Source organism: Micromonospora sp. C81, from assembly GCF_018070425.1.
In the GTDB taxonomy this organism is placed as follows: Bacteria; Actinomycetota; Actinomycetes; order Mycobacteriales; family Micromonosporaceae; genus Micromonospora; species Micromonospora zamorensis.
Genome location: NZ_JAGPXS010000025.1, coordinates 1 through 55571, shown reverse-complemented (window position 1 = coordinate 55571; position 55571 = coordinate 1). Strand labels below are relative to the sequence as shown.

Genomic DNA, 55571 nt, shown 5'->3' with positions numbered 1-55571 from the left:
TCGTCGAGCACCGACGGGCTGACGTCCTTGGCGTCGGGCAGAGCGCTCGCGCCGAGGGCGACGATGCCGGCCCCGACGAACGCCGTGGTGACGACAGCGGCGTAACGGCTGCGCGGTGGGGTGGGCACACGGCGACGACCGCGATATCGATCGGGCTCAGACGACAGGCGCTGGCGCACGCACACCCTCCGTTGTCGGGGTTCCGAAGCGGCCGGTGGGCGTTCGTGAAGCTCGAATGAACGTCCGCTGACCGCGTCGTCACCCGTCCATGGACCTGATGACAACCGTGGACACGTTAGCCAACCACCAGGCGAGTCACAAGCTAGACCGCCAAACTGGCGTGTCGATCTGTCCGTTTGCGTCCATGATTGTCACGCATCGCGCCCCTAAACGGTGCCCCCGATGCTGCCCGTTCGTCGCCGAGCGTGACCGATCCGGCGGAGTCGTCCGACTTGACTCGGGGCAGTGCCAGAGTGCCTTGGCGAGCCTTCCCGGATCTGGCTCGGCGGCCTCCCCGGACGGCCCCCGGTCCGCTGCCCGCCACTTCGGGTGCGCCCCGTACGACAATGCCGGGCAGGGACCGGCGGCGGAGCCCGGTTTCCGGCCCCGATTTCCTGGGCCGGGCCCGCCGGGTTACCGTTCGTTCAGGTGAAGGCCCGTGAAGCCGGTGAAAGGTGTGCGCTGATGAGCTCTCGTATTCGGGTCGTCGTCGCCAAGCCCGGCCTGGACGGCCATGACCGGGGCGCGAAGGTCGTCGCACGCGCTCTGCGGGACGCGGGCATGGAGGTCGTCTACACCGGCCTGCACCAGACTCCCGAGCAGATCGTGGAGACCGCCATCCAGGAGGACGCCGACGCGGTCGGTCTGTCCGTCCTCTCCGGCGCGCACATGACGCTCTTCCGGCGGGTGCTGGAACTGCTCAGTGAGCGGGACGCCCGCGACATCGTCGTGTTCGGCGGCGGCATCATTCCGAACGGCGACATTCCCGAGTTGGAGAAGCTGGGCGTCGCGAAGATCTTCACGCCGGGCGCCACCACTCAGGCGATTGTCGAGTGGGTCCGGCAGAACGTGGCGCAGCCGGTTTCCTGAGTCTCGTTGCTCAGCGCCCGGATTTGGGCACGGGGGAGGGGCCGGACGCACCCCTCACACGTCCGGCCCCTCTATGCACGATGCCCCGCCGCCACCCCTCGACCGACAGGGCATCGGCCGTCTCCCGTCGTCACGCTTCTCAGCGCTCCGACATCTGACTCAACGACGCCCCCACGGCCGGGTTACGCAAGCCGGACAACATCGCCCGGATGGTTGATGCCATCTGTGTCGTGGCCGCAAACCAGCCGCGTCTGATGTCCGGTTGTGCATTACCGCACACCGCGCACCCGCTCGGTTGCCGGTGGTGCCGACCTCGCTAGGCTGCGGCCAATGGCCTGTTTCAACTGATGACAGGCGTCAAACTGTTTTTTGAACGCTGGTGGCGGCGCGACGGCGCGCCGCGGAGACGGGACGGGACGCGCAATCGTGGACCTGTACGAGTACCAGGGGCGGGACCTGTTCGAGCGGCACGGCTTGCCCGTGCTGGCCGGCGGCGTCGCCACTACCCCGGAAGAGGCCCGTGCGATCGCCGAACGCCTCGGCGGTCGCGTGGTCGTCAAGGCGCAGGTGAAGGTCGGCGGCCGAGGTAAGGCCGGCGGCGTCAAGCTCGCCGAGGGCGCCGAGGAGACGGTGGCCCGCGCCACCGACATCCTCGGCATGGACATCAAGGGTCACACCGTCCACAAGGTCATGATCACGGTGACCGCGGACGTGGCCGAGGAGTACTACTTCTCGTACCTGCTCGACCGAGCGAACCGCACCTTCCTCTGCATCGCCAGCGTCGCCGGCGGCATGGACATCGAGCAGGTCGCCGCCGACACCCCCGACAAGGTCGTGAAGGCCCCGATCGACGCCGTGAAGGGCGTGGACGAGGCCAAGGCCCGCGAGATCGTGACCGCCGCCGGCTTCCCGGCCGAGGTCGCCGACCAGGTGGTCGAGATCGCCGTCGGCCTGTGGCAGGCGTTCGTCGCCGAGGATGCCACCCTGGTCGAGGTCAACCCGCTCGCCAAGAACGGCGACGGCCGGATGCTCCTGCTCGACGCCAAGATCAGCTTGGACGAGAACGCGGCGTTCCGGCACCCGGACCACGAGGCGCTGGTCGACCAGGCCGCGGTGGACCCGCTGGAGCAGGCCGCCAAGGCCAAGGACCTCAACTACGTCAAGCTCGACGGCGAGGTCGGCATCATCGGCAACGGCGCGGGTCTGGTCATGTCGACCCTCGACGTGGTCGCGTACGCCGGTGAGCGGCACGGCAACGTCAAGCCGGCCAACTTCCTCGACATCGGCGGTGGCGCGAGCGCCGCGGTGATGGCGAACGGGCTGGAGATCGTGCTCTCCGACCCGGCCGTGAAGAGCGTCTTCGTCAACGTCTTCGGCGGCATCACCGCCTGTGACGAGGTCGCGAACGGCATCATCCAGGCGTTGGCGCTGCTGGAGCAGCGGGGCGAGCAGGTCAGCAAGCCGCTCGTCGTCCGTCTCGACGGCAACAACGCCGAGGCTGGCCGGGCGATCCTGGACAGCGCGAACAACCCGCTCGTGCAGCGGGTGGACACCATGGACGGTGCGGCCGAGCGGGCCGCCGAGCTGGCAGCTGCGGGGGTCTGATCATGGCTATCTGGCTGACCAAGGACTCGAAGGTCATCGTCCAGGGGATGACCGGTTCCGAGGGTTCCAAGCACACCCGGCGGATGCTGGCCGCCGGCACGAACGTGGTGGGCGGCGTCAACCCGCGCAAGGCGGGCCAGAAGGTCGACTTCGACGGCACCGAGCTGCCGGTCTTCGCGTCCGTAGCGGACGCGATGGCCGAGACCGGGGCCGACGTCACTGTCATCTTCGTGCCGCCGCAGTTCACCAAGGCCGCAGTGGTCGAGGCGATCGACGCCGCGATCCCGCTGGCCGTGGTGATCACCGAGGGCGTGCCGGTGCACGACACCGCATCGTTCTGGGCGTACAACGTGGCGAAGGGTGAGCAGACCCGGATCATCGGGCCGAACTGCCCCGGCATCGCCTCGCCCGGCGCGTCCAACGCCGGCATCATTCCGGCCGACATCACCGGCTCCGGCCGGATCGGCCTGGTCAGCAAGAGCGGCACGCTGACCTACCAGATGATGTACGAGCTGCGCGACATCGGCTTCTCCACCTGCGTCGGCATCGGCGGTGACCCGATCATCGGGACCACCCACATCGACGCCCTGGCGGCGTTCGAGGCCGACCCGGAGACCGACGCCATCGTCATGATCGGTGAGATCGGTGGCGACGCCGAGGAGCGGGCCGCCGAGTTCATCAAGACCAACGTCACCAAGCCGGTGGTCGGCTACATCGCCGGCTTCACCGCTCCTCCCGGCAAGACCATGGGTCACGCCGGGGCGATCATCTCCGGCTCGGCCGGCACCGCCGAGGCGAAGCAGGCGGCGCTGGAGGCTGTCGGCGTCAAGGTCGGCAAGACGCCGACCGAGACCGCGAAGCTGATGCGGGAGATCATGTCCGGCAACTGAGCCGGTCAGGCAACACCGGAGGGGGTCGACCGCAGCCGGTCGGCCCCCTTCGGCGTACCTGCGCTGCCGGCGCGTCCCGCTGGTGGCGCAGCCCGCTCAGTCGTTGTTCCAGAACGGGTAGTTGCCGGTGGCGCGCAGGATCGCGCCGCCGATGATGTTGATCACGCCGAACACGATGGCGAGGTAGCCCAGTAGCGGTGACTGCCCGTACCGACGGGCGTCGCGGATGGACAGGTAGCCGAAGATGATGCCCAGGATGCCGCAGCAGATCAGCCCCAGCACGATGCCCAGCACGCCCCAGAGCGTGGTCCGGTCCCGTCCCCGGGCCGGTGGGGGCGGGGATGGCGCGTACGGCGTTGTCACGGCGTCCTCCGGGCGGTCGTGGGCGGCGAGCCGGCCGGACCGCGACCGGCGGACCCGACCCGGGTGGCGGCGACTCGCGCCCCCTCTGGCCGAGGCTAGACCGGGCCGGATGGCCTGGGCCCCGGTTCGGTCAACTCGCCGCCCTTCGGGCGGCTTAACGGACTGCCACCGCCCGCGCGACGTGCCAGAGTAGAGCGGATGTCCCCCGTCACCCCTGACCGTCCCAGCCGTCCCGGCGGTGTGAGCGCCGACGACCGGCCGGTCGATCGTGCCGCCCGGGCCCGACGGGTGCCCGCGCCCCGCGCGGGTGGGGCGCCACGCGGGCGCGCGCCGTTGCCCGTCGCCGCGGGGGTAGCGGCCGGCTGGGCCGCCCTCACCTCCTACCTGCCGGTCGCCATCGTGCTCGGCCTGGTCCAGCTCGGCACGGATTCGACGACACTGGTCAGCACCCTGCGCACGGCGCTGGCCGGTTGGCTGCTCGGCCACGGGGTGCCGCTGCACACCGACTCCGGCCCGCTCGGGCTCGCCCCGCTGGCGCTGACCGTGCTCGCGCTCTGGCGGCTCAGCCGGGCCGGTGTGCACGTCAGCCGCGCGATCGGCGCCCGGGACACCCGCTCACCGCGCCGCGCGCTGCTCGCCGCAGGCGCGGTCGGCATCGCGTACGCGCTGCTGGGCGCACTCGCGGCAGTGCTGGTGGGTGCCGGTGGGCCGACGGTGTCCCCGATCCGGGCGGGCGCCACGTTCGCGGTGGTCGGCACACTCGCCGCACTGATCGGCGCCACCCGCATCACCGCCGTGACCCGGCTCCTCGTCACCCGGCTGTCAAACCCGGTGCGGGACGGCATTCGCACCGGCCTGGTGGCAGGGCTGCTCCTGCTCGGCGCGGGTGCCGGTGCGGCCGGCCTGGCGGTGGCCACCGGCGGCGGCGACGCGGCGGACATGATCGGGGCGTACCGGACGGGGGTCGCCGGGCAGGCCGGGATCACCCTGGTCAGCGTCGCGTACGCGCCGAACGCGGCGATCTGGTCGGCCAGCTATCTGCTCGGGCCGGGCTTCGCGGTCGGCACCGACACCGCGGTTCGCACCAGCGAGGTGTCGGTCGGCGCACTGCCAGCCGTGCCACTGCTCGCCGGTCTGCCACGAGGCCCGGTGGACGGCTTGGGCGCCCTGCTGCTCGCGGTGCCGGTGCTGGCCGGAATGGTGGCCGGCTGCCTGCTCGCCCGCCGGGTGGCCCGACTCGCCGGGCCGGAGCGGGCCCCGCAGCGCTGGGCCGAGGTGCTGGCCCCGGCGGTGCTGGCCGGGCTGGTGGCCGGCGTGCTGCTCGGTGTGGCCGCCGCGGTCTCCGGCGGGTCACTGGGCGCCGGCCGGCTGGCACAGGTCGGGCCGGTGGGCTGGCAGGTCGGTGCGGTGGCCGCTGTCGTCATCGCGGTCGGCGCACTGCTCGGCGCCGCCGCCACCCGGGCCCTCACCCGCACCCCCGCCCAGTAGACGCGCGCGGGGCGCCCCGGACGAATCCGGAGCGCCCCGTCGATCCGAGCTTGTCAGGGCTGGGTGGGCAGGGCCACGTTCGCCACGATGCCGAGGATGATCAGGATGATGCCCAACCCGACACCGATCGCGCCGCAGATCAGGCCGGCCTTGGCCTGCCCGGCGTTGTTCGCCTGGCCCTGGGCGACCTTCTGCCGCGCGAGGTAACCGGTCACCACGGCCGCGATGCCGACCGGGATGCCCAGGTAGAAGCAGCAGATCAGCGGGATCGACGCGATACCGAGGATCATCGACACCAGGCCGAGGGTGTTGTTCTGCCCCTGGCCCCCCTGCGGGTAGCCGGCGTTCGGGTACGTCGGACCGCCGCCGCCGTACTGGGGCTGCTGCTGGCCGTACGGGTCCTGGCCGTAGGGCTGTCCCGAGGTCGGCTGCTGGCCGTACGGCTGACCCGAGGTCGGCTGCTGGCCGTACGGCTGACCCGAGGTCGGCTGCTGGCCGTACGGGGCAGCCGGCGGCTGGCCGTACTGCGGCGGCTGGGGTGCGTTCGGGTCCTGGTTGGGCTGCTGGCCGTACGGGTCCTGGCCGGGGTTACCGGGTTGCATTCGAGAGCTCCTTGAACTGGTTCCGTCAGTTACTGCTGTTGTTGCCACCCATGATCGCTGTCAGTCCTCGGAATGCACAGCGCGGCAGCACCACGACATCGTCACGGTGCTGCCGATCGACGGTTGCCGTTGGGGTGGTGACCGGGCGACACGCGGTGCTCCTCAGTGCAGCGACACCGCTGGTGTGCCGATCGGTGCGGGGGTTCGGACCGACGAGGTGTCAAGTCCGAGCGAGCGGCAGCGTACCGGGTCGATGCACGTCGGCACTGTCAAAGATCGGCGCGCCGCCCAGCCGGAGGGCTTCCTGACCTGCCCGATAGGGTGGCCCGGTGACCGAGCCCGCGCCTGTCGCCCGCATCGTCGTCCTCATCTCCGGCTCCGGTAGCAACCTCCAGTCGCTGCTGGATGCCGCCGTCGACCCCGCGTACGGTGCGCAGGTCGTGGCGGTCGGCGCGGACCGTGACGGCATCGCGGGCCTGGACCGGGCCGAGGCCGCGGGGGTGCCGACCTTCGTCGAGCGGGTCCGTGATCACGACACCCGGGAGGACTGGGACCGGGCGCTCACCGCGCACGTTGCGAAGCACCAACCGGACCTGGTCATCTCCGCCGGTTTCCTCAAGCTGGTCGGCCCGCACTTCCTCGCCGCGTTCGGCGACCGCTACCTGAACACCCACAACACCCTGTTGCCGGCGTTTCCCGGCATCCACGGTCCGCGTGACGCCCTCGCCTACGGCGTGAAGCTCACCGGGGCCACCCTCTTCTTCGTCGACGCCGGCATGGACACCGGGCCGATCGTCGCGCAGGTCGCGGTGCCGGTGCTCGACGACGACGACGTGGACACGCTCACCGAGCGCATCAAGGAAGCCGAGCGGCGCCAGCTCGTCGAGCAGGTCGGTCGCCTGGTCCGCGAAGGCTGGACCATCACCGGAAGGAAGGTCACGGTTCCGTGAGTCCCACTCAGGACGGGCGCCGCCCGATCAGGCGGGCGCTGGTCAGCGTCTACGACAAGACCGGGCTGGTCGAGCTGGCTCAGGCCCTGCACGCCGCCGGTGTGGAGATCGTGTCCACCGGAAGCACGGCGGGCACCATCGCCGCCGCCGGTGTGCCGGTGACGCCGGTGGAGACGGTGACCGGGTTTCCCGAGGTGCTCGACGGCCGGGTGAAGACCCTGCACCCGAAGGTGCACGCGGGTCTCCTCGCGGACCTGCGCAAGGACACGCATGTCGCGCAGCTCGACGAGCTGGGGGTTGCGGCGTTCGACCTGCTGGTCTCCAACCTCTACCCCTTCCAGGCGACCGTCGCCTCCGGCGCCGACGTCGAGGAGTGCGTGGAGCAGATCGACATCGGTGGCCCGGCCATGGTGCGGGCCGCCGCCAAGAACCACGCCTCGGTTGCCGTGCTCACCGACCCGGCCGGTTACCCGGCGCTGATCGGCGCGCTCGGCGAGGGGGGCTTCACCCTGGCCCAGCGGCGCGCGCTGGCCGCCCGGGCGTTCGCCGACATCGCCGAGTACGACGTGGCGGTGGCCCGGTGGTGCGCGCAGGAGCTGGCGCCCGCCGACGACTGGTGGCCGCAGTTCGCGGGGCTGGCACTGCGCAAGTCGGCGGCGCTGCGCTACGGCGAGAACCCGCACCAGCCGGCTGCGCTCTACACCGACCCGGACGCCCCCGCAGGGCTGGCCCAGGCCGAGCAACTGCACGGCAAGGAGATGTCCTACAACAACTACGTCGACGCGGACGCCGCCTGGCGGGCGGCGAACGACTTCGCCGACCAGCCGGCCGTCGCGATCATCAAGCACGCCAACCCGTGCGGCATCGCGGTGGGCGTGGACGTGGCCGAGGCGCACCGCAGGGCGCACGCCTGCGACCCGGTGTCGGCGTTCGGCGGCGTCATCGCGGTCAACCGGCCGGTCTCGGTCGAGCTGGCGCGGCAGGTGGCCGAGATCTTCACCGAGGTGGTGGTCGCGCCCGGCTTCGACGAGGGCGCGGTCGAGGTGTTGCAGGCCAAGAAGAACATCCGGCTGCTGCGGGCGCCGGCCTGGACGCCGGCGCTGGTGGAGTTGCGGCCGGTGACCGGTGGCGTGCTGGCCCAGGTCGCCGACCGGGTGGACGCCCCCGGCGATGACCCGGCGACCTGGCAGTTGGCGACCGGCGAGGCCGCCGACGAGGAGCTGCTGCGGGACCTGGCGTTCGCGTGGCGGGCGGTTCGTGCCGTGAAGAGCAACGCGATCCTGCTCGCGAAGGACGGCGCCACCGTCGGGGTCGGTATGGGTCAGGTCAACCGGGTCGACTCGGCGCAGCTCGCGGTCAACCGCGCCGGCGCCGAGCGGGCTCGGGGTTCGGTCGCCGCCTCGGACGCGTTCTTCCCGTTCGCCGACGGCCCGCAGATCCTCATCGACGCCGGCGTCCGCGCCATCGTGCAGCCCGGTGGCTCGATCCGCGACGAAGAAGTCATCGCAGCGGCCAAAAAGGCCAACGTAACGATGTACCTGACGAAAACCCGCCACTTCTTCCACTAGGCCGCCAACCCCCGTCCGCGTCGATCATGGAGTTGTGGTGCCCCGCAAAAGGGGTGCCGGCCAAGAAATCGGCCACCACAACTCCATGATCGACGTGTGAGGCGGGCGGGTCAGGCCGTTGGGGTTGTGGGGCGGAGTTCGGCGAAGTGGCAGGCGGACGGGTGGGGGTCCGCCGCTCTCGGGACCGTTTTCGGGTCCTCCACGGCGCAGATCTCCTGGGCCTTCCAGCAGCGGGTGCGGAAGTGGCAGCCGCTCGGCGGGTCGGCCGGGCTGGGCACGTCGCCGACCAGCCGGATCATGTTGCGCTGGTCGCGGGCCTCCGGGTCGGGCACCGGCACAGCCGAGAGCAGAGCCTGGGTGTACGGGTGGGTGGCCCGCTCGTAGATCTCGTCCTCGGTGCCGATCTCGACGATCCGGCCGAGGTACATCACGGCCACCCGGTCGGCGATGTGCCGCACCACGGACAGGTCGTGGGCGATGAAGATGTACGACAGCCCCAGCTCGTTCTGCAACTGCTTCAGCAGGTTGATCACCTGGGCCTGGATGGAGACGTCCAGCGCCGACACCGGCTCGTCGCAGACGATCACCTCGGGTCGCAGCGCGAGCGCGCGGGCGATGCCGATGCGCTGGCGCTGACCGCCGGAGAACTGGTGCGGGTACCGGTTGATGTGCTCCGGGTTGAGCCCGACCACGTCGAGCAGTTCCTGGACCCGCTTCTGCTTGCTGCCCTTGGGCGCGGCATCCGGGTGGATCTCGAACGGTTCGCCGATGATGTCGCCGACGGTCATCCGCGGGTTCAGCGACGTGTACGGATCCTGCATGACCATCTGCATGTTGCGGCGCACCCGGCGCAGTTCACCCCCGGAGGCCTTGAACAGGTCCTTGCCCTCCAGGGTCGCGCCTCCGGAGGTGGGCGTCTCCAGGCGCATCAGCAGCCGGGCGAGGGTGGACTTGCCGCAGCCGGACTCGCCGACGACACCCAGCGTCTCGCCCCGACGCAGCTCGAAACTCACCCCGTCGACGGCCTTCACCGCGCCGACCTGCCGCTGGAACAGCACCCCCTGCGTGATCGGGAAGTGCTTCACCAGGTTGTCGACGGAGAGGATCGTCTCGCCGCGGACCTTGTTGGGGCTAGCGGGCGGCGCTGTCATCACGGACCTCCTGCGCGAAGTGGCAAGCGCTGGTCCGGCCGTCGCCGAGGACCAGGTCGTGCGGCACGACGTCCACGCAGACCTGCTGGACGTACGGGCACCGGGGGTGGAACGGGCAGCCGGACGGGATGCGCATCAGGTTCGGCGGCAACCCCTTGATCGTCGACAGTTCCTCGCCGCGGACGTCCAGGCGCGGGATCGACTCCAACAAACCCTTGGTGTACGGGTGGGCGGGCGCCTTGTAGAGCGAGCGGACGTCGGCGTGCTCGACGATCCGGCCGGCGTACATGACCGCGATCCGGTCCGCGACACCGGCGACCACGCCCAGGTCGTGGGTGATCAGGATCATCGCCATGTTGCGTTCCTGGCGCAGGTCGGCCAGCAGGTCCATGATCTGGGCCTGGACGGTCACGTCGAGCGCCGTGGTGGGCTCGTCGGCGATCAGCACCTTCGGGTCCAGCGCCAGCGCCATGGCGATCATGACGCGCTGCCGCATGCCGCCGGAGAACTGGTGCGGGTAGTCGCCGATCCGCTTGGCGGCACCGGGGATCTTGACCAGGTCCATCAGCTCGATGGCACGACGTCGGGCGTCGGACCGGGACAGGCCGGAGCGCTGACGCAGCGTCTCACCGATCTGCCAGCCGACCGGAAACACCGGGTTCAGGGCCGAGAGCGCGTCCTGGAAGATCATCGCGATCTCCTTGCCGCGTACCTGCCGGCGCTGTTCCTCGGAGCGGGTGAGCAGGTCCTGACCCTGGTAGAGGATCTGGCCGGAGCGGACGAACGCGGGCGGGGTGTCCAGGATGCCCATGATCGCCTGGGCGGTGACCGACTTGCCCGAGCCGGATTCGCCGAGCACGGCCAGTGTCTCGCCGGCGTCCAGGTGGTACGACACGCCGTTGATCACCCGGGCCACGCCCTCGTTGGTGCGGAACTCGACGTGCAGGTCCCGCAACTCCAGCAGGTGGCCGCCCTCGGGCGTGGCGGAGGCGGGCGTCGGTTGAACGGTCATGGCTGTGCCTGCCTTTCGCTCGCGACTGCGGGGCTCGCTTCGCTCACTCCTCGCGCTCGCATGAGTCACCGCAGCTTCGGGTCGAAGGCGTCACGGATCGCGTCGCCGAGCATGATGAACGCCAGCACGGTCAGCGCGAGGAACGCCGACGGGACGATCAGCGGCGTGGCCGCCTCGCGCATGTGGATGCGGCCGGTGTCGATGTCCTGACCCCACGAGATGGTGGGCGCCTTCAGGCCGATGCCGAGGAAGGAGAGCGTCGCCTCGGCCGCGATGAACGAGCCGAGCGCGATGGTCAGCACGACGATGACCGGGGCCAGCGAGTTCGGCAGGATGTGCCGCCACATGATCCGGCTGTTGCCGGCGCCGAGCATCCGGGCCGCCGCGACGTAGTCCTGCTCCTTTGCGGTGATCACCGAGGAGCGGACCACGCGGGCGGCGGTGGTCCAGCCGAGCAGGGCGAGCACGAAGACGACAGCGCCGATCCGTGCCCACTGGCTGTCACTGGAGACCCGCTTGAGCAGCACGATCGCGGCCAGCAGCAGCGGGATGCCGAGCACCACGTCGATCACCCGGGAGAGCACCGCGTCGACCCACCGGCCGAAGTAACCGGCCAGCATGCCGATCACCAGCGCGATGATCCCGGTGCCGAGAGCGGCGAGCGCGCCGACCAGCAGCGAGGCGCGGGTGCCGTAGACCGCACGGGAGTACGTGTCGCAGCCCTGGAAGTCGTACCCGAAGATGGCCCCACCGGACGGCCCGGCGTGCTGCCGGGAGAGCAGGCAGTCGTTCGGGTTGTTGGCGGTGAACACCCCGGGGAGCAGCGCCATCAGGGTGAAGATGACGACCAGCGTCAGCGAGATCCAGAAGATCGGGTTGCGGCGCAGGTCCCGCCAGGCGTCTCCGGCCAGGCTGCGGGGCTTGTTCGCGGCGCCGATCTGATTGGGTGTGCCCGGCTCGCCCGAGGGGCCACGCCGCGCGGCCTGGTTCTCGGTCGCCGCCACAGTTTCAAAATCACTCATGCCTGCACCTCGCTGCGCTCGGCGCCGGCATGAGAGCCCAAGCACGCTGCGCTGATGATTCGTTCGCTGCGCTCACTCATAGCGGATCCTCGGGTCGAGTACGGCGTACAGGACGTCCACCACCAGGTTCGAGACCAGGTAGACCACGACGAGCACGCTGACGATGCCCACCACGAGGGGGCCGTCCTCGGTGCGGATGCCGCGGAAGAGGTTGAAGCCGACGCCGGGGATGTTGAAGACGCCCTCGGTGATGATCGCGCCGCTCATCAGGTTGCCCAGCTCCACACCGAGGAAGGTGACCACCGGGATCAGTGAGTTGCGCAGCACGTGGACGATGACGATGCGGCGCTTGACCAGGCCCTTGGACCGGGCGGTCCGGACGTAGTCCGCGCGCAGGTTCTCCGCCACCGAGGCCCGGGTGAGCCGCAGCGCGGTGGCCAGCGACAGCGAGCCGAGCACGATGCCCGGCAGCAGGAGCGCGTAGAACGTCGGGTCCGAGCCGGCGGTGGGCGGGAACAGCTGCCACTTGACGCCCAGGAAATACTGCGCCAGCGGCGCCAGCACGATCGTCGGGATGCCCAGCACCAGCAGGGTCAGCACCAGCGTCGAGTTGTCGAAGATGCTGGCTCGGCGGATACCGGCGATCACGCCCGCGCTGACTCCGAAGATGATCGCCACGGCGAGGGCGATGAGCGCGAGCCGCACGGTGACCGGCCAGGCCTGCTGGAGGATGTCACCGATGCTCCGACCGGTGAGCGACTCGCCCAGGTTGCCCTGGAGCAGGTCCTTCACGTAGTCGAAGTAGCGGTAGAAGAAGCCGCCGACGCCCGTCTGATCCAGGTTGTACTTCTCGGTCAGGTAGGCCCGTTGGGCTGGCGTCACCGGCCGCTCACCGGCGAGCGCCTGGATCGGGTCGCCCTGTCCGGCGAATGTCAGCGCGTAGACGATCAGGGTGGTCCCGAAGAACGCCAGGACCATCTGCAGTAGGCGCCGCAAGATGTAGCGGAACATGCTTAGCAGTCTCTCCGGAAATGTGCGAAAGGGTCGCAGGACGGCATCTCTGGTCGTACCCGAAATATCCGAGACGTGCCGTCAGGCCCGGGGGAGCCGGCACCACCGATGCCGGGTCCGCTGCTGCGGCCCGGCTCCGGTGGCGCGATTTGGGCCACCCGAGCGTCGTCGCCCGGGTGGCCCGCACCGTGGTCAGCTCAGCTGGCCGCTTCGATCTTGACGAGGTTGACCCGCTGGAACAGGTCCATCTGCACGTTCTTGACCTTGGACGAGTGGCCGAACACGTTCTCGCCGAAGCGGAGCGGGATCACCGGCATGTCCTTGGCCAGGATGTCCTCCGCCTGCTGGTACTTGGCGATCGCCTCGTCCTGCGTCTTGGCGGCGGAACCCTCCTTGACCAGCTTGTCGAACTCCGGGTTGCTGTAGCCGTAGTAGTTCGACGAGCCGTTCGTGCTGTACAGCGGGCCGAGGTAGTCCTCCATGGTCGGGTAGTCCATGACCCAACCCATCCGGAACGCACCCACCGGCGTCTTCTTCTCGACCTTGGTCAGCAGGTCGGCGAACTTCGGCTCGGCCGAGCCGACGGCGTCGACACCCAGGTTGGCCTTGAGCTGGTTGACAGTGGCGTCGACCCAGTCCTTGTGGCCGCCGTCGCCGTTGTACGAGATGACGATCTTCGACGGACCACCCGCGGCCTGGTAGAGCTTCTTGGCCTCGGTCGGGTTGAACTCGCCGGCCGTGCCCGCGGTGTTCTCCCGGTAGCCCGGCAGGACCGGCGAGACGAAGGAGCGCGCCGACTGCTGAGAGCCCTTGAAGACCGACTTGGTGATCTCGTCACGGTCGATCGCCATCGAGATGGCCTTACGCACGTCCGGGTTGCTGTAGTCCTTGTCGAACGTCGGGAACGCGAGGAACTGGAACGACGACATCGGGCTGGTCTGGTACCGGTCGCCCAGGTCGCTCGGCGCGGTACTCAGGCTCTCGGTCGGGATCGTCGGCAGCACGTCCAGGTTGTCCGCCAGGACGTCCGCGTAGGCCGCGGTCAGCTGCTGGTAGATCCGGAACTCGACGTTCTTGACCTTGGGCTTCTCACCCGGGTACGCGTCATAGCGCTCGACCTCGATCTTGCTGTCGTGCTGCCAGGTGCCCTTCATCTTGAAGGGGCCCTGCCCGATCGGCGCCTGCTCGTAGGAGTCCTTGAGCACGCCCGGGGCCGAGAACGCGGCGTCCGGCATCGGGTAGAACGCGTTGTAGCCGAGCACCGTCTTGAAGTCGATGTACGGCTCGGAGAGCGTCACGGTGAAGGTGAGGTCGTCGACCTTCTTCAGACCGGACATCTCCTTGGCCTTCGGCGCCTTGCCCTGGAGGTCGTCGTAGCCAGCGATCTTCTCGAAGAAGTAGTTGCTGTCCTGACCGTTGGGGGCGTACGCGCCGTAGTTCCAGGCGTTGACGTAGTCCTCGGACGTGACCTTCTCACCGTTGTGGAAGGTGAAGCCGTCCTTGAGCTTGATCGTCCAGACCTTGTTGTCCGACGAGGTCACCGACTGGGCCGCGACCTCGTAAGGCTTGTTCTGGGCGTCGTAGTCGGCGAGCGGGCTGAACAGGCCGGCGATCACCTGCGAGCCGGACGTCTCGGTGGTGTTGGTGGGAACCAGGTGCTTCGGCTCGCCGATCTGGATGCTGACCGCCGAATTGCCGTTGCCGCTGGATCCACCGTCTCCGCCGCTGCCGCAGGCCGCGAGGCCCAGCGTCACCGCGAGCGGGAGGGCGGTCCAGGCGGCGAGTCTACGAACTCGCATTGAGCCTCCTCATCTCCTCACGCTGCGCAGTCAGGCCCGACGCTGGGTTACGCTGCGCAACAAGCGGCAACGGTAGGTCGGGGATGGGCCTTTGGCAACGACGCGGTTGCGGGTGGGTAACGGTCCGGGGGTGGCCCCCTTGTCGAAGGCGGGTCCGCCTGCTAGCGAAAACCGCCGTAAACCTCGCCAGCCTGCAAAAGTCTTGTCTTTCGTGGGGGCGGCAGTGCTGGTCTGAGGCGGGATGGGCCCCTCCGGATGGGCCATCCCATCTCCGTCGTGCTCGGCCCGCCTGTCTGGTTCGACGGTGACCGAATGAACAGAAAGTGACTGAGAGTGACGTGCAACACGTTACTTACGGTCATGTGTAACGGTGGTGGCCGAGGTGGCGACGAGCCGCGCGGGCGAGGTCCGTCGGAACTGCGGCCGGTGGCCGTGAGACGATCTGGACGTGACGGCGACGCTTCTGGACGGCAAGGCAACCGCGGCGGAGATCAAGGACGAGCTGCGAATCCGGGTGAAGGCACTCGCGGAACGCGGCATCACCCCCGGGCTGGGCACGGTGCTGGTCGGGGCGGACCCGGGCAGCCAGGCGTACGTCAACGGAAAACACCGCGACTGCGCCGAGGTGGGCATCGCCTCGATCCGCCGGGAGTTGCCGGCCGACGCCACCCAGCAGCAGGTCGACGACGTGCTGGCCGAGCTGAACGCCGACCCGGCGTGCCACGGCTACATCGTCCAGCTGCCCTTGCCGGCCCATCTCGACACCCAGCGGGTGCTGGAGCTGATCGACCCGGACAAGGACGCCGACGGCCTGCACCCGGTCAACCTGGGCCGGCTCGTCCTCGGCTACGACGGCCCGCTGCCCTGCACCCCGCGCGGCATCGTGGAGCTGCTCCGCCGGCACGACGTGGCGCTGCGCGGCGCGACCGTCGCCGTGGTCGGTCGGGGCAACACCGTCGGCCGACCGCTCGGCCTGCTGCTCACCCGCCGCTCCGAGAACGCCACCGTCACCCTCTGCCACACCGGCACCCTCGACCTCGCCTCGCACACCCGGGCCGCCGACATCGTCATCGTCGCGGCCGGCGTGCCGGGCCTGCTCACCGCCGACATGATCAACCCCGGCGCCGTCGTGGTGGACGTCGGCATCACGCGCGTGATCGGCGCGGACGGCAAGGGCCGCTACACCGGCGACGTCGACCCGGAGGTGGCCGAGACGGCCGGCGCCCTGGTCCCCATGCCCGGCGGTGTCGGGCCGATGACCCGGGCCATGCTGCTCACCAACGTCGTCGAGCGCGCCGAGCGCGGCTGAGCCCGCGCGCCGGTAGCGCCGAACCAGGACGGCGGTGACGTTCGCCCCATCCCGGCGATGGCCGCCGCCCCTGGCCTGATCGGTGCCAGGATGACTGATACGGTCCGGAAAACCGACTGGTATCAGGGAGTGGGACGACCATGGGTAAGAAGGTCACTGTCGTCGGGGCTGGCTTCTACGGCTCCACCACCGCACAGCGCCTGGCCGAGTACGACGTCTTCGACACCGTAGTGATCACCGACATCGTGGAGGGCAAGCCCGCGGGCCTCGCGCTCGACCTCAACCAGTCCCGGGCCATCGAGGGCTTCGAGACCAAGGTGGTCGGTGTCACCACCGGCCCCAACGGTGAGGGCTACGAGCAGATCGAGGGCTCCGACGTCGTCGTGATCACCGCCGGTCTGCCGCGTAAGCCCGGCATGAGCCGGATGGACCTGCTGGAGACCAACGCCAAGATCGTCCGCCAGGTCGCCGAGAACGTCGCCAAGTACGCCCCGAACGCCGTCGTCATCGTGGTCTCCAACCCGCTGGACGAGATGACCGCGCTGGCGCAGCTCGCCACCCAGTTCCCGAAGAACCGGGTGCTCGGCCAGGCCGGCATGCTCGACACCGCCCGGTTCAGCAACTTCGTCGCCGAGGCGCTGAACGTGCCGGTGGCGTCGGTACGCACGCTGACCCTGGGCTCGCACGGCGACACCATGGTCCCGGTGCCCTCGAAGAGCACCGTCAACGGCAAGCCGCTGCGTGACGCGATGCCGGCCGAGCAGATCGAGGAGCTGGTCGTCAAGACCCGCAACGGTGGCGCCGAGGTGGTCGCGCTGCTCAAGACTGGTTCGGCCTACTACGCCCCGTCCGCCGCCGCGGCTCGGATGGCGAAGGCCGTCGCCGAGGACTCGGGCGAGGTCATGCCGGTCTGCGCCTGGGTCGACGGCGAGTACGGCATCTCCGGTGTCTACCTGGGTGTCGAGGCCGAGATCGGCGCCGAGGGCGTCAAGCGGGTCGTCGAGACCGACCTGGACGCCGACGAGCGCGCCAGCCTCCTGGAGGCGGCCGAAGCCGTCCGCGCCAAGCAGGGCGACATCTCCAGCATGTAGTTCCCCGAACCAGAACCACCCGAAGGGCCCGCCGGCAAACCGGCGGGCCCTTCCCCGTCCCACCCCCTATCCGCCGTTGATCATGAGGTTGGCTGCAGTGATGGAGATCGAAAACCCCGTCAACCTCATGATCAACCAACTCGGAAGGTGGGTTAGGGGTGGGGAGGCGGGGTGAAGGGGGTGGCCAGGTGGGGGGTGGCCAGGACGGTGGGGGAGTGGGTGCGCAGGGCGGCCCGCCGGGAGGTGCGGGCCAGGTCCGGGTCCACCTCATGGGCGTACGCCAGGTCGGGGTCGACGAGTTGCACGGCGTGCACCAGCAGGTCGCCGGTGACCAGCATCCGTTCGTCGGCCGAGGTCAGGAGCACCGACTGGTGGCCCGGGGTGTGGCCGGGGGTGGGCAGCAGGCGTACCGCCGGGGTGAGAGTGGTCTCGCCGTCGACCACCCGGAGCTGGCCGGCGGCGCGCAGCGGTGCGATCAGGCCGGCCGGCAGTCCGGGGTTGAGCGTCTCCGCCGCGTCCAGCTCGGCGCGCTGCACCAGATAGTTGGCGTTCGGGAAGTACGGCCGGCCCGGCGTGCCGGTGACGGCCCAACCGATGTGGTCGCTGTGCAGGTGGGTCAGCACGACAGTGTCGACGTCGGCCGGGTCGATGCCCGCCGCGGCCAGCTCGGCGGGCATCCGGCCGGGCACGGGCGCCCAGCTCGCGGCCGGCGCGTCGACGGGCCCGATCCCGGCGTCGACCAGGGTGACCGGCCCGTCGCCGGAGCGGATCGCAAAACTGCGGAACGGCAGCCACCACTGCCCGTCGCCGGTCACCGAGCCCGGGTCGCGCCGGTCGGCCTCCGCCCAGTGCGCCGCCGTGGCCTGCGGGAACGCCTCCGCGCGGGGCTGGAAGAAGGCACCCTCACCGTCGGTGAGTGCGGTGACCGTGATAGACCCAAGGGTGCGGTTCAGTGGCATCGGGCGATGATTCCAGGGCATTCCTGTTCCGCGCAGCCCGGTTTCCGCCGGTCGGTCGAGGCCGGCTGGGGGTTGCCGGCCCAATTGCAGTACGCTCGTACTGCTTGAGCACGTGTCCCCCGAGAGGAGCGCCGGTCGATGGCGAAGATCAAGGTAAACAACCCGGTCGTTGAACTCGACGGCGACGAGATGACCCGGATCATCTGGAAGCAGATCCGGGAGCAGCTGATCCTGCCCTACCTCGACGTCGACCTGCACTACTACGACCTGTCGATCCAGCACCGCGACGAGACCGACGACCAGGTGACGATCGACGCCGCCAACGCCATCAAGGAGCACGGCGTCGGCGTCAAGTGCGCGACCATCACCCCGGACGAGGCCCGGGTCGAGGAGTTCGGCCTGAAGAAGATGTGGCGGTCGCCCAACGGCACGATCCGCAACATCCTCGGCGGCGTCGTCTTCCGTGAGCCGATCATCATGTCCAACGTGCCGCGGCTCGTCCCCGGCTGGACCAAGCCGATCATCATCGGCCGGCACGCGCACGGTGACCAGTACAAGGCCACCGACTTCGTCGTCCCCGGCCCGGGCACGGTGACCATCACCTACACCCCCGCCGACGGTGGCGCGCCGATGGAGATGGAGGTCGCCAACTTCCCCGGCGGCGGCATCGCCATGGGCATGTACAACTACGACGAGTCGATCCGGGACTTCGCCCGGGCGTCGTTCCGCTACGGGCTGGACCGCAACTACCCGGTCTACCTGTCCACCAAGAACACCATCCTCAAGGCGTACGACGGTCGGTTCAAGGACCTCTTCGCCGAGGTGTTCGAGGCCGAGTTCAAGGCCGAGTTCGACGCCGCCGGCATCACCTACGAGCACCGGCTGATCGACGACATGGTCGCCGCCGCGCTCAAGTGGGAGGGCGGCTACGTCTGGGCCTGCAAGAACTACGACGGTGACGTGCAGTCCGACACCGTCGCGCAGGGCTTCGGCTCGCTGGGTCTGATGACCTCCGTCCTGCTCTCCCCCGACGGTCGTACCGTCGAGGCCGAGGCCGCCCACGGCACTGTCACCCGGCACTACCGGCAGTACCAGAAGGGTGAGAAGACGTCGACCAACCCGATCGCGTCGATCTACGCCTGGACCCGGGGCCTGGCCCACCGGGGCAAGCTGGACGGCACCCCGGCGGTCACCGAGTTCGCCAACACCCTGGAGCAGGTCATCGTCGACACCGTCGAAGGCGGCCAGATGACCAAGGACCTCTCGCTGCTCATCTCGCGGGACGCCCCGTGGCTGACCACCGACGAGTTCATGAACGCGCTCGACGAGAACCTGGCCCGCAAGATCGCCGCCTGATCCAGGCGTACCGCATCATCGGAGCCCGCCGGCGTCTCAGCCGGCGGGCTTCGGCGTGTCCGGGGCTGACGCGCCGATTGTCGTCACCGCCGTCGGCGCGCCTCGTTGACCAGGATGGACGAGATGCCAGTCGCGTCCAGGAAGGTTGACCTCGGTCGACCCGCGGCACCCGTGCGCCGATCAGCCAGCCTTCCCGGCTGTGCCGTGCACAGCCAGCCGTCCCTTCCCTGCGGGGGGCCCTGTCCCGGGCCCCCCGCGCCCTGTTTCGCAGCGCTCAGCGCGGGGGTTTCGCAGCGCTCACCGCAGGGCGGGAAAGCAGCGCGGCTCAGGCGGCGCGCAGCAACTCGGCGGCGCGTTCCGGGGAGATGTCGTTGATGAAGACACCCATCCCGGACTCGGAGCCCGCCAGATACTTCAGCTTGTCCTTGGCGCGCCGGATGCTGAACAGCTGAAGGTGCAGGTGGCCGAGCTCCCGGTCGATGCGCACCGGCGCCTGGTGCCAGGCCGAGATGTACGGCATCGGCATGTCGAACAGGCCGTCGAAGCGGCGCAGCAGATCCAGGTAGAGCGGCCCGAAGGCGTCCCGCTCGCTGTCGCTGAGCGCCGGGATGTCCGGCACCACCCGGCGCGGCGCGACGTGCACCTCGAACGGCCAACGGGCCGCCGCCGGGACGAACGCCGTCCAGTGTTCGTTCTCGGTGACCACCCGGTCGCCGGTGGCGCGCTCGGCGGCCAGCACGTCCGCGTACAGGTTGCCCCCGCCGGTCCGCTCGGCGTGCCGGCGGGCCGCGGCCAGCAGCGCGCGGGTGCGCGGCGTCACGAAGGGGTACGCGTAGATCTGCCCGTGCGGGTGGTGCAGCGTGACGCCGATTTCGACGCCCCGGTTCTCGAAGCAGAAGACCTGCTCCACGCCGGGCAGGTCACCGAGCACCTCGGTGCGGTCGGCGAGCGCGTCCAGCACCGTGCGGACCCGGCGCGGGGGCAGGCTGGCGAAGGACGCGTTGTGGTCCGAGGTGAAGCAGACCACCTCGCACCGCCCGAGGCCCGGCCGGACCGACGTGAACGGGGTGATCTCCCCGGGCTCGTCGGCGAACCGGCCGCTCAGCGACGGGAACCGGTTCTCGAAGACCACCACGTCGTAGTCGGGCGCGGGGATCTCGGTCAGTCGGTCGCCCACCGACGGGTCGAGCGGGCACTCGTTCGCCGGCGGGAGGAAGATGCGGGTCTGCCGGTGCACGGCGACCGCCACCCACTCGTCGGTCAGCGGGTCGTAGCGCAGTTGGGACGCGGGAGGCGGCGGCGGCAGGTCGCGGCGGTCCGGCTGGTCGCGGACGGCGTCGTCGCGCTCGTCGAAGTAGATCAGCTCCCGGCCGTCGGCCAGGTCGATCGCGGTGCGCTTCACGGCGCCGTCCCCTCACTCGTCGGCGTGCGCGTCGCGCGGCCCGCCCCTGTTGCCTTCACCATGATCAATTCGCCCACGTGTTCGTCGAGTACCCGTCGAGCGGGCGGAGGCAACCGGTCGTCGCTGACCAGTACGTGTGCGGCGGCCAGCTCGACGATCGAGGAGATGCCCACCGTGCCCCACTTGGTGTGGTCGGCGAGCACCACCAACCGGTCCGCCGCGGCCACGAGCGCCCGGTCGGTCTCCGCCTCCATGAGGTTCGGGGTGGTGAAGCCGGCCCGCTCGGTGATGCCGTGCACGCCCAGGAAGAGCAGATCCAGGTGCAGCGACCGGACCGCACCGACCGCGAGTGGACCGACCAACGCGTCCGACGGTGTGCGTACGCCCCCGGTGAGCACCACCGTCTGGTCCGGTCGACCTCCGGCGTGCAGGATCTCGGCCACCGGCAGCGAGTTGGTCACCACTGTCAGGCCGGGCACGTCCACCAACCTCCGGGCCAGCTCGGCGGTGGTGGTGCCGGCGGAGAGGGCGACCGCCGCGCCCGGCCGGACGAGCTGGGCGGCCCGGTCCGCGATGGCGGCCTTCTCGGGCAGTTGGCGGACCGACTTGGCGTGGAAGCCCGGCTCGTCGGTCGACCCCGGCCCGGCTGTGGTGGCGCCGCCGTGCACCTTGGCCAGCAGGCCGCGCTCGTGCAGCGCCTCCAGGTCACGGCGGATGGTCATGTCGGAGACACCGAACTCGGTGGCCAGCTCGCTCACCCGGACGCCGCCGGTCGACCGGACCCGCTCCAGGATGGCCACCTGCCGCTGCTGAGCGAGCATTGCCGTGCCTCCCGGGGGTCCCCGTACTCTCACGCGGTCAAACGTGTTCCAACAAAGATGAACACTAGCGCGTAGCGGGCAGCTGTGGAAGGAACGGGGGCACGGCGACGCCTCAGGCGGAGGCGATCTTCAGCTCCACCCAGCCGGTCTCGGTCAGGTGGTGCAGCACCGCCTGCACCGCGTCCGGGACGCTCAGGTCGGTGGTGTCGAGCACCAGGTCGGCGTCGGTCGGCTCCTCGTACGGGTCGTCGATGCCGGTCATCCCGGTGAGCAGGCCCGCCCGTGCCCGCGCGTACAGGCCCTTGCGGTCCCGCCGCTCGCACACCTCCAGCGGGGTGGCGACGTGCACCAGCACGAAACCCGCACCGGCGGCCAGGGCCATCTCACGGGCAGTGGCGCGGGCGGCCGCGTACGGGGCGATCGGGCAGCAGATGCCCACCCCGTGGTGCCGGGCGACCTCGGCGGCCACCCAGCCGATCCGTCGGACGTTGAGATCCCGGTCGGCCTTGCTGAAGCCCAGCCCGGCGGAGAGTTCCCGCCGCACCACGTCCCCGTCGAGCAGTGTCACCGTCCGGTCACCGCTCTCGCGCAACGCGTCCGCCAACCCTCGGGCGATCGTCGACTTGCCGGAACCGGAGAGGCCGGTCATGAAGACCACCAGCCCCCGGTGCCGGCGCGGCGGCCGGGCCCGGGCCAGCTCCCTCGCCACGGCTGGCGGGGTGTGCCACTCCGGCAACGGGAAACCCCGGTCGAGCAGGTCGTCGATCTCCTGCTGGGTCAACGCGAGCCGGCGGTTGCGCGGTGGGATGTCCTCCCGCCAGCGCCACTGCCCGTCCCGGTTGTCGTACGCCAGCTCGCGCGGCACCAGCACCCGCAGCCCGGCACCGGAGAGCATCTCGCCGGTGGAGAGCAGGTGGGTGACCCCGTACGAGGCGGAGACCCGGGCGCGCAGCAGCGCGTCGCTGATCTCCTCCTGTCGGTGCGACAACGGCACCGCGACCAGGGTGGCGGGCGGCATCCGGTCGCGGGCGGCGAAGACGGCGCGTACCAGCGCCTCCGGCGGGAGCCCGCCGACGCCACCCTCACCGACCGGGATCATCACGAGCAGGTGCGCGGCCAGGGTGCGGGCGGCATGGGCGATCTGGGCGAGCTGCGGACGATGCAGCGGCCGATCGGCGATGACGCCGAGCACCCGGCCCGGGGGCAGCAGCGCGCGGACCTCTTCCGGGCTGCGGCGCAGCCGTTGGAACGGGCCGTGACCACCGTCGCCCAGTCGCCGGACCTGGCCGCCGACCCCCGCCACGCCCTCGCGGACCGGCCAGACGTCCGCCACGTCCAGGGCAGCCGTCGGGGCGCCCTCGCCGTCGGTGAGCACCAGCGCCCGACGGGCCGGGTCGCGCGGATCGAAACTCTGCGCCAGGGCGGCCGGCACCTGGAGGGTCACCGCGACCTGCCACGGCGAGCCGTCGGCCAGCTGGCCGCGTCGGCTCACCGAGACCAGGTCAGCGCGGGTCATGAAGCCGTTCAGAGGGGCGTACGCGCCGGTCAGCAGCAGCTCCAGATCCGCGAGCTCACCCGGACGCGGCGTGTACGCCGGTGCGTCCCGCAGCACCTCGTCGGGCAGCACCCAGCCGTTGCTCATCCACACCCCCCACTCGCTGACCGGCACACAGTTTCGCAGCCGACCGCCGATCGGTCGAGGGCGCCACTCCACGACCTCGACGGGCGGGAGCACCGCCGGATCCACCCGCCCTCACTGACGACTGCCCGATTACTGTCCGTTGAACGGAACGTGAATCGTCCCACCCCCGATGGGCTTTTTTCGAGGCGGGGTGGCGCCGGGCGCCGGACTGCGGAAAAACCTCCCCAGCAGCAGGGCAGGGGACCTTAGGGGTCCGCTACGCCAAGGATCAGGGAAGCGCCGGGGGCGCGCCGGTGTCTCAGGCAGGCCCGCACTCCCTACGCTGGGCACCGTGACACTGATCGCGACCCAGTCGCTCACCAAGACGTACGGAGGTCGGGTCACCGCGCTCGCCGACCTCACCGTCGCCGTCGAGCCCGGGATCATCGGCCTGGTGGGCGCGAACGGCGCCGGTAAATCCACCTTGATCAAGATTCTGCTCGGCCTGATCGCACCAACCAGCGGTCAGGTCTCGGTGCTCGGCATCGACCCGACCGCAGACCCGGCGGCTGTCCGCAACCGGGTCGGCTACATGCCGGAGCACGACTGCCTCCCACCGGACCTGTCCGCCGCCGAACTGGTCACCCATCTTGGCCGGATGAGCGGCCTGCCCCGCACCGCGGCTCGCGAGCGGGCCTCGGAGGCGCTGCGGCACGTGGGGCTCTATGAGGAGCGCTACCGCCCGGTCGGTGGCTACTCGACCGGCATGAAGCAGCGGGTCAAGCTGGCCCAGGCGCTGGTGCACGACCCCGACCTGCTGCTGCTCGACGAGCCGACCAACGGCCTGGACCCGGCCGGCCGCGACGCCATGCTGGCCCTGGTGCACCGGATCGGCACCGAGTTCGGCATCTCCGTGCTGGTCTGCTCGCACCTGCTCGGGGAGGTGGAGCGGATCTGCGACACGTTGATCGCCATCGACGGCGGCAAACTGCTGCGCGCCGACCACATCTCCGCGATGACCTCGGCCACCGACGTGCTCGCCGTCGAGGTGAGCGAGGGCACCGAGGAGCTCGCCGCCCGGCTCGCCGAGCTCAAACTGCCGGTGGCGCGGGACGGGCGACTGCTCCTCGTGCCACTCGCCGACGACGGCACCTACGACCTGATCCTCGGCGCGGTCGCCGAACTGGACCTGCCACTGCACCGACTGGACCAGCGCCGGCACCGGGTGGCCGAACTCTTCGCCACGAGGGAGCTCTCCCATGCCTGAGCCGACCGCAGCCGCCGTGCGCCCCGCGCCGGCAGGCGTCATCCACGACATCGGCTACCAGCGCTACGAGGGCCCGAGGCTGGGCCGCCGGCAGGTCTTCGGCGCCCTCTACCTGCACGGGCTGCGCACCGCGTTCGGGTTCGGGCGCAGCGCCAAGGCCAAGATCTTCCCGTGGCTGGTGGTCGGCATCGTCTCCCTGGTCGCGGTGGCCCTGGCCGCGGTACGCAGCCAGATCGGCGAGCCGGTCGCCACGTACGCCCAGTTCGCCGACGCGATGAGCTGGCTTGTCATCTTCTTCGTCGCGGTCGTCGCTCCGGAGTTGGTCTCTCGGGACCTGCGCAGCGGTGTGCTGCCGCTGTACTTCTCCCGGCCGCTGCCGCGCAGCGACTACGCGCTGGCGAAGCTGCTGGCGCTGGTCACCGCCCTCTGGCTGCTGCTCGGCGGGCCACAGCTGCTGATGTTCCTGGGTGCCGCCTTCACCACCAAGCAGGGCATGCGCGGGGTGTGGAACGAGCTGCTCGACCTGCTGCCCGGGCTGCTCTACGCCGGGCTGTGGGCGGTGGTCTTCGCCTCGGTCGGGCTGCTGGTCGCCTCGCTGACCGGCAAGCGCGCCTTCGCCGCTGGTGGGGTGGTGGCGGTCTTCCTGATGACCACCCCGATCGTCGGGGTGCTGAGCATCCTGCCGTCGCGCGCCGCCAACGAGCTGGCTGGGCTGGCCTCGCCCTCCACGCTGGTGCAGGGGGTGGGCATCTGGTCGCTGGGTGACCTGCTGGTCGAGGGCGATCCGGGCGAGATGATGATCGGCGGGTTTGGCCCGGTCTACGCCCTGGCCGCGGTGCTGTTGGTCGCCGGCGCGACCGCCCTCCTGCTGGCTCGCTACCGGAAGGTCGCCTCCTGATGAGCACGCTGAGCCTGACCGGGGTGTCCCGGTGGTACGGCAACGTGGTCGCGGTCAACGACATCAGCATGGCCCTGGGGCCGGGCGTGACCGGGCTGCTCGGCCCGAACGGCGCCGGCAAGACCACCCTGCTGCACATGATGGCCGGTTTCCTGTCCCCGTCACGCGGCACGGTCACGCTCGACGACGAGCCGACCTGGCGCAACCCCGACGTCTACCGGCGGCTGGGGCTGGTCAGCGAGCGGGAGGCGGTGCAGGGCTTCCTCACCGCGTACGAGTTCGTGCATGCCAGCGCGAAGCTGCACCGGCTGCCCGACCCGGCGGCGGCGGCCCGGCGGGCGATCGACCTGGTGGAGCTGGAGTCGGCGCAGGACCGCCGGATCGGCACGTACTCCAAGGGCATGCGACAGCGGGCCCGGGTGGCCGCCGCGATGGTGCACGACCCGCAGGTGCTGTTGCTCGACGAGCCGTTCAACGGGATGGACCCGCGCCAGCGGCTGCACATGATGGAGCTGCTGCACAGCCTGGGCGACGCCGGCCGGACGATCCTGTTCAGCTCGCACATCCTGGAGGAGGTCGAGCAGGTCTCCGGGACGGTGCAGGTGATGGTGGCCGGGCGGTTGGCGGCCTCCGGCGACTTCCGGACCATCCGTCGGTTGATGACCAATCGCCCGCACGTGTTCGCGGTGCGGTCGACGAACGACAGGGCGCTGGCCGTCGCGCTGATCGCCGAGCCGTCGGTGAGCGGAGTCGAGCTGGACCCGACGGGCCTGACCGTGCGCGCCGGTGACTATGGCGCCTTCACCCGGGCGCTACCCCGGATCGCGCTCAAGCAAGGCATCCGGGTGCGCCAGCTGGTGCCGTCCGACGAGTCTCTGGAGAGCGTCTTCTCCTACCTCGTGGAGGCCTGACCAGTGAGTGCGAGGAGTGCACGAGCGCAGCGAGTGAGCCCCGCAGTCACGAACGAAAGAAGCTGACATGTCGACCATTACCTGGATCACCGCACGCGGGCTGTTCGGCCGGCGTCGGTTCCTGCTGCTGCTCCCGTTGCCGTTGGTGCTGCTCGGGCTGGCAGTGCTCTGCCGGTCGCTGGGGGTGGACCCGGGCGAGTGGGGGCCTCCGGTGCTGGTCGGCCTCGGGCTGGCCGTGGTGCTGCCGGTGGTCGCGCTGATCATCGGCACCGGCGTGCTGGGCGCCGAGATCGACGACGGCACTGTGGTGCACATCCTGACCAAGCCGCTGCCGCGCTGGCAGATCGTGCTGCCGAAGCTCGCGGTGGCCGCCGGGGTCACCGCGGCCACCGTGGTGGTGCCGCTCTACGTCGCGGGCGTGCTGGCCGCTTCGGTACGCCTCGGACTGGCACTGGCGGTCGCTGCGGCGCTCGGCGCGCTGGCGTACTCGGCGTTGTTCCTCGCGCTCAGCCTGGTCACCAGGCGGCCGGTGCTGCTCGGCCTGGTCTACGTGCTGATCTGGGAGGGGCTGCTGGGCAACTTCGTCAGCGGCACCAAGGTGCTGTCCATCCAGCAGTACGTGATCGCCCTCGCCGACCGGCTCGCCCCCACCGGGCTGCTGGAGACCACCGTGTCGGTGCCGGTGGCGTCGGTGATGACCGCTCTGGTCAGCGTCGGTTTCACAGTGCTGGCCATCGACCGTCTGCGCTCGTTCAGCGTGGCCGGCGAGACGAGCTGACACCGGTGCGAAGCGCTGTTCCGGCCAGCCCCCGCCTGGCGGTAGGGCTGGCCGGATGGACCGGTCAGGCCACCTCAGGCCAGGCTGATGGGCGTGAGCGTCGAAGCGGAGCAGACGTCGTTGGCTGAGCCGTACTCCCGGAGCAGCCGGCCATGGCTGACCAGTCTGGCCGTCGCCGGGCTGGCCTGCGCCACGGTCGCCACGGCCGCTCAGGGCACCGGCCAGTTCCACTGGTGGGCCGTGTTCATCCTGATCCCGGCCGCCCTGATCGCGGCCAGCGGCGGGCCGTTGCTGGCCCGGGGTGGTGGCCGGGCGTTCGCCGGTTACATGCTCGCCTGCATCGGCACCCTGGTGTTCGCGGTGGGCGCGCTGCTGATGTTCGGCGTGATGGGGCGGGGTTGGCCGCTGCTGGTGGTGTTGCCCTGTCTTGCGGTCGCCGGCACCTACTACTGGCGGGCGGCCCACCCGCTGGCCCGTGGCCTGCACCGGGCGGTGGCCCTGCTCGCGCTGACCGGCGCCCTGCTCGGTCTGACGCTGCAACTGATCCGGGTGGACCTGATCGACCTGGAGACCGGCTGGTGGGGTGCGTTCCTGATGCTGGCCGGGGCCATCGTGCTGGGCAACGCGGGCGAGCTGACCCGGCACCGGATGCCGTACCGCCTCCAGGCGATCACCCTGCTGGTGGGGCCCGCGGTGGTCGCGTTCCTGCTCGGGCTGCGCTTCCTGCGCGGTTGGTGACACCGGTCCGCCGCCGCCCCGGGGGGTGGGCGGCGGCGGACACGGGTCAGAAGGCGCAGGCGATCACGAGCTCCGGGGTGCGGTCGGGGAGCAGGTCGAGCTTGCCGATCCGGCCGGCTGCCCGCAGGTCGTCGGCGACCAGGGTGAGCTGTTCCAGGAGCGCCGCCGGGCCGAGCGCCTCGGCCAGCGGCACCTCCGCCCTCATCGACAGCTTCCGCTCCGACTTGGCCCGCCGCACCTGGCTCAACGCGTCGCCGGCGAGGCGCAGCAGCGCCGGGTCACCCGACCCCTCGATCGTCCGGGCCACCTCGTAGGTGGTGGGCCACGGCGCACGGTGCACCGAGCCGTACCGCCACCACGACCAGACCTCCTCGGTCACGTACGGCAGGAACGGGGCGAACAGTCGCAGCTGCACCGACAGCGCCGAGGCCAGCGCCGCCCGCGCCGAGTCGGCCCCCGCACCGGTGCCATAGGCGCGTTCCTTGACCAGCTCGATGTAGTCGTCGCAGAACCGCCAGAAGAACGCCTCGGTGGCCTGCAACGCCGCCGTGTGGTCGTACGAGTCGAAGGCGGTGCTGGCGGCGGTGACCACGGTGGCCAGCTCGGCGAGCATGGCCCGGTCCAGTGCAGTGGTCGCCGGTGCGCGTAGCGCGTCCGCCGCACCCAGCCCGAGCGCGAACTTGGACGCGTTGAGCAGCTTGGTTGCCAGCCGCCGGCCGATCTTGATCTGTGCCGGGTCGTAGGCCAGGTCCATGCCGGGCTTGCCGCTGGCCGCCCAGTAGCGCACCGCGTCCGAGCCGTGCTGCTCCAACAGCGCCAGCGGGGTGACCACGTTGCCCTTGGACTTGGCCATCTTCTTGTGGTCCGGGTCGAGGATCCAGCCGGAGAGCACGGTGTCCCGCCAGGGCAGCACCCCGTGCTCGAAGTGCGAGCGAACCACTGTGTCGAAGAGCCAGGTCCGGATGATCTCCTGCCCCTGGGGGCGGAGGTCCATCGGGAAGACCGTGGCGAACAGGTCCGGGTCGGTCTCCCAGCCGCCGACGATCTGCGGGGTCAACGACGAGGTGGCCCAGGTGTCCAACACGTCCGGGTCGCCGATGAAGCCACCCGGACGGCCGCGCTGCGACTCGTCGTAGCCGGGCGCCGGATCGCTGGATGGATCGACTGGCAGCGCGGACTCGTCCGGCGTGAGAGGGTGGGACCAGTCCGGCTCGCCAGTGTCGTCGAGCCGGTACCAGACCGGCACCGGCACCCCGAAGAAGCGCTGGCGACTGACCAGCCAGTCCCCGGTCAGGCCACCCACCCAGTTGTCGTAGCGGTGCTTCATGTGCCCCGGCACCCAGTGCAGCTCCTCGCCCCGGGCCAGCAGCGTCGCCCGCAGCTCGGCATCCCGGCCGCCGTTGCGCAGATACCACTGTCGAGTCGAGACGATCTCCAGTGGCCGGTCGCCGCGTTCGTAGAACTTGACCGGGTGGGTGATCGGGCGCGGCTCACCGATCAGGTCACCCACGTCGGCCAGCATCCCGACGATCTCCCGGCGGGCGCCGTTGACGGTCTGCCCGGCCAGCGCCGCGTACGGCTGGGCCGGCACCCCGGCCGGCGGGTCGGGCAGCAGCCGGCCGTCCCGGCCGATCACCACCCGGGTGTCCAGTCGCAGCTCACGCCACCAGGTCACGTCGGTCAGGTCACCGAACGTGCAGACCATCGCGACGCCGGTGCCCTTGGCGGGGTCGGCGAGTGGGTGGGCATACACCGGCACCTCGACGGCGAACAACGGGCTGCGCACCGTGCCGCCCACCAGGTCGGCGTACCGCTCGTCGTCGGGGTGACAGACCAGCGCCACACAGGCCGGCAGCAGCTCGGGTCGGGTGGTGTCGATGAGCACCTCCCGCCCGTCGGGCGTGGCGAACCGCAGCCGGTGGTACGCGCCGGGGCGCTCCCGGTCCTCCAACTCCGCCTGGGCGACCGCGGTGGCGAAGCCGACGTCCCAGAGCGTCGGTGCCTCCGACTGGTACGCCTCGCCCCGCAGCAGGTTGCGCACGAAGGCACGCTGACTGGTGGCCCGGGCGACCCGGCCGATCGTCGTGTAGGTCAACGACCAGTCCACCGAGAGCCCGAGCCGCCGCCACAACGCCTCGAACACCTGCTCGTCGGTGACCGTCAGTCGTTCGCACAGCTCGATGAAGTTGCGTCGGGAGATCGGGGTGGGGTCACGGCGGGCCGCGTCGTCGACCGGGGCCGCCGGTGGCCGCCACACCGGGTCGTACGCCAGCGCCGGATCGCAGCGCACCCCGTACACGTTCTGCACGCGCCGCTCGGTGGGCAGGCCGTTGTCGTCCCAGCCCATCGGGTAGAAGACTGCCTTGCCGCGCATCCGCTGGTAGCGCGCGACGGTGTCGGTGTGCGTGTACGAGAAGACGTGCCCCATGTGCAACTCGCCCGATACGGTCGGCGGTGGGGTGTCGATGGCGTACACGTCCTTGCGCTCCTTCTTCGAGCGGTCGAACGCGTACGTGCCCTCCTCCTGCCAGCGGCGTGCCCAGCTCTCCTCGAGCCCGTCCAGGGTCGGACGCTCGGGAACGCCGGCGCGGGCCGTCCTCGCCGTTTCGGTCATCATGCGATCGTAGGCACCTCCCGGGTGCCCGGCCACGTAGTTGCCGCCGAACACACCGGCGGGCAGACGGGTGGGCGTCGACCGGGGACAGGCAGTCAGATCAGCGAGTCGCGCCACTGCCGGTGCAGGGCCGCGTACCGGCCGTCGGCCTCGGCCAGCACGGCGGGCGGGCCGTCCTCGACGACCTTGCCGTCGTCGAGGACCAGCACCCGGTCGGCGGTTTCCACAGTGGAGAGCCGGTGCGCGATCACCAGGGCGGTGCGGTCGCGCAGGATGGTGCCGAGGGCCCGCTGCACCAGCCGCTCGGTCGGCACGTCCAGCGACGACGTGGCCTCGTCCAGGATCAGCACTGCCGGGTCGGCCAGGAAGGCCCGGGCGAACGCGACGAGCTGCCGTTGCCCGGCGGAGAGTCGGCCGCCGCGCCGGTGCACCTGGGTGGCGTACCCCTCGGGCAGCGCCGAGATGAAGCTGTGCGCGCCGATCGCCCGCGCCGCGGCCTGGACCTCGGCGTCGTCCGCGCCCGGGCGACCGAACCGGATGTTCTCCGCGACGGTCCCACTGAACAGGTGGTTCTCCTGCGTCACCAGCACCACCGCCCGGCGCAGGTCAGCGTCGCGCACGTCGCGCAGGTCGACCCCGTCCAGCCGTACCGTGCCGGTGTCCGGGTCGTGGAACCGGGCGACCAGCTTGGCGATGGTCGACTTGCCGGCGCCGGTCGGCCCGATCAGCGCCACGGTCTGCCCGGCGGGCACGGTCAGCTCCAGCTCGGCGAGGATCGGGGTGTCCGGGCGGTAGCCGAAGGACACCGCCCGGAAGGTCAGCTCGCCGCGGCCGGGGCCGGTCGGCAGCGGGGTGGGTCGGGCCGGCTCGGCGACGGCCGGTCGTTCGTCGAGCACCCCGGCCAGCTTCTCCAGAGCCGCGGTGGCCGACTGGAGCGAGTTGTAGAACTGGCTCAGCTCCTGCATCGGCTCGAAGAAGCGGCGCAGGTAGAGCAGGAACGCGGCGAGCACTCCAACCTCGGTCTGCCCGCCGAGCACCCGCCAACCGCCGTAGCAGAGCACCACCGCCACTGTGACGTTGCCGATCAGCTTGATCGCGGGCGAGTACGTGGCGATCAGCCGGAACGCGTGCAGGCTGGTGCGGCGGTAGTCGTCGCCGAGCGCCACGAAGATGCGTTGGTTGCGCGGCTCCCGGCGGAACGCCTGCACCGCCCGGATGCCCCGCATCGACTCGACGAAATGCACGATGACCAGCGCTACAGCGTCCCGGGTCCGCCGGTACGCGCTGGCCGAGGACCGGGCGAACCAGCGGGAGAGCCAGAACAGGAACGGGAAGGCGAGCAGCGTCACGGCGGCCAGCGGCAGGTCCAGCCAGAGCAGGATGGCGGCCACCGACAGGATGGACAGCCCGGCCAGCACCAGGCTGTCGATCCCGCCGTCGACCAGCTCGGCGATCGAGTCCAGGTCACTGGTGAGCCGGGAGACCATCCGGCCGGAGGTGTAGCGCTCGTGGAAGCCCACCGACAGCCGCAGGAAGTGCCCGAACACCTTCTGCCGCAGGTCCAGCAGGACGGCCTGGCCGATGCGCGCGGAGAGGGTGAGGAATCCGCGACGGGCCGCGTACTCGGTCACCGAGGCCGCCGCGAACGCCCCGGCGACGGCGACCAGCGGGCCGGGGTCGCCGGCCCGCAGCGGCGGGATGGCCCGGTCGATGCCGATCATGACCAGGTACGGGCCGGCCATCGCTGCGGCGTTCTGGGCCAGCAGGAGGCCGACCGCGACGGCGAGTCGCCCCCGGTGCGGGCGGAGCAGGTCGGCCAGCAGGACCCGGCTGAGCCGGCGTAGCCGGGTTACCGCCTCGGGCGCGGTGTCCTCGGCCCGGCTCCGGTCGGCCTCCGGGTCGGTGGCGGTTCCGCGCCAGCGGGTGAGTTCGGGCTCCTCCTCGGGCGGTGGGTCGGCCTGCTTCGGGACGGTCACGAGTGCACCAGCCCCCAGCCGTCCGAGGCGGACGGGCTCGACCCGGTGGCTCCGGACGCCGGTGGGTTCCCGGCGGGCGGCTCGCCGGTCCTGGGTGGCGGTTCGGCGGCGAGCAGCGCCCGGTAGGCCGGCATTGTGGCGAGCAGCTCGGAGTGCCGGCCGATCGCGGTGATCCGGCCGTCCTGGAGCAGCGCCACCCGGTCGGCCAGCGCGATCGTCGACGGCCGGTGCACGACCAACAGCGCGGTGCTGTCGCGCAGGACCCGACGCAGCGCCGCCTCGACCAGTGCCTCGGTGTGCACGTCGAGCGCGGACAGCGGGTCGTCCAACACCAGCACCGGCGGCCGGCCGAGCACGGCGCGCGCCAACGCGAGCCGCTGCCGTTGCCCGCCGGAGAGGGACAGCCCCTGCTCACCCACGCGGGTGGCCAACCCCCACGGCAGGTCGTACGCGAAGTCGGCCTGAGCCAGCGCGAGAGCGGCGCGTACGTCGTCGTCGCCGGCGTCCGGGTGACCCAGGGTGAGGTTCTCGCGGACCGACATGGAGAACAGCGTGGGTTCCTCGAACGCCACCCCGACCAGCCGGCGCAGCGAGGCCAGTCGCAGCTCGCGCAGGTCGTGCCCGTCCAGGGTGATCCGGCCGGCGGTGACGTCGTGCAGCCGCGGCACCAGGGACAGCAGGGTGCTCTTGCCGGACCCGGTGGCCCCGACCAGGGCCAGCGTCTCACCCGGCTCGATGGTCAGGTCGATCTCGTGCAGCACCGGCGCGGCGGCACCCGGGTAGCTGAACGCCACACGCTCGAAGCGGAGCCGCCCGTGGACCGCGTCGCGGGGGAGCGCGAGCGCGCCGGGGGAGTCCACGATCCGGGGTGGGGTGTCCAGCACCTCCTGGATCCGGTCGGCGGCGGTGGCGGCCTCCTGGCCGTTGGCGATGATCCAACCCAGCGACTGCACCGGCCAGATGAGCATCAGTTGGAGGCTGACGAACGCGACCAGCTCGCCGATGGTGAGCGCGCCTCTGGCGGCGGCGGCCGCCCCGGCCACCAGCACCACGCCCAGGGTCACGTTCGGCACCAGGTCGAGCAACGCCGAGGTGTTGGCAAGCAGCCGACCCTTGCCGACGCCCGTGTCGTGCAGCCTTCGGGCCCCACCGGCGAAGCGGGCGGCCAGTTCGGGCCCCCGGCCGTACGCCTTCATGGTGCGCAGGCCCTGCGCGGTCTCCTCGACCAGGGTCGCCACGTCGCCCTGCTGGTCCTGCATCCGTCGGGACGCGGCGTGGTAGTGCCGCCCGAACCGGCGGCTGATCAGCAGCAGCGGCACCGCGCTGGCCGCCACCAGCACCCCGAGTGCCGCGTGCAGGTTGATCAGCAGCACCACCACGACCACGTAGGTGGTCAGGTTGAGCACCAGGAAGAACACGCCGAAAGAGAGGAACCGGCGGATCACCGACAGGTCGCTGGTGATCCGGGAGAGCAACTGCCCGGACTGCCAGCGGTCGTGGAAACTCGTCGGCAACCGTTGCAGGTGGGCGTAGACGTCGGCGCGCAGCGCCGCCTCCATGCCCACCGCCGAGGAGGACTGCACCCACCGGCGGATGAAGATGAGCACCGCCTCGGCCACGCCGAGCAGCAGCGCCAGGCCCCCGAGCTGGAGCAGCCCGGCAGGTTCGTGGCGGGCCACCGGCCCGTCCACCACCCGCTGCACGACCAGCGGTACGGCGATCCCGGCCGCCGTGCCGGCGAGCCCCGCGAGGAGCAACCAGGCGAACTCGGCCGCGTACGGGCGCAGGTAGGGGCGCAGCCGCCAGAGGTTGTGCACGGGGTGGCTGCCCGCGGCGACCCGGGCGGCCGGGTCGCCGTCGCTCTCCACAGGCACTACCAGACGGTAGCGTCTAACAGGTGTCGATGCCTCTGTCAGCTTGCTGTCAAGCGCCGCTCATGACCGAGAAGCCACTTCTTCACGTCCAGCCCCCAGCGGTAACCGCCGAGCGTCCCGTCGGTGCGGAGCACCCGGTGGCAGGGCACGAACAGTGCCGCCGCGTTCCGGGCGCAGGCGGCTGCGGCGGCCCGCACCGCCGGCGGCCGACCGGCCAGTGCCGCGTACCCGGTGTAGGTGACCGGGGTGCCCGGCGGCACCTCACGCAGCACCTGCCAGGCGTGCGCCATGAACTCGCCGCCGGTGAGCTGACGGACCGGCACCGTGTCGATGGCGGCGAGGTCGCCGTCCAGGTAGGACCGGACTGCCGTGCTCACCGGGCCGAGGTCGGCCAGCTGTCGCAGTGGCGCCCGCAGGGTGGGGTGGACCAGGGGCAGCAGCGCCGCCGGGTCCGGGGTGAAGCCAGCCGCCCGTACGTCGCCGTCCGGGCCGATGAGGATGCTCAGCGGGCCGGTCGGTGTGCTCAGGACGGTGCTGTCGATGCTCATGCCGCTCTCCAGAGTCTGATCGTGGCGTAGGACCGCCAGGGACGCCAACGGTCGGCGTACCCGTCGAGGGTTTGTTGGGTGTCGGGCAGGCCGAGCGCGGCGGCGCCGCGCCGGACCGCGAGGTCGGTGCTGAGCAGGATGTCGGGGTCGCCGAAGGCGCGCATGGCCAGGTAGCTGGCGGTCCACGGGCCGATGCCGGGCAGGGCGAGCAGCCGCCGCACGGCTTCCTCCCGATCCACCCCCGGCGCCAGGTCGACCGTCCCGTCGGTGACGGCCCGCGCCAGCCCCCGCAAGGTCTCCCGCCGCCCCACCGGCATCCCGAACCCGGAGTCCGGCACGCGCAGCAGCTCGTCCGCGCTCAAGAACCCCCGCAGCCCGCCCTCGCCGCGTTGATCATGAGGCTGGCCTGGATTTTGATCTCCATCGGCCTCGTCAACCTCATGATCAACCGGGTCATGGGCGGCCAGGAGGCGGGTCAGGGTCTTTTGGGCTGCGGTTACCGAGATCTGTTGGCCGACGACGGCGCGGACGGCCATTTCGAAGCCGTCCACCGCGCGGGGCACCCGAATGCCGGGCTCGGCGGCGACCGCCGGCGCCAGCGCCGGGTCCGCCGCGAGCGTGCCGTCGATCGCTGCCGGGTCCGCGTCCAGGTCGAGCAGCCGGCGACAGCGGGCCACAGCGGGAGCCAGGTCGCGCAGGTCGGTCAGCCGCAGCGTCGCCGCCACGTGCCCGTCCGCCGGGGTCAGCGCCACCTCGCCGGTGCCGTGTGGCAACCGCAGACCCCGGTGGTACGTCCCGTCGCGAACCTCCTCCACACCGGGCAACGCCCGCACCGTGAGGAAGTCCAGCAGCGCCCGGGCGTGCAGCGGCGGGCGGTACGCCAGCCGGAGCGCGATGGTCCCCGCCCCGACCGCCGCCTGCTGGCGCCCACGGGCCGCGCGCAGGTCGGACGGGGCGCTCGCGTACACCTCGCGGAGCGTGTCGTTGAACTGCCGCACGCTGCCGAAGCCCGCGGCGAACGCGATCTCGGCCATCCCGAGGTCGGTCGTCTCGATCAGGATCCGGGCGGTCTGCGCTCGCTGGGCCCGGGCCAGCGCCAGCGGCCCGGCGCCCATCTCGGCGCTCAGCATCCGGTGCAGGTGCCGTTCGGTGTAGCCCAGACGGGAGGCCAACCCCGGTACGCCATCCCGGTCGATCACCCCGTCCGCGATCAACCGCATCGCCCGGCCGACCACGTCGGCGCGGATGTCCCACTGCGGCGAGCCGGGCGCGGCGTCGGGCCGGCAGCGGCGACAGGCGCGCAGTCCGGCACCCTGCGCCGCGGCGGCGGACGGGAAGAACCGGACGTTCTTCCGCTTCGGCGTGATCGCCGGACAGGACGGCCGGCAGTAGATGCCGGTGGACGTCACGCCGGTGTAGAACCAGCCGTCGAACCGCTGGTCACGGCTGTCCACAGCCCGGTAACACCGCTCGAAGTCCATCTCCATGTCACCGATGATGCCCCGCTCGGTGCGTCGTCGGCTGGCGGGAATCGGACCTCGGCGTACGCCCGGCGTGGTCAGCGGCGACGCCGGTGCGGCTGGCCGGACCGGGCGGACTGGCCAGATCGGCTGGGCTGGCCTGCGCGGGCCGGCTGGCCTGCGCGGGTGGGCTGGCCGGACCGGTTGGGTTGGCCGGTCAGCAGGGCCGACCGGAACACGCCGTCCGGGTCGTAGCGCTTCCACAGCCGCCGCACCCGGGCCCCGGTCTCGCCCGGGTAGATCCGGGCGAACGCGGCGGGGTCCGGTCGGCTCTCGAAGTTGACGTACGCGCCGTCGGCGCGGGCACCGACGGCCCGCCAGGCCGCGTCCAACGCCCCGGCGCCCTGCGGCGGGAACACCGACGCGACCACCATCGTGTTCTGGTGGCGATGGGAGTACGCGGTCGCGTCGGGCGCGACGTTGTTGACCGCCCCACCCAACGAGCGGAGTTGGACCACCGCCCGCCCCGGCCCGGTCACCGCGCGCGTCACGGCCCGCGCGCCGGCGTCGTCCAGCCCGGTGAACAGACCGTTGGTGGTCGTGCCCCGCTGCTGCCCGACGTTCGGGTGCAGGTGCGCGGTCGGCACCAGCGTCGGGTAGGGCAGCAGGTCGGTCCGGTGTTCGAGCACCTTGCCGATGGCGAGCAGTGGCTCCACCGCCGGTCGGGCCCGGCGCAGGCTCTCGGCGGCCACCACGGCGGTGATGGACATGAGCACCGAGCGACCCTCGGCGTACACCACGGCGGCCGCGGACAGTTCCCGTGGGGCCTGCGCGAGGTAACTCGTCCACTCCCGGATGGTGCGACCGTCCGGGTGCGCCTCGACGACCAGCTGCGCCACGCCGACGTTGCGCTGCTCGGCCGCCTCGATCTCGAAGGCCACCACGATCCCCGCGCCTGCTCCGGCGCCCCGGACCAGCCAGAACAGCTCCGGCTCGTGCGCGGCGTCGGCGCGCACCAGCGTCCCGTCGGCGAGCACCACCTCGACCGCGCGGACGCGGTCGATGGTGAGGCCGTGGGCGCGGACCAGCCACCCCACACCGCCGCCGGTGGCCAGGCCGCCGACGCCCACGCCGCCGTAGTCACCCGAGCTGACCACCAGGCCGTACGGGGCCAGCGCCTTCGCGACGTTCGCCCAGCGGGCACCGGCCTCGATGCGGACCAGCCCGGCCCGCTCGTCGAGGATCTGCACCCGGTTGAGCATGGACAGGTCGATGACCACGCCACCGTTGTTGGACGACGCCCCGGAGAAGCCGTGCCCGCCGCTGCGGACGGCAATGGGCAGCCGCTGTTCCCGCGCGTACCGGAGCGCGTCGACCACCTGCGCGGTGGTCTTCGGCAGCAGGACGGCGGCCGGCGACGCCGACGTGGTGTACGTCGAGCGCAGTTGCGCGTACCGGCGGTCGCCGGGTGTGACGATCTGCCCCCGGAGGGAATCGGGCACCCGGGCCATGGCGGTGGTCATCGCTGCCCCTGAGCCGCTCGGCCGTCGTGGTCGGTCATGGCCCCAGGATGAGCGGGCATGCCGGCCTCGACAAACTCGGTGGACCGATGCGTCGTGTTCGCCGGCACGCGCGGCGCTCGCCGGTACGGGGAGCGCCGCGCGATGGTGACCGGGATCTCCGACCGACTCCCTGCCCTGCGGCTCACGGAAGTCAATTGCGTCGTGGCACCGCCGGGGCCGGAGATGACCGTGGGGCGGCCGGTCAGGCCGGTGCCGAGACGCCGCCGGCCTGACCGGTCCTGCTCATCTGGACGGGGTCGGACTGACAGTGGGCCGGCCCGGTACGCCGGGCGGGCCTCCCGGAACCGGCGTGACAGTCGGCCGGCCCGGCACGCCGGGCGGGCCTCCCGGAACCGGGGTGACAGTGGGCCGGCCCGGTACGCCGGGTGCGCCTCCCGGAACCGGGGTGACAGTGGGCCGGCCCGGTACGCCGGGCGGGCTCGGCACCGCTGTGGGGTCGGCGGGGCTTGGTGTGACGATCGGCACGCCGGGCGGCGGCCCGGACGGGACGGGGACGGCCGCCGGGCCCGCCGGGCTCGGCACGGCTGGCGGAGGCCTGTCCGATCCGGTCGCGGCCAAGGCGATCGGCGCCGCGATCAGGATCGCCGCGAGCGTGCCCACCGCCCCCATGGTCACCGTGGCGCGGCGTTTGTTGCGAACCCGCCGTTCCGCTCGGTTCAACTGGTCATGCACGATCGGTGCCTCCTCGGCCAGGTCGGTGAGGGTGGAGCGGATGAGGCTCTCGAAGGGATCGATCATCGCCGTACCTCCAGCAACTCGATCTCCGGCAGCAGGTCGCGCAGGCGCTTGACCGCCCGGTGCGTACGGCTGCGGACGGTGCCCACCGAGCAGCCGAGCAGCTCGGCCACCCGGGCTTCGGGCAGGTCCTCGTAGTAGCGCAGGACCACCACCGCCCGCTGCGCCGGTGGCAGGTGGCGCAGCGCGGCACGCATCGCGAGCCGTACGTCGGAGCCACCGCTCGGGTCGGCGTCCACGGGCTCGTCGGCCGGGTTGAGCGGCGTCTCCCGCCGTCGGCGAAGTCGCCGCCACCAGCTGATCTGCTCGCGGTACATCACCACGCGGAGATACCCCTCGGGATCGGCGTGCCGGATGGTCTCCCACTTCGGGATGGTTCGCGCCAACGCCGACTGGAACAGGTCCTCGGCGGCGTTGCGGTCCCCGGTCAGCAGGTACGCGACCCGCATCAACGCCGGTGTCCGGCTGCCGACGAACTCGGCCAGCCGAGCGCGTTCGTCCTCGTCCACCCACCACCCCCGTTTCGTTGTCACCCATACAGACGCCCCAGGTCATCGTCGCTATCCGCGATCCGGGGTGTTTTTCCGGCCCGGAAGTGTCGGTCGTGACGGGTACCGTCCGGCAACCAACTGAAGAAGGGGTGTGCGGGACATGACGAGCGTGGCGGGTTGGGCGGCGGCGTCGACACCGGGCGCGTTCCCGGCGCTGCCCCGCGCGGTGGCGCAGTCCTTCTACCGGCGGATGCGGGCCGTCGCACCGGCCGCCGTCGGCGCCATCGAACGGGACCGGGCGGCCGACCCCGATCAGGCCTTCTCCGACACCGCCTGCGGCCGGTTGGTCGGCTCACTCGACGACGCGGGCCTGCGGGCACTCGGGATGTGGACCCATCACTGGTGCATGCGCTTCTACGACGACGACACCCGCGTCGGCCGGCGGTTGGTGCGCGAGATCGCCGCGCGGGCCGGGTTGGGCTGGACGGCCGACGAGGTGCGCTGGATGCTGCGCGAGTCGTTCTCGGCAGGCCCGGCCGCCGCCGACCGGTTCACCCTGCCCCGCGCGGCCGCGGCGCAACTGCCCCCGGCCGACCGGCCGCCCGAGGCCCACTGGCCCGAGGTCGAGGTGCCCCGCCAGCGCCGCGGCCGGCACGCGGGCGGGTGACCGGCCGCCTCGTGGCTGCGGCAGGATGGACGCCGCACCGCCCCGACGGAAGGACGCCCCCGATGCCCGCCAGCGAACCGACCATCATCGCCACCAGCATGGGCTTCTCCCGGGGCGACCGAGGGCCGTACGACATGCGCCCCAGCCCGGTCTTCGAGCTGGCGGCGGAGCTCGCCGAGGCTGGTCCGCAGCCACGCATCTGCTACCTCGGGCAGGCCGTCGGTGACCAGCCCACCTCGCTGACCGCCGTCTACGGCGCGTTCGCCGACACCCGGTTCCGGCTGTCGCACCTCGCCCTCTTCCCCATGCCGAACGTCGAGGACGTCCGCGCCCACCTGCTCGCCCAGGACGTGATCTGGGTCGGTGGCGGCAGCGTGGCCAACCTGGTCGCCGTCTGGCGGGTGCACGGGCTCGACGACATCCTGCACGAGTGCTGGCAGGCCGGTGTGGTGCTGGCCGGTGTCTCCGCCGGCTCGATCTGCTGGCACGTCGGTGGTGCCACCGACAGCTTCGGCCCCCGACTGCGCGGCTTCACCGAGGGGTTGGCCTGGTTGCCGTACGGCAACGGGGTGCACTACGACAGCGAGGGCCAGCGCCGCCCGCTGATGCACGAGCTGGTGGGCAGCGGGACGCTCCCGACCAGCCACTGCACGGACGACGGGGTCGGTCTGGTCTACCGGGGCATCCGCCTGGTCGAGGCAATCGCGGACCGTGAGGGCGTCTCGGCGTACGAGGTCAGCCGTGGCGCGGACGGCAGCGCCCGCGAGGCGGTCATCGCCCCACGCCTGCTCGGCTGACGACCGGTCAGCGCCACCCCTCGCCGGGGCCGTGCCGCCGGAAACCGAGCCGCCTGGACCGGCCCGGTCGGCACCCGCGTAAGCTGGCCGGTCGTGAGTCTTTCCATCGGCATCGTCGGCCTGCCCAACGTCGGCAAGAGCACGCTTTTCAACGCGTTGACCAAGAACGACGTGCTGGCGGCGAACTACCCGTTCGCCACCATCGAGCCCAACGTCGGTGTGGTCGGGCTGCCCGACGAGCGGCTGGGCAAGCTGGCCGAGATCTTCTCCTCGCAGAAGGTGCTGCCGGCCCCGGTGTCGTTCGTCGACATCGCCGGCCTGGTCCGCGGCGCCTCCAAGGGGCAGGGCCGGGGCAACGCCTTCCTGGCCAACATCCGGGACGCTTCGGCGATCTGCCAGGTCGTGCGGGCCTTCTCCGACCCGAACGTGGTGCACGTCGACGGCAAGATCTCCCCGGCCGACGACATCGAGACGATCAACACCGAGCTGATCCTCGCCGACCTGCAGACCCTGGACAAGGCGCTGCCCCGGTTGGAGAAGGAAGCCAAGCTCCGCAAGGACCGGGCCGCCGCGGTCGCCGCCGCGAAGGCCGCGATCGAGGTGCTCGACGGCGGCACCACCCTCTACTCCGGGGCCGCCGCCGCCAAGATCGAGCTGGAGCACCTGCGCGAGCTGCACCTGCTCACCACCAAGCCCTTCCTGTACGTCTTCAACGTCGACGAGGCCGAACTGGCCAACGAGTCGTTCCTCGACGAGCTGCGCGCCCTGGTCGCCCCCGCCGAGGCCGTCTTCATGGACGCCAAGATCGAATCTGAGCTGGTGGACCTGCCCGAGGATGAGGCCCGCGAGCTGCTGGAGTCGATCGGGCAGAACGAGCCCGGCCTCAACCAGCTCGTCCGGGTCGGCTTCCGCACGCTCGGCCTCCAGACGTACCTCACGGCCGGCCCCAAGGAAGCGCGCGCCTGGACCGTCCCGGTCGGCGCCACCGCGCCGGAGGCCGCGGGTGTCATCCACAGCGACTTCCAGCGCGGCTTCATCAAGGCCGAGGTCGTCTCGTACAACGACCTGGTTGAGTACGGTTCCATGGCGGCGGCCAAGGCTGCGGGCAAGGTCCGCATCGAGGGCAAGGAGTACGTCATGCAGGACGGCGACGTGGTGGAGTTCCGCTTCAACGTCTGAATCCGACCCCGTTGCCGCAGGCCAGGGGGTTGGTGCCTCGCCCTGGGGCACACCGGGGGCACAACCTCACGCCTCGTCGACGGCCCGGCGGTGCGCTCCTCCGAGTCCGGCATCAGGTGACCGTAGGCCGACGGGACTAGCGTCGCGTTCTCGTGCCCAGCCGTTCGGCCACGGTGATGACCGACTCGCCCTGCATCAGCAGGACCGAGGCGTAGTGGTGGCGTAGGTCGTGGCTCGTGATGTTCTCCGGCAGGCCCGCCTTTCGCACGGCCGCACCAATAGATGAGCGTGCCGTAGTAGTCGTGCCGGTAGGGGCCGGCGAAGCGGGTCGTGAACAAGGAGCCGTCATCAGCCGGCTGTTAGAGGGTGGCGCGAGTGGCTGGTCATCCAGTTCGACGCCGGTAACAACCTGATCTGGCAGGCACTCGTCAGACGGCTAGCTACTCCTGAGGAGTAGTGGCCGCTCCTGCCGCTTGATGACGTTCAGAACCGTGCTGCAAGCGACGCCTTGTTCAGGCTGTTGGATCGCTTCCTGGCGGAGCGCGAAAGCAGCGGAGGAACTTCGGCGATCAAGGCCGCTCACCAGACGTGGATGGAGCGCCAGAGCTGGTACCAGCCCGAGGGATCGGCATGAACGAGGCACGACGATCATGTCAAGCGTCTGCTGGGACGCGACTGTCAAGTATGTGCCGCCTGGCACACTCCGTACAACGTCCACCACGGACACGCCGGCACCGTCCACGCGGTCCGCGCCGAGGTCCTGACCGCGGCCTACCAGCGACACCCCGAACCAGCAGTCCTGCCCGCAGCGGTGACACCTTCCGTAGTCGGATCCCGAGATCTACCGTTCGGTGAAAGTCGCCATCGACATGCCCGCCGAGATCGGGCCAGGTCTGGGACGCCAGCTGGTCGACACGGTGCAGGGGTTCGAGGGACCCGATCTACGCTTCCGCCGTCAGTCCGAGGTCCGGATCTGCTCCAGGCGCGTCAGAGGCTCCTGGAGGTACTCGATGAGCTCCCGCAGCGCGTCCTTCTCCGCCGTGGTGATCACAACGCCCTCCTCCCACACGGCGCCGACGAGCGTCGTGATCGCGTGGTCCCAGGCGCCGGCGCCTCTGGCCCTCAGGACCATCGACCGGTACTTCGGGCTGATCTTGGGTGCGACCTGGTCGATGATCCGAGGGCTGAGCCGGATGTAATCGTTGACTTCCATGGGTCTCCCGTGGGTGCGGTGGTTAGGCCGGCGGGTTGGTTCTGACGCCCTCGCCGCTGATGGGGTGGCCGCCGGAGATGCTGCCGTCCTTGTCCAGGATAACGACGCAGGTGATGCCGTCGCGGGTGCCGGTGACTACCCAGCCGTCGCCGCCGGGACGCGCCTCAGGGCGGCTGTCGGGGTTGGCGGCGATGCTCTTGAACCAGCCCTCGACCTGCTCCTTGGTGGTGCCGGGCGGGAAGAGCGTCTTGTTGGGCTCGGTGGACGAGGGCTTGTGGTCGCCATTACCCCTCCCGTCGCCGTCCCAGATCTTGTCCATCGCCCCGTCGCCCATCTGACCGAAGCGGCGCATGTCGAACCTGGCGTCGGCGAACTCGGGGTCGTCCCAGGGGTTGGTCCTCTTGGGCGCCTCGGGCTCGGATGTGTCGGCGTCCTTCGGGCGGCCCTCCCGGACGCGATCGAGGCCGTGCTGCTGGGCTGCTCCCACGCGCTTGGGCATCATTGCCGGGTTGAACTTTTTAGGCTTTGGGCCATCGTCGCCACCGCCGTGCGGTGGGGTGGGGCCTGAGGGGTGCTTGTGGAGGCCCGCCACAGCGAACAGGACCACCAGGACGGCGGTGGTCCGCAGAGCCGCCATGAGTTGTCGCATCGAGGGCCGCCTAGACGTCGAGGAGTGCGCGGAGGGCGGAGAGGCTGGCGATCAGGCCCATCAGCCAGCCGAAGATGCGGCCGGTCCAGCGGACGACGGCGATTGCGAGCTGGGAGGCGACCAGCGGTGTGGCGAAGCCGAGAGAGAAGACCACCTCGGCCAGCCACACCACGACCTTGGCGATGCAGTCGGCGATGAAGGCGCGCACGACCTCCCGCACCGTCTGCACCAGGACCCCCGCGCCACGGGTCGCGGCACCCATGCCGGCGGCCGTGCCCGCGAAGATCCCGGCGACGTCGATGTTGATGGTCAGGATGTCGCGGTAGGCGTCGGCGGCCGCGCCCTGCCATCCGTCGAGGTCGCCGACCAGCCGCGCCTTGAGGTCCTCGGCGATGGAGAACAACTCACTGGCCATGTTGTCCCAGGTCAAGGCGTGCGTCTCGATGGTCTCGGGGTCGCCGGCCAGCCAGTCGAGTGCCTGCTTCAGTGGCTCGACCTGCTCGATGGCCCACTCGATGCCCATCGACAGGAGCGTGCCGAACGGGTCGATGACGATGGACGCCCCGTCGAGAGCGGCGCCCAAGCCCGCGACTGAGCCGTCGATCCAGCTGCCGGACTCGATGGCGTCCTTGATGCCCATGTAGTCGTCGGCCAGCGGCAGGCCGGTCCAGCCGTCGCGGTGCGCGGCGCTTGTCGAAGCGATGTCGGAGGTCGTGGCGACCAGTGGGTTGCTCATGAGAGGGCGCCGGGCCGGCTCAGGTCGCGGAGTGGAAGGAGTTGAAGCCGTCGGTGTTCGACTCCTCGGCCCGCTCGTAGGCGTCGGCGTTTTTCTTGATTCCCGCGGCGAGCAGCGCGATGTTCTCGGCGAGCATCCCCACACCCTTGTCCTGGTCCCGGTGGCGTCCCTCCAGGATGGGCGGTAAGAACTGGCAGAGCTGCCCGTACGCATCATCGGCCTGGAAAATGGTGCCGCTCGCGGCCATGACGGCGGCAAAGCGGTCGTGAATGGCCGACATGGCCGTGGCGTGCGCGCGCAGCGCCTCGACGTCGACCTCGAACCCCCCGTGCATCAGTAACGCCCCTCTTCGTCCTCGGTGTCGGCGGTCCGGAATCCGGCCAGCAGGGCCCGGCCGGTCGCCGAGTCGGCGCCGACCGTCTCCCGCACGACCTCGGCGGCGGCCTCGGCGAGCTTGACCCGCGCATTGCGATAGGCGCCCATGATCGCCTGCTGCGTCTGCTCCAGGCTCACGCGCTGCACCCGCGCGGAGAGCCGGACGTCGGCCATCGCCCCCGTGGAGTCGACGGTGACCTCGACGATCCCGTGGGCGTCGCTGGCCGTGACCCGCAGCGCGAGCAAGCCGGCACTGGCGGCCTGCGTGTCGGCGGCCCGGCGCACGGCATTGGCCTGCCATGCCTCCAGGCGTTCCCGCGCATCCTCGGCGTCCAACAGCGGATTGACCATCGCGCCTCCGTTTCCGTTGCCGAGCAGGGGATTTAGAGGCGTCAGTGTAGCCGCGGCCCGCCAAACCAAGATTGCCGAGCGAATGCGGCATGATCTGGTCAATCTGGATCTCGGCGACGTGGGTGCTGATGATCGCCTTCTCCGGGCCTGCTCGACCTGGCGGCGGTGTTCGGCCCAGGGAGCACCCACCAATGTGGCCGGTCGAGTCGTTGCGCGAACCGTCGGGGTGTGGTGTCGTCCGCGTTCAGTTCTGGCCAGGACTCGCGGTGGCCAGGCCGGCCGCCTTGGCAGCGTCGAGCAGACGCCGGTCGTAAGCGACGAAGGCAACTAATTCCGCTCCGGACTCGTTGGTAAGAACCTGCGCGGTCGCCAGATGAATGGCGTCGAGACTGCGCAGTGTCGGCTCGGGGGCGTTGAACGCTTGACCGACCACCAGCGGGCCGTCCTCACGGACATGTTCGGCTGTCCCGTCCTGACTGGCGAGGACCTCCGATAGGTCACGGACGGACGGCCTTCTCGCCATGGACGACTGCGTACTCCGCGGCGAGCCAGGGCCCGAGGCCGTCGATGAGTTCGCGGAGCACACTCGGAACCGGCGAGGGCGTGCGGCCGATAACGGCAGCTCTACGCATCTGCTCCGCGCGTTCCGGATAGTGCAGCCCGAACGCCTCAGCGGACTGGGTGAGGTCGCTCGTCCAGCCTCCCCACCGCGGCATGATCAGCGTGGACCCCGTCCTGACGATGCGCCGCGCGACGACCCGGCTGAGGGTCTTCCGTTGCTGGTCGGTGTTCGCTTCGACGGCCTGACGGCGCCACCCGGGAAGCGCAAGGGACAGGTCGCCGTTCGTCTCGCGGGCGAGCAGGGGAGTGGGCCGGTAGCGGGGGAGTTGGTCGGCGAGGTCGTCGCCGCCCAGCAGGGGGGTGCACAGGCAGGCGACGAAGAAGCCAAGGTCGTGCCGCTCAAGCTCGCTGAGCAACGTACGTGCACTGAACAGCAGGATGCCCACGCCGTCGATCTGCGGAAAGGACCGGTCGAGGTCTTGCTCGACCCTGGTGGCAGCCGCCCGGTCGGCCTCGGTTGGTTCGGTGCGCAGGGCGAGAAGCAGGTCGAGGTCGGATACGCCGAGGATGGCGGTGCCGCGCGGGATGCTGCCGTAGATGTAGGCGCTGTGCAGCCGACCACCGTCGAACGATTCGGCTATCCGAGCGCGTGCCGCGTCGACTACACCGGCGAAGGCGGCCGGTACCCGGCTCAGTGCACCCTCGCGCGCAATCCAGCCCTCGACGTCCAGTCCTCTTCCGGCCATGGGGACACTCTGCCGGAGCCACCGGTCCTGCCGCTCGGCCCAGGCGCCCCAGCTCGTTGCCGCTGGGGTCGGTGAAGTGGAACCGCCGGCCACCGGGGAACTCGTACGGCCCGTTCACCACCTGGCCGCCGGTCTGGTCACGAGCGGGGCTCTCGACTACGTCTACGATAATTTCCCGCAGGACGCCAGGGACGGTATCGAGAACGGCGCCTCGGCGGCGGGGAATGCCATCTCCGACGCAGGCGGAGCGATAGCCGACGGCGCCAAGGACACATGGAACTTCCTTTTCTCACGGAAGTCGACGAATGCAGGCAGATCAGGATCCGGTCCGTGGGCACGGTGGCGCTCCGGCGCTGCCGGTGCTCACGGGCTGGGCCGGGCGACAGATGTCCGTACTCTTCACTGCTTCGATGGTCGGACTGGCCGTGGTCGCCCTGGGTATGGCGGCCGGCGTGGTGTCCGCGGCCCGGTCCGATGACGGCAGCTCGGTCGTGCTGCTGGCGTTCGGCGCCGTCTTCCTGGCCCTCGTGATCGGGTTCTCGGTCCAGTCCCGCCGCCCGCGCTCCGGCCGTGGGCGCCGACCCACGCTGGTCGACGTCCCGCAGGGCGGGCGCGGGGTGCGGTACGGCTACGCGGCCGTGCCGTATGTCTTGCTCGGTGGGCTGCTGGTGCTGGCTGCGCTGGTTACCGGGGTGGTGGCGGTGACTGCGATGTTCGCCGGGGTCGTCGGCGTGCTGCTCGGGGTGGGCTTCGCGATCCTCGCGGTGCTGGTGGGCTGGCTCCTGGTGACCATGCTCCGGCTGGCGCCGGGAGAGCTGGTGTTGTCGCCGGCCGGCATCCAGCACCGCGCCCTGGTCCACACCCAGTTCGTGCCGTGGCGGGACGTCTACCAGGTCTCCGCCGAGAGGGTGAACACCCCGCTGCTGGTGGTCAAGGCGAACATGTCCGACGACACCCGGATGCGGCGCTACACGGGCCGCTTCGGCACGCTGGAGTCCCGGCTGCTGCCGTTCGTGGCGGTCCGACCGTACTGGCTGGCCGGCGATCCGGTGGTGGTCTACCACGCGTTGGCCTTCTACCACTCCCGCCCCGACCTTCAGCCGGAGCTGGGCACGGAGGCCGCCCTCGATCGGATCGCGGCGGGACGGGCGGTCGCCTCCCGATGAGGCGCGGCCGCTTGGCTAACACCAGGGGGCACAGGACCCATGAAAACGTCGTCAACCAGCGAACAAATGGGGTCCCCGGTCGGATGGTCCCGCTCTGTTGAGCCTGATGCCTGTGAGTCATATTGATGACTCACAGGCATCGCGCTTGCCGCAGCGGCCGCTCGCGGACGGCATCCGGCGTTGGTGCCGCCGTGGAGTCAGTGCCTTCCTCGGGGCATGCTGCGGCGTCAGGGGCGGGCGGCCTTCAAGCCATGCACGGCGGTGTACTCCGCTGCGAGCCACGGCCCCAGGTCGTCGATGAGTTGGCGTAGGACAGCCGGATCCGCCGACGGTGCACGGCCGATCCTGGCAGCCCCGAGCATCTGCTCGGCACGTGCCGGGTAGTAGATGCCGAACTCCTCGGCGGACTCGGTGAGGTCACTCGTCCAGCCTCCCCAACGAGGCATGACCAGCGTGAATCCGGTCCTGACGATGCGACGAGCGACGAGCCTGCTGAGGCCCCTACGTTGGTTGTCAGTGGTCGTCCTGGCCGCCTGCCTGCCCCATTCCGGAAGCGCCGATGACAGGTCGCCGTTCGTTTCCCGGGCGAGCAGAGCAGTGGGCCGGTAACGGGGAAGTTGCTTGGCGACGTCGTCGCCGAGCAGTGGAGTGCACAGGCAGGCGACGAAGAAGCCGAGATCGTGGCGTTCAAGCTCGCTGAGCAGGGTGCGTGTGCTGAACAGCAGGATCCCCACGCCGTCGATCTGGTCGAAGGACTGGTCGAGGGATTGTTCGATCTTCGCCGCATCCAGCCGGTCGGTCTCGGTCGGCTCGGCGTGCAGGGCGAGCAGCAGGTCGAGATCGGAGATCCCGGGCCTGGCGGTGCCGCGCGGGATGCTGCCGTAGACGTAGGCGCTGTGCAGCTGACCGTCGCCGAAACGCCTGGCTATCCGATCGCGTGCGGCGTCGACAACATCGGCGAATGCGCCGGGAACCCGACTCAGGGCCCCTTCACGGGCAATCGATCCGTCGACGCGCAGTCCTCTTCCGGTCACACGACCACTCTGCCGGAGCTTGCGATCTCCGCGAACCGGTTAACGGGCGTCGAGTGGTACGGAGATGGCGTCCCGGATCATGGCCACAGCTCGCTCGACCTCCCGCCCTGTGGCGGAGGAGTCGTCCTGTTCGGACTCGTGCACGAATGCGGTGACGCCACGGCGGCTGCCGCAGTAGTCCACGATCCCGTGTTCGATCTGCGTCCGCAGCGCCTGCCCGTACCCGTGGCGCTCGTAGAGCCCCGCGTCGTCACCGGCGATGGGGAGCAGGTGGGTGGTGAGCCGTTGCAGCCTCGGTTGGATGCCGGTGGAGGGGGCGTAGTCGAAGGCCCAGCCGTTGATGAAGACACGGTCGATCCAACCCTTGAGCAGGGCCGGCATCGACCACCAGTAGACCGGGAAGACCAGCACGAGGTCGGTGGCGTGGTCGAGGCGCTGCTGTTCGCGGCGCACGTCGGGCGGGGGCTCGCCACGCTGCTGGTATGCCCGACGGTCGGCCACACCGAACCTCGGGTCGAAGTCCTCGTCCGCCAGGTCGGCGATCTCGACCGAGCCCGGGCGAAGCGCTGCCGCGAGCTGCCGAACCGTGTGGTGCGTGAGGGACCCGGGCTCCGGGTGCACGGCTACCAGCAGGGTGTGCACGGGTGCGCGTCCCTACCGCTCGGCCCAGACGCCCAGCTCGTTGCCACTGGGGTCGGTGAAGTGGAACCGGCGGCCACCGGGGAACTCGTACGGCCCGTTCACCACCTGCCCGCCGGCCTCCTTCACGGCCTGGACGGAGCGGTCGAGGTCGGCCGAGTAGAGCAGCACCAGCGGGCCGCCCGCCTGGACGGCCTGATCCTCGCGGAGACCGCCGACCTCCGCCGCGGAGTCGCCGTGCGGGCTGCGGATGCCGGCGTACGCCGGCCCGTAGTCGTTGAACTCCCAGCCGAACGCGTCGGCGTAGAAGCGCTTGGCCTCGGCGAGGTTGGTCACCGTGAACTCGACGTAGTCGATGGCGTGGTGCCGGTGCGGCGATGGCTCAGACATGCACGGCATTCTGCTCCCCGGGTACGACGCGACCGCAACATGCAACTAAAGGTTGCGCTAGAGCGTGGGACTGTCGTAGGTTGAGTGCAACCAAAGGTTGCGAAAGGTTGAGGCTCATGGAGCAGGGAACCATCGAACGCGACATCCACGTCGACGCGTCACCCGAGGTGGTCTTCGAGGTGGTCAGTCAGCCCGAGCACATGCGGGAGTGGTGGCCCGACGACGCGCGGTTCGAGTCGGTCGCGGGCGCGCCCGGCGAGCTGGTGTGGCGCGACGCTGACACCGGTGAGACGAAGACCGTCGCGCTCGCGGTCGTCGAGGTCGACCCGCCGAAGCGATTCTCCTTCCGGTGGTGCTTCACCGAGCCGGAGCGGAGCGGGCAGGCGCTCTTCGTCACCTTCGACCTGGTGCCCAGCGGTGCGGGGACCTTGGTCCGGATGACCGAGACCGGGTTCCGCGAGCTGGGTTGGGAGGTCGCTGTCCTGGAAGAGCAGTACCGCGACCATGAGAACGGTTGGGACCACTACATGCCCAGGCTGGGCGCGTACGTTGCCCGGCTGGTCGCGACCCCGTGAGCACTGTGGTCGACGACGAGTTGTGGTCGGCGATCGGCGACCCGATTCGGCGTACGATGATCGATCTTCTTCTCGCTGACGGGCCGGGCACGGCCACTTCGTTGAGCAGGCGGCTACCCGTCACCCGCCAGGCCGTCTCGAAGCACCTGGCCGTCCTGGACCGGGTCGGGCTGATCCACGCCGAGTCGGCCGGTCGCGAGCGTCACTACCAGGTCGACGAGGCACAGCTCGCCCGCGCCGTCGCGCAGCTGTCGGCTGTGGGCTCCACCTGGGACGTCCGACTCCGCCGGATCAAGCGGATCGCCGAGGCGATCGAACGCACCCGCACCAACGACGAAGGAGAATGAGAATGGTCGACATCCTGCACCGGGTCGGCGTCGTCGCACCGCTCGACGACGTCTACCGAGCGGTGGCAACGCCGGAGGGCCTCGCCGCCTGGTGGACCACCGACACGGTGGGCAAGAGCGAAGTCGGTGGAAAGCTGGCCTTCCGGTTCGGCGATGCCGGCGGCTTCGACATGGAGGTCCTGGAGCTGAACCCCGCCGGGCGGGTGCGGTGGCGCGTCGTCGACGGCCCCGAGGAGTGGGTCGGCACCGAGGTCGACTGGCGTCTCGACCAGCGCGGCGAGTACACGATCGTCCAGTTCGCGCACCAGGGCTGGCGCGAGCCGGTCGAGTTCATGCACCACTGCAGCACCAAGTGGGCGCTGTTCCTGATGAGCCTCAAGGAGCAGGTCGAGACCGGCCACGGCCGACCGGCCCCGGACGACGTCCGGATCAGCGACTGGCACTGACCTCGGTGACGGCTGCATCGCCGGGCAATCGCGAGCTCCGCCTGGGGATAGCGATTGCCCCGGCGATCAGGCCGAGGGCCACGATCGCCACGGCGCAGACCAGCAGCGTCGGTCGGGGGCCGATGGCACCCACCAGCGGCCCGCCCAGCATGGTGCCCAGCGGCACCGCCAGCACGAGGATGGCACCGTTCGCGGCGAGCACCGCGGGCAGCTGGGCGGTCGACGTGCTGCGCTGGAACAGCGCCATCGACGTGGACATGTACGGCGCCCAGATGAAGCCCGCCAGGGCGAACGCCGGCAACGACACACCGACCGGTGCGCCCAGGCCGAGCGGCAGCATGGCGACGCCGAACGCGACGACGATGCCGATGGTGGTGGCTCGCAGTGGCCAGCGGCGGAGGTAACCGGCGACCAGACCTCCAGTGAGGCCGCCGACGCCGAACGCGGTGTAGTAGGCCCCGAGCAGCATCGCGGTGGCGTGCAGGTCGTCGGTGATGTGGATCGGCATCGCCACGTACACCGGTCCGAAGAGGAAGAAGAACCCGAGGCTCAGCACGAGCAGGCCCAGCAGGGCCGGGTTCTGGCGGATGACAGCGAAGCCGGCCGTTCGCGAAGCGCCGCTCTCGGACCGTGCGGGTCCGTCGTTGGCGGGAAGGGCGAGACGGTACGTGAGGGCCAGCGCGGCGAAGGTGGCGGCGTCGATGGCGATGACCCAGACCGGCCCCACCCAGCCGATCAGGATGCCCGCCAGTGGCGGGCCGACGATGGTGGCGAACCCTCCGATGGTGCTGAGCACGGCATTGGCCGGCAGATGGTGCCGCTGCGGCAGCAGTTCGGCGATCAGGGTGAACCGGCCGGCGGAGCCCCACGAGTGCAGCAGCGCCGACGCGGCCAGCAGGGCCACGTACAGCCCGATGGTGAGGACGCCGGCGAGGTGGGCGAGAGGGATCGCCGCGAGGGCGGAGGCCCGCAGGATCGCGTCCCACCCGGCGAGCTGCGCGCCACCGCGCCCACGCAGCAACCGCCCGAAGACGACCGTCCCGGCCGCGCTGGGCACTGTGTACGCCGCCATGGCCACCGCGATCCAGAGGCCGCGCTGACCGTGCGGGGCGAGTTGGATGGCGAGCCACGGCACCGCGACCACCGCCATGCCGTCGCCCAACGCGGACACGGCTAGCCCGGGCAGGACGCGCCGGAGTTGTGGGTGACTGACCACCGGCCAGTACGGCGAGGAGCGTGGGAAACGGGCGGCGTCTGTTGGCATGCTGCCAGCTCACCCGGCGCGGGCCCGACGATTCAAGAAAGGCTGCCGGCAGCAGAATCAGCCGAGCGCGAAACGTGCGAACTACCGGTCCGGGTGGGTGTCCTCGGCGCGAGGCTGGCCCGGGCGCTCGTCTGCAACGGGTGCGGTGTCGCCGCCGAGCAGTACCGCTCGTAATCGGTTGTTCTCGCGCCCGGCGCGGCGAGCGGGGCCGATACCGGCGATCATGCCGCAGATGTAGCCGAGCGGCACCAGCACCCGGCCGAGAGTTGCGGCCGTGCCGTTCACGTCGTCCCGCAGGACGTAGCCGACGATCAGCAGGCCGAGCGCCAGCGTCAGGACGGCCAGATCGGCTCGTTTGAACATCATGGGCAGTCGCTTCCGCTGGCGGAGATCGACCCCGTCCCCTCGGTGGCGGGGCGTCGTGCCCACAGTGACACATCCACGCCCGTGATCCGTCTGACCTTTCGGCGGAGGGAGATCGACTCGGGTTCCTTGAAATCGGGGTTTCGTCGTGGCGATGACACCCCGACTTTCCGGAACCCGAGTCGATCACACCGTTACTCCGCCCGGTAGACGGAGATGTGCGACGGGCTGTCGGCGTGGAACGGTCGCCGCTGCCAGTCGGCGTACCTTTCGGTGAGCCGGAGCCCCGCCTGCTGCGCCATCTCGTCGATCTGGTGTGGCCAGGCATACCGCATGGCGAACGGCTTCAAGTGCGCACCCTCGGCGTCGAAGGTGATGGTCTGCCGGATGAACCGCTGCGCCGGCCGGTCGTATTTGTGCAGCCGGATCGTCGCGGAGTCCTCGGTCACGGACCGCACCTGCACCTGCTCGTCCGAGTCGAAGTCGCGCGGGTCGGGCACGAACGTCTCGATGACGAACGCGCCGCCGGGCGACAGCACGCGGGCGACGTTGCGGAAGCAGTCCGCCTGCCGCTCGGCGTCCACGAGGTTGAACAGCGTGTTGAAGACCAGGTACGCGAGCCGGAACTCACCCTTCACCGGCACGTCCGCCATGTCGGCGATGACGACCGGGATCTGGTCGCCGCCGGGCTTGGCCCGCAACTGCGCCACCATCTCCTCGGACGCCTCGACACCGTGCACGGTGAGACCGCGCTCGGCCAGCGGAAGTGCGACCCGGCCGGTGCCGATCGCCAGTTCGAGAACCGGCCCCCCGTCGGCCAGATCGGCCAGGAAGTCCACCGCTGGCGCCGGGTCGGGGTTGCCGGGGCCGTCATAGTCGGCGGCCCAGAGCCGGCCGAAGAGGCCGGGATCGTCGAAGACCGACATCAGCGGCCTCCGGGGTTGGGTTCAGTGGCGCTCAGCGCCAGGGGAGCGGTAGTGCTCACGAAGTCTCGATTCCTCAGGTCGGATGACGGTGGGTTCGTGGGACCTCGTCGTGTCTGGCATGGTGGCTGCTCCCTTCGCACGACTGTCGACCGAGGACACCAGAGACGCCGCAGGCCCGGCAAGGCAATTACGCCAGCCGGGCCCAGGACGGGACGTGCGGTCAGGAGATGTGGTGCAGGATCACGTTGTGCACGTGGTGGCTCTTCTGCGCGCCACGGAACTCCACCTCGTAGGTGTGCGTGCCGACGTGGATCGCGATCGCTCCGGTGGAGAAGAACGAGCCACCCCAGGACTTGTTGCTGACCACACTCACGCTGGTGATCTTCGAGTACGGGATGCTGGTGATCGCGAACCGCTTCCCGACGAAGGAACGGTCCTGGATGATCACCCGGCGGTCGGTCAGCCCGATGAACCCGGTGCCGGTGCCGACCGCGTCGTAGACGGCGATGATCTGCTCACCCTCGAGAAGGCCACTCTCGATCTGCTGGACCTGCTCTTTGCGGTCGTACGCGATGTTCGCCATGCGATCCAGGCTAGAAAACCGGTGCCAACGTGCCGGCGTTCGCGTCGGTCGCGGCGCGGACGAACTCGCGTACCCGGGTGGTGGTGTTGCTGGGCAGCCAGACCGGCCCTCGTTCGATCGGTGGCGCGTCGTGGATGGGCACGTACGCCACGTCGGGGCGGGGGTAGTAGCGCCTCGTGTGCTCACCCACCGGCAGGACGCCCCGGCCCAGTGCGACCAGGGACAGCATCTCGGAGAAGGTGTTCCCGGCGGGTCCCTTCGGCACCGGCCGGCCAGCCGGGGTGCGCTCCGGGGTGCGGTCCCGTTTGAACTCCACCGAGGTCACTGCCGGGTACTGCACCACCGGGTGGTCGCTGGTCTTCCAGGACGGCTTCGTCTCGTCGCCGCGGCGGTTCACGCGGCGGACGTCGTGCTGGCCGGCGTGCTCGACGTGGTCGTTGGCGCGGTTCTGCGTGGGGGTGGTCATGTCAGCTCCTCAAAAGCACTGTTTGAGTAGTTCGTTCCGTCCCGAGAGCTTTGTCAACTCCCGCGCAGAACTGGTACCCCAGTGCTTTCAGGAAAACCTCAGACTTACCAACCAGTAGAAGCTCAGGCCTCGGTGACCGCCCGGTACGCGTCCTCGATGCGGGCGGCCAACAGGACCTCGCCCTCGGTCAGCGGCTCACCGTTGCCGTGCCCGACCCGGATCTGGGTGCTGTCGGACTGGCGGCTGATCTCCGGGCGGAGGTGCAGCGCATCCGCGACCACCTTGACCCGTTCAGTTAGTGCCGCGTGTTGGGTATCGTCGATCGCGAGCGTCCGTCGGATCTGCTCCCCCTCGCGTGTCCAACCAGACAGCAAGGTCAACGCGTCGGCAAGGTAGTCGTGCTTGGCCCTGCTGTTGAACAGCACGCGCATCACCGCACCCCCCAAGCGCCGTTGCCGGCTTGTGGCCAAATCGTCGCCATCCCGTGTCTTGTCGGTGTCCTCTAGTCTCTCGCCGCGCGGAAGGGGTGTCCACGCCCACACTTCCGTGTTCTGTTGGCCTAGCGGACGGCTACGGTACCCAAACCGCCGATTGATCTGGCACCCTGGACGCCCGTGCGGACCGAACGGGCGAATGGTGGCGGGCAGGTCGAACGACGGGACCTGAAGGTGATCGTCGGCGCGGCGATAATCCGGGACGGGCGGGTGCTCGCCTGCGCGCGTTCCGCCCCACCCGAAGTGGCAGGAATGTGGGAGTTTCCGGGCGGAAAGGTCGAGCCGGGCGAGGCGGAGATCGACGCGCTGACCCGGGAGTGCGTCGAGGAGCTGGCCGTACGCGTCGAGATCGGCGACCGGGTCGGCCGTGACGTACGGATGGCGCACGGCCGTTCGGTGCTCAAGGTGTACGCGGCCCGCCTGCTCGACGGCGAGGAGCCCCAGGCGTTGGAACACGAGGCGCTGCGCTGGCTCACGGCCGACGAGCTGGACTCGGTCACCTGGCTCCCCGCCGACGCCCCCATCGTCGCCGCCCTCCGCCCCCTGCTGCGTCCCTCCAGCCCTCGTTGATCATGAAGTTATTGCCGCGACACGCCGAGTGAGCTGGCAATAACTTCATGAT

General features: G+C 70.6%; 58 protein-coding genes and 1 pseudogene (1 of these 59 running past the window's edge). 22 read left to right on the top strand and 37 right to left on the bottom strand.

What is annotated here, in order from left to right; genetic code table 11:
- Positions 1-179, bottom strand: the start of a protein-coding gene (locus KBX46_RS29245; protein ID WP_210795165.1) for a M23 family metallopeptidase. The gene continues 529 nt to the left of window position 1, outside the view; the window shows 179 of its 708 coding nt (coding positions 1-179); the start codon lies at positions 177-179; its stop codon lies beyond the left edge, outside the window.
- A 505-nt stretch (positions 180-684) separates the two neighbouring features.
- Between KBX46_RS29245 and KBX46_RS29240 the strand changes: the two genes are divergently transcribed.
- From KBX46_RS29240 to sucD, 3 genes are all read left to right on the top strand, one after another.
- The gene (locus KBX46_RS29240) at positions 685-1089 is read left to right on the top strand and encodes a cobalamin B12-binding domain-containing protein (RefSeq protein ID WP_088950145.1); all 405 of its coding nucleotides are present in this window, start codon (positions 685-687) and stop codon (positions 1087-1089) included.
- A 426-nt stretch (positions 1090-1515) separates the two neighbouring features.
- On the top strand, positions 1516-2694 hold the full coding sequence (sucC, locus tag KBX46_RS29235) for an ADP-forming succinate--CoA ligase subunit beta (protein ID WP_088950144.1): 1179 nt from the start codon (positions 1516-1518) through the stop codon (positions 2692-2694).
- Between the two features lie 2 nt (positions 2695-2696).
- Positions 2697-3584 carry a succinate--CoA ligase subunit alpha gene (sucD, locus tag KBX46_RS29230; protein ID WP_088950143.1) on the top strand — a complete coding sequence of 296 codons (888 nt, stop codon included), beginning with the start codon at positions 2697-2699 and terminating at the stop codon, positions 3582-3584.
- Positions 3585-3680: 96 nt separating this feature from the next.
- On the opposite strand, the gene KBX46_RS29225 is transcribed toward sucD, so the two are convergent.
- On the bottom strand, positions 3681-3947 hold the full coding sequence (locus KBX46_RS29225; RefSeq protein ID WP_088950142.1) for a hypothetical protein: 267 nt from the start codon (positions 3945-3947) through the stop codon (positions 3681-3683).
- Positions 3948-4145: 198 nt separating this feature from the next.
- Here KBX46_RS29225 and KBX46_RS29220 point away from each other — a divergent pair, with 198 nt between their 5' ends.
- The gene (locus KBX46_RS29220) at positions 4146-5435 is read left to right on the top strand and encodes a DUF6350 family protein (protein WP_088950141.1); all 1290 of its coding nucleotides are present in this window, start codon (positions 4146-4148) and stop codon (positions 5433-5435) included.
- A gap of 53 nt (positions 5436-5488) precedes the next feature.
- On the opposite strand, the gene KBX46_RS29215 is transcribed toward KBX46_RS29220, so the two are convergent.
- Positions 5489-6037, bottom strand: coding sequence for a DUF4190 domain-containing protein (locus tag KBX46_RS29215; RefSeq protein WP_210795163.1), 549 nt, complete (start codon positions 6035-6037; stop codon positions 5489-5491).
- A gap of 329 nt (positions 6038-6366) precedes the next feature.
- Here KBX46_RS29215 and purN point away from each other — a divergent pair, with 329 nt between their 5' ends.
- Entirely contained in the window at positions 6367-6987 is a 621-nt protein-coding gene (gene purN, locus KBX46_RS29210) for a phosphoribosylglycinamide formyltransferase (protein ID WP_088950139.1), read from the top strand.
- Positions 6984-8555, top strand: coding sequence for a bifunctional phosphoribosylaminoimidazolecarboxamide formyltransferase/IMP cyclohydrolase (gene purH / locus KBX46_RS29205; protein ID WP_099848541.1), 1572 nt, complete (start codon positions 6984-6986; stop codon positions 8553-8555). The genes purN and purH overlap by 4 nt, the downstream gene beginning before the upstream one ends.
- A gap of 110 nt (positions 8556-8665) precedes the next feature.
- Here the strand turns inward: purH and KBX46_RS29200 are convergent, their stop codons facing one another.
- The 5 genes from KBX46_RS29200 to KBX46_RS29180 all read right to left on the bottom strand — a co-directional run bounded on the left by KBX46_RS29200 (position 8666) and on the right by KBX46_RS29180 (position 14550).
- Positions 8666-9706, bottom strand: coding sequence for an ABC transporter ATP-binding protein (locus KBX46_RS29200; protein ID WP_210795162.1), 1041 nt, complete (start codon positions 9704-9706; stop codon positions 8666-8668).
- Positions 9687-10718: an ABC transporter ATP-binding protein gene (locus tag KBX46_RS29195; RefSeq protein WP_099848537.1), complete on the bottom strand. Its 1032-nt coding sequence runs from the start codon at positions 10716-10718 to the stop codon at positions 9687-9689. The genes KBX46_RS29200 and KBX46_RS29195 overlap by 20 nt, the downstream gene beginning before the upstream one ends.
- Before the next feature lie 65 nt (positions 10719-10783).
- On the bottom strand, positions 10784-11740 hold the full coding sequence (locus tag KBX46_RS29190; RefSeq protein WP_179780938.1) for an ABC transporter permease: 957 nt from the start codon (positions 11738-11740) through the stop codon (positions 10784-10786).
- A 72-nt stretch (positions 11741-11812) separates the two neighbouring features.
- Complete coding sequence (locus KBX46_RS29185; protein WP_088950134.1) at positions 11813-12751, bottom strand: ABC transporter permease; 939 nt, start codon at positions 12749-12751, stop codon at positions 11813-11815.
- A gap of 197 nt (positions 12752-12948) precedes the next feature.
- Positions 12949-14550, bottom strand: coding sequence for an ABC transporter substrate-binding protein (locus tag KBX46_RS29180; protein ID WP_210795160.1), 1602 nt, complete (start codon positions 14548-14550; stop codon positions 12949-12951).
- A 448-nt stretch (positions 14551-14998) separates the two neighbouring features.
- On the opposite strand from KBX46_RS29180, the gene KBX46_RS29175 reads away from it, so the two are divergent.
- Complete coding sequence (locus KBX46_RS29175; RefSeq protein WP_088950132.1) at positions 14999-15859, top strand: bifunctional methylenetetrahydrofolate dehydrogenase/methenyltetrahydrofolate cyclohydrolase; 861 nt, start codon at positions 14999-15001, stop codon at positions 15857-15859.
- Between the two features lie 140 nt (positions 15860-15999).
- The gene (locus KBX46_RS29170) at positions 16000-16950 is read left to right on the top strand and encodes a malate dehydrogenase (protein WP_088950131.1); all 951 of its coding nucleotides are present in this window, start codon (positions 16000-16002) and stop codon (positions 16948-16950) included.
- Positions 16951-17102: 152 nt separating this feature from the next.
- Here KBX46_RS29170 and KBX46_RS29165 read toward each other — a convergent pair whose 3' ends face one another.
- Complete coding sequence (locus KBX46_RS29165; protein WP_210795158.1) at positions 17103-17909, bottom strand: MBL fold metallo-hydrolase; 807 nt, start codon at positions 17907-17909, stop codon at positions 17103-17105.
- Positions 17910-18047: 138 nt separating this feature from the next.
- Here KBX46_RS29165 and KBX46_RS29160 point away from each other — a divergent pair, with 138 nt between their 5' ends.
- A complete protein-coding gene (locus KBX46_RS29160) occupies positions 18048-19265 on the top strand; it encodes an NADP-dependent isocitrate dehydrogenase (RefSeq protein ID WP_091406326.1) in 1218 nt (405 codons plus the stop codon).
- Between the two features lie 325 nt (positions 19266-19590).
- Here KBX46_RS29160 and galT read toward each other — a convergent pair whose 3' ends face one another.
- The 3 genes from galT to cysC all read right to left on the bottom strand — a co-directional run bounded on the left by galT (position 19591) and on the right by cysC (position 23130).
- Entirely contained in the window at positions 19591-20667 is a 1077-nt protein-coding gene (gene galT, locus KBX46_RS29155) for a galactose-1-phosphate uridylyltransferase (RefSeq protein WP_210795156.1), read from the bottom strand.
- Positions 20664-21488: a DeoR/GlpR family DNA-binding transcription regulator gene (locus KBX46_RS29150; RefSeq protein ID WP_210795155.1), complete on the bottom strand. Its 825-nt coding sequence runs from the start codon at positions 21486-21488 to the stop codon at positions 20664-20666. Before KBX46_RS29150 ends, galT begins: the two co-directional genes overlap by 4 nt.
- Before the next feature lie 112 nt (positions 21489-21600).
- Positions 21601-23130 carry an adenylyl-sulfate kinase gene (gene cysC / locus KBX46_RS29145; protein ID WP_210795196.1) on the bottom strand — a complete coding sequence of 510 codons (1530 nt, stop codon included), beginning with the start codon at positions 23128-23130 and terminating at the stop codon, positions 21601-21603.
- A 331-nt stretch (positions 23131-23461) separates the two neighbouring features.
- On the opposite strand from cysC, the gene KBX46_RS29140 reads away from it, so the two are divergent.
- From KBX46_RS29140 to KBX46_RS29120, 5 genes are all read left to right on the top strand, one after another.
- Complete coding sequence (locus KBX46_RS29140) at positions 23462-24376, top strand: ABC transporter ATP-binding protein (protein WP_088950126.1); 915 nt, start codon at positions 23462-23464, stop codon at positions 24374-24376.
- On the top strand, positions 24369-25274 hold the full coding sequence (locus KBX46_RS29135) for an ABC transporter permease (protein WP_210795153.1): 906 nt from the start codon (positions 24369-24371) through the stop codon (positions 25272-25274). Before KBX46_RS29140 ends, KBX46_RS29135 begins: the two co-directional genes overlap by 8 nt.
- The gene (locus KBX46_RS29130; protein ID WP_088950124.1) at positions 25274-26185 is read left to right on the top strand and encodes an ABC transporter ATP-binding protein; all 912 of its coding nucleotides are present in this window, start codon (positions 25274-25276) and stop codon (positions 26183-26185) included. The genes KBX46_RS29135 and KBX46_RS29130 overlap by 1 nt, the downstream gene beginning before the upstream one ends.
- 67 nt (positions 26186-26252) lie before the next feature.
- Positions 26253-26963, top strand: coding sequence for an ABC transporter permease subunit (locus KBX46_RS29125; protein WP_088950123.1), 711 nt, complete (start codon positions 26253-26255; stop codon positions 26961-26963).
- An 87-nt stretch (positions 26964-27050) separates the two neighbouring features.
- Complete coding sequence (locus KBX46_RS29120; protein WP_247671908.1) at positions 27051-27701, top strand: hypothetical protein; 651 nt, start codon at positions 27051-27053, stop codon at positions 27699-27701.
- A 46-nt stretch (positions 27702-27747) separates the two neighbouring features.
- Here the strand turns inward: KBX46_RS29120 and valS are convergent, their stop codons facing one another.
- The 8 genes from valS to KBX46_RS29080 all read right to left on the bottom strand — a co-directional run bounded on the left by valS (position 27748) and on the right by KBX46_RS29080 (position 39000).
- On the bottom strand, positions 27748-30315 hold the full coding sequence (gene valS / locus KBX46_RS29115; RefSeq protein WP_210795151.1) for a valine--tRNA ligase: 2568 nt from the start codon (positions 30313-30315) through the stop codon (positions 27748-27750).
- Positions 30316-30410: 95 nt separating this feature from the next.
- Positions 30411-32291 carry an ABC transporter ATP-binding protein gene (locus tag KBX46_RS29110; RefSeq protein WP_210795150.1) on the bottom strand — a complete coding sequence of 627 codons (1881 nt, stop codon included), beginning with the start codon at positions 32289-32291 and terminating at the stop codon, positions 30411-30413.
- Positions 32288-34165 carry an ABC transporter ATP-binding protein gene (locus KBX46_RS29105; RefSeq protein ID WP_210795148.1) on the bottom strand — a complete coding sequence of 626 codons (1878 nt, stop codon included), beginning with the start codon at positions 34163-34165 and terminating at the stop codon, positions 32288-32290. The genes KBX46_RS29110 and KBX46_RS29105 overlap by 4 nt, the downstream gene beginning before the upstream one ends.
- Before the next feature lie 38 nt (positions 34166-34203).
- A complete protein-coding gene (locus KBX46_RS29100; RefSeq protein ID WP_088950119.1) occupies positions 34204-34713 on the bottom strand; it encodes a methylated-DNA--[protein]-cysteine S-methyltransferase in 510 nt (169 codons plus the stop codon).
- Positions 34710-36200 carry a DNA-3-methyladenine glycosylase 2 family protein gene (locus KBX46_RS29095; RefSeq protein WP_210795146.1) on the bottom strand — a complete coding sequence of 497 codons (1491 nt, stop codon included), beginning with the start codon at positions 36198-36200 and terminating at the stop codon, positions 34710-34712. Before KBX46_RS29095 ends, KBX46_RS29100 begins: the two co-directional genes overlap by 4 nt.
- 71 nt (positions 36201-36271) lie before the next feature.
- Positions 36272-37696 carry an FAD-binding oxidoreductase gene (locus KBX46_RS29090; protein ID WP_210795144.1) on the bottom strand — a complete coding sequence of 475 codons (1425 nt, stop codon included), beginning with the start codon at positions 37694-37696 and terminating at the stop codon, positions 36272-36274.
- A 282-nt stretch (positions 37697-37978) separates the two neighbouring features.
- Complete coding sequence (locus tag KBX46_RS29085; protein WP_210795142.1) at positions 37979-38494, bottom strand: hypothetical protein; 516 nt, start codon at positions 38492-38494, stop codon at positions 37979-37981.
- On the bottom strand, positions 38491-39000 hold the full coding sequence (locus KBX46_RS29080) for a SigE family RNA polymerase sigma factor (RefSeq protein WP_210795141.1): 510 nt from the start codon (positions 38998-39000) through the stop codon (positions 38491-38493). Before KBX46_RS29080 ends, KBX46_RS29085 begins: the two co-directional genes overlap by 4 nt.
- A 142-nt stretch (positions 39001-39142) precedes the next feature.
- Here KBX46_RS29080 and KBX46_RS29075 point away from each other — a divergent pair, with 142 nt between their 5' ends.
- The 3 genes from KBX46_RS29075 (at position 39143) to ychF (ending at position 41625) form a co-directional block, all read left to right on the top strand.
- Positions 39143-39649 (top strand): hypothetical protein, encoded by a 507-nt coding sequence (locus KBX46_RS29075; RefSeq protein ID WP_231927142.1) that lies wholly within the window; start codon positions 39143-39145, stop codon positions 39647-39649.
- A gap of 62 nt (positions 39650-39711) precedes the next feature.
- Positions 39712-40446, top strand: a complete 735-nt coding sequence (locus KBX46_RS29070; RefSeq protein ID WP_210795139.1) for a peptidase E — start codon at positions 39712-39714, stop codon at positions 40444-40446.
- A gap of 93 nt (positions 40447-40539) precedes the next feature.
- Positions 40540-41625 carry a redox-regulated ATPase YchF gene (gene ychF / locus KBX46_RS29065; RefSeq protein ID WP_088950113.1) on the top strand — a complete coding sequence of 362 codons (1086 nt, stop codon included), beginning with the start codon at positions 40540-40542 and terminating at the stop codon, positions 41623-41625.
- 136 nt (positions 41626-41761) lie between these two features.
- On the opposite strand, the gene KBX46_RS32955 is transcribed toward ychF, so the two are convergent.
- The 8 genes and pseudogenes from KBX46_RS32955 to KBX46_RS29030 all read right to left on the bottom strand — a co-directional run.
- On the bottom strand, positions 41762-41893 hold the full coding sequence (locus KBX46_RS32955; protein ID WP_256440150.1) for a hypothetical protein: 132 nt from the start codon (positions 41891-41893) through the stop codon (positions 41762-41764).
- A gap of 687 nt (positions 41894-42580) precedes the next feature.
- On the bottom strand, positions 42581-42838 hold the full coding sequence (locus KBX46_RS29060) for a hypothetical protein (protein WP_210795138.1): 258 nt from the start codon (positions 42836-42838) through the stop codon (positions 42581-42583).
- A gap of 22 nt (positions 42839-42860) precedes the next feature.
- The gene (locus KBX46_RS29055; protein WP_210795136.1) at positions 42861-43475 is read right to left on the bottom strand and encodes an EndoU domain-containing protein; all 615 of its coding nucleotides are present in this window, start codon (positions 43473-43475) and stop codon (positions 42861-42863) included.
- 22 nt (positions 43476-43497) lie between these two features.
- Positions 43498-44223: a WXG100 family type VII secretion target gene (locus tag KBX46_RS29050; protein ID WP_210795134.1), complete on the bottom strand. Its 726-nt coding sequence runs from the start codon at positions 44221-44223 to the stop codon at positions 43498-43500.
- Positions 44224-44242: 19 nt separating this feature from the next.
- Positions 44243-44557 (bottom strand): type VII secretion target, encoded by a 315-nt coding sequence (locus tag KBX46_RS29045; protein WP_196919700.1) that lies wholly within the window; start codon positions 44555-44557, stop codon positions 44243-44245.
- Positions 44557-44949, bottom strand: a complete 393-nt coding sequence (locus tag KBX46_RS29040) for a YbaB/EbfC family nucleoid-associated protein (RefSeq protein WP_210795132.1) — start codon at positions 44947-44949, stop codon at positions 44557-44559. The genes KBX46_RS29045 and KBX46_RS29040 overlap by 1 nt, the downstream gene beginning before the upstream one ends.
- 244 nt (positions 44950-45193) lie before the next feature.
- Complete coding sequence (locus tag KBX46_RS29035) at positions 45194-45382, bottom strand: hypothetical protein (protein ID WP_247668363.1); 189 nt, start codon at positions 45380-45382, stop codon at positions 45194-45196.
- A 923-nt stretch (positions 45383-46305) separates the two neighbouring features.
- Positions 46306-46392 (bottom strand): annotated as a pseudogene (locus tag KBX46_RS29030) (VOC family protein); the annotation flags it as partial.
- A gap of 169 nt (positions 46393-46561) precedes the next feature.
- On the opposite strand from KBX46_RS29030, the gene KBX46_RS29025 reads away from it, so the two are divergent.
- Positions 46562-47422 (top strand): hypothetical protein, encoded by an 861-nt coding sequence (locus tag KBX46_RS29025; protein ID WP_210795131.1) that lies wholly within the window; start codon positions 46562-46564, stop codon positions 47420-47422.
- A 227-nt stretch (positions 47423-47649) separates the two neighbouring features.
- On the opposite strand, the gene KBX46_RS29020 is transcribed toward KBX46_RS29025, so the two are convergent.
- Genes KBX46_RS29020 through KBX46_RS29010 form a run of 3 tightly spaced genes read right to left on the bottom strand, consistent with a single transcriptional unit; the run spans position 47650 to position 49485 of the window.
- Positions 47650-48456, bottom strand: coding sequence for a nucleotidyltransferase domain-containing protein (locus KBX46_RS29020; RefSeq protein ID WP_210795129.1), 807 nt, complete (start codon positions 48454-48456; stop codon positions 47650-47652).
- Positions 48457-48495: 39 nt separating this feature from the next.
- The gene (locus tag KBX46_RS29015; RefSeq protein WP_210795127.1) at positions 48496-49098 is read right to left on the bottom strand and encodes an NAD(P)H-dependent oxidoreductase; all 603 of its coding nucleotides are present in this window, start codon (positions 49096-49098) and stop codon (positions 48496-48498) included.
- A 12-nt stretch (positions 49099-49110) separates the two neighbouring features.
- On the bottom strand, positions 49111-49485 hold the full coding sequence (locus tag KBX46_RS29010; RefSeq protein ID WP_210795125.1) for a VOC family protein: 375 nt from the start codon (positions 49483-49485) through the stop codon (positions 49111-49113).
- A gap of 116 nt (positions 49486-49601) precedes the next feature.
- Here KBX46_RS29010 and KBX46_RS29005 point away from each other — a divergent pair, with 116 nt between their 5' ends.
- The 3 genes from KBX46_RS29005 to KBX46_RS28995 are packed head-to-tail and all read left to right on the top strand — an operon-like array spanning position 49602 to position 50853.
- Positions 49602-50060 (top strand): SRPBCC domain-containing protein, encoded by a 459-nt coding sequence (locus tag KBX46_RS29005; RefSeq protein WP_210795123.1) that lies wholly within the window; start codon positions 49602-49604, stop codon positions 50058-50060.
- On the top strand, positions 50057-50407 hold the full coding sequence (locus tag KBX46_RS29000; protein WP_210795121.1) for a metalloregulator ArsR/SmtB family transcription factor: 351 nt from the start codon (positions 50057-50059) through the stop codon (positions 50405-50407). The genes KBX46_RS29005 and KBX46_RS29000 overlap by 4 nt, the downstream gene beginning before the upstream one ends.
- Positions 50408-50409: 2 nt before the next feature.
- On the top strand, positions 50410-50853 hold the full coding sequence (locus KBX46_RS28995) for an SRPBCC domain-containing protein (protein WP_088950105.1): 444 nt from the start codon (positions 50410-50412) through the stop codon (positions 50851-50853).
- Here the strand turns inward: KBX46_RS28995 and KBX46_RS28990 are convergent.
- From KBX46_RS28990 to KBX46_RS28965, 6 genes are all read right to left on the bottom strand, one after another.
- Positions 50837-52117, bottom strand: a complete 1281-nt coding sequence (locus KBX46_RS28990; protein WP_088950104.1) for an MFS transporter — start codon at positions 52115-52117, stop codon at positions 50837-50839. The genes KBX46_RS28995 and KBX46_RS28990 overlap by 17 nt on opposite strands.
- Positions 52118-52198: 81 nt before the next feature.
- Positions 52199-52483, bottom strand: coding sequence for a hypothetical protein (locus KBX46_RS28985; RefSeq protein WP_210795119.1), 285 nt, complete (start codon positions 52481-52483; stop codon positions 52199-52201).
- 191 nt (positions 52484-52674) lie between these two features.
- A complete protein-coding gene (locus tag KBX46_RS28980) occupies positions 52675-53406 on the bottom strand; it encodes a class I SAM-dependent methyltransferase (protein ID WP_210795117.1) in 732 nt (243 codons plus the stop codon).
- Positions 53407-53626: 220 nt separating this feature from the next.
- Positions 53627-53989: a PH domain-containing protein gene (locus KBX46_RS28975; protein ID WP_030337500.1), complete on the bottom strand. Its 363-nt coding sequence runs from the start codon at positions 53987-53989 to the stop codon at positions 53627-53629.
- Between the two features lie 10 nt (positions 53990-53999).
- Positions 54000-54455, bottom strand: coding sequence for a hypothetical protein (locus KBX46_RS28970; protein ID WP_247668362.1), 456 nt, complete (start codon positions 54453-54455; stop codon positions 54000-54002).
- Positions 54456-54577: 122 nt separating this feature from the next.
- The gene (locus KBX46_RS28965; protein WP_088952008.1) at positions 54578-54886 is read right to left on the bottom strand and encodes a 4a-hydroxytetrahydrobiopterin dehydratase; all 309 of its coding nucleotides are present in this window, start codon (positions 54884-54886) and stop codon (positions 54578-54580) included.
- Positions 54887-55069: 183 nt separating this feature from the next.
- Here KBX46_RS28965 and KBX46_RS28960 point away from each other — a divergent pair, with 183 nt between their 5' ends.
- A complete protein-coding gene (locus KBX46_RS28960; protein WP_210795116.1) occupies positions 55070-55519 on the top strand; it encodes a (deoxy)nucleoside triphosphate pyrophosphohydrolase in 450 nt (149 codons plus the stop codon).
- Positions 55520-55571 lie beyond the last annotated feature (52 nt).

Bases quoted from the DNA above. Each gene is read 5' to 3' on its own strand.
- KBX46_RS28990 (WP_088950104.1), bottom strand. From the start codon at position 52,117: ATGCCAACAGACGCCGCCCGTTTCCCACGCTCCTCGCCGTACTGGCCG.
- KBX46_RS29220 (WP_088950141.1), top strand. From the start codon at position 4,146: ATGTCCCCCGTCACCCCTGACCGTCCCAGCCGTCCCGGCGGTGTGAGC.
- KBX46_RS29005 (WP_210795123.1), top strand. From the start codon at position 49,602: ATGGAGCAGGGAACCATCGAACGCGACATCCACGTCGACGCGTCACCC.
- KBX46_RS29170 (WP_088950131.1), top strand. From the start codon at position 16,000: ATGGGTAAGAAGGTCACTGTCGTCGGGGCTGGCTTCTACGGCTCCACC.
- KBX46_RS28980 (WP_210795117.1), bottom strand. From the start codon at position 53,406: ATGTCGGTCTTCGACGATCCCGGCCTCTTCGGCCGGCTCTGGGCCGCC.
- KBX46_RS29060 (WP_210795138.1), bottom strand. From the start codon at position 42,838: ATGGAAGTCAACGATTACATCCGGCTCAGCCCTCGGATCATCGACCAG.
- KBX46_RS29040 (WP_210795132.1), bottom strand. From the start codon at position 44,949: ATGGTCAATCCGCTGTTGGACGCCGAGGATGCGCGGGAACGCCTGGAG.
- KBX46_RS29100 (WP_088950119.1), bottom strand. From the start codon at position 34,713: ATGAGCATCGACAGCACCGTCCTGAGCACACCGACCGGCCCGCTGAGC.
- KBX46_RS29125 (WP_088950123.1), top strand. From the start codon at position 26,253: ATGTCGACCATTACCTGGATCACCGCACGCGGGCTGTTCGGCCGGCGT.
- KBX46_RS29090 (WP_210795144.1), bottom strand. From the start codon at position 37,696: ATGACCACCGCCATGGCCCGGGTGCCCGATTCCCTCCGGGGGCAGATC.
- KBX46_RS29075 (WP_231927142.1), top strand. From the start codon at position 39,143: ATGACGAGCGTGGCGGGTTGGGCGGCGGCGTCGACACCGGGCGCGTTC.
- KBX46_RS28970 (WP_247668362.1), bottom strand. From the start codon at position 54,455: ATGACCACCCCCACGCAGAACCGCGCCAACGACCACGTCGAGCACGCC.
- KBX46_RS28975 (WP_030337500.1), bottom strand. From the start codon at position 53,989: ATGGCGAACATCGCGTACGACCGCAAAGAGCAGGTCCAGCAGATCGAG.
- KBX46_RS28965 (WP_088952008.1), bottom strand. From the start codon at position 54,886: ATGCGCGTGCTGTTCAACAGCAGGGCCAAGCACGACTACCTTGCCGAC.
- sucD (WP_088950143.1), top strand. From the start codon at position 2,697: ATGGCTATCTGGCTGACCAAGGACTCGAAGGTCATCGTCCAGGGGATG.
- KBX46_RS29160 (WP_091406326.1), top strand. From the start codon at position 18,048: ATGGCGAAGATCAAGGTAAACAACCCGGTCGTTGAACTCGACGGCGAC.
- KBX46_RS29150 (WP_210795155.1), bottom strand. From the start codon at position 21,488: ATGCTCGCTCAGCAGCGGCAGGTGGCCATCCTGGAGCGGGTCCGGTCG.
- KBX46_RS28995 (WP_088950105.1), top strand. From the start codon at position 50,410: ATGGTCGACATCCTGCACCGGGTCGGCGTCGTCGCACCGCTCGACGAC.
- KBX46_RS29190 (WP_179780938.1), bottom strand. From the start codon at position 11,740: ATGAGTGATTTTGAAACTGTGGCGGCGACCGAGAACCAGGCCGCGCGG.
- KBX46_RS29180 (WP_210795160.1), bottom strand. From the start codon at position 14,550: ATGCGAGTTCGTAGACTCGCCGCCTGGACCGCCCTCCCGCTCGCGGTG.
- valS (WP_210795151.1), bottom strand. From the start codon at position 30,315: ATGACCGAAACGGCGAGGACGGCCCGCGCCGGCGTTCCCGAGCGTCCG.
- KBX46_RS29025 (WP_210795131.1), top strand. From the start codon at position 46,562: ATGCAGGCAGATCAGGATCCGGTCCGTGGGCACGGTGGCGCTCCGGCG.
- KBX46_RS29165 (WP_210795158.1), bottom strand. From the start codon at position 17,909: ATGCCACTGAACCGCACCCTTGGGTCTATCACGGTCACCGCACTCACC.
- KBX46_RS29070 (WP_210795139.1), top strand. From the start codon at position 39,712: ATGCCCGCCAGCGAACCGACCATCATCGCCACCAGCATGGGCTTCTCC.
- KBX46_RS29010 (WP_210795125.1), bottom strand. From the start codon at position 49,485: ATGTCTGAGCCATCGCCGCACCGGCACCACGCCATCGACTACGTCGAG.
- KBX46_RS29195 (WP_099848537.1), bottom strand. From the start codon at position 10,718: ATGACCGTTCAACCGACGCCCGCCTCCGCCACGCCCGAGGGCGGCCAC.
- KBX46_RS29130 (WP_088950124.1), top strand. From the start codon at position 25,274: ATGAGCACGCTGAGCCTGACCGGGGTGTCCCGGTGGTACGGCAACGTG.
- KBX46_RS29240 (WP_088950145.1), top strand. From the start codon at position 685: ATGAGCTCTCGTATTCGGGTCGTCGTCGCCAAGCCCGGCCTGGACGGC.
- cysC (WP_210795196.1), bottom strand. From the start codon at position 23,130: ATGAGCAACGGCTGGGTGCTGCCCGACGAGGTGCTGCGGGACGCACCG.
- KBX46_RS28985 (WP_210795119.1), bottom strand. From the start codon at position 52,483: ATGATGTTCAAACGAGCCGATCTGGCCGTCCTGACGCTGGCGCTCGGC.
- KBX46_RS29050 (WP_210795134.1), bottom strand. From the start codon at position 44,223: ATGAGCAACCCACTGGTCGCCACGACCTCCGACATCGCTTCGACAAGC.
- KBX46_RS29055 (WP_210795136.1), bottom strand. From the start codon at position 43,475: ATGGCGGCTCTGCGGACCACCGCCGTCCTGGTGGTCCTGTTCGCTGTG.
- KBX46_RS29045 (WP_196919700.1), bottom strand. From the start codon at position 44,557: ATGCACGGGGGGTTCGAGGTCGACGTCGAGGCGCTGCGCGCGCACGCC.
- KBX46_RS29135 (WP_210795153.1), top strand. From the start codon at position 24,369: ATGCCTGAGCCGACCGCAGCCGCCGTGCGCCCCGCGCCGGCAGGCGTC.
- KBX46_RS29095 (WP_210795146.1), bottom strand. From the start codon at position 36,200: ATGGAGATGGACTTCGAGCGGTGTTACCGGGCTGTGGACAGCCGTGAC.
- KBX46_RS29185 (WP_088950134.1), bottom strand. From the start codon at position 12,751: ATGTTCCGCTACATCTTGCGGCGCCTACTGCAGATGGTCCTGGCGTTC.
- KBX46_RS29200 (WP_210795162.1), bottom strand. From the start codon at position 9,706: ATGACAGCGCCGCCCGCTAGCCCCAACAAGGTCCGCGGCGAGACGATC.
- KBX46_RS29215 (WP_210795163.1), bottom strand. From the start codon at position 6,037: ATGCAACCCGGTAACCCCGGCCAGGACCCGTACGGCCAGCAGCCCAAC.
- KBX46_RS29120 (WP_247671908.1), top strand. From the start codon at position 27,051: ATGGGCGTGAGCGTCGAAGCGGAGCAGACGTCGTTGGCTGAGCCGTAC.
- KBX46_RS29085 (WP_210795142.1), bottom strand. From the start codon at position 38,494: ATGATCGATCCCTTCGAGAGCCTCATCCGCTCCACCCTCACCGACCTG.